Here is a 51,402-nt window from a genome sequence, read left to right on the forward strand (position 1 = left end):
TACGAAACGTAGGCTACAAAAGAGATGTAATGGTCTCTACTCATCTCATGCATAATGGTAACAAAGTAATCCTCTTCAATTTCGTGAACGGTTATTTCGTGCTCATCGTTCTCCGATTGGGGAAGCAGCGGCTCCAGTACCCTACCGCAACATGAAATGCTCGTTACCCCCGTACTGGTCATAACATTGCCACAGCTTTGACACGCGTAAAATTTCACGTTCTTCATATTTCCTCCGTCTTGCTCATTCGGATTTAGATCTCCGGATAGAATCTTCTCGATATTTACTCCTAATATGTTGGATAGCTCCCCAAGCAAGGACACGTCCGGGCACCCTAAACCGCGCTCCCATTTTGAAATCGTCTTATCACTAATATTCATAAGATGGGCTAATTCTTTTTGAGTCATTCCTTTCTCTTTACGAAGACTCTGAATCAGCCTTCCCACCTTGATGCAATCCATATTGTCCGCCTCCTGTAACCTCAGAATATCAAGTATATTTGCCCCTTTCAATCAACGCTCCGTAGAGTTGCTGATCTGCCTGATGGCTAACTATGTCGCAACATCAAAATCCGGCATCCGGTAGTAATCAGGAAAGAAGTTTCTTCTTGCAGTTTCAGACCCATTCCAATACAATAATTATAGAAACATTTGTTCTGTTATTGAGGTTCTACACATGGGACATAGAATAGAGGGAAATATACTTTTGTAATCGTCACCTATCATTCTGATTGAACATCGACAGCAGATCGTTTACCTTCCGAAGTTCTCCTTTGGAAGGTATTCTTGTTATTTGAAGAAACCGCATACAACAACAATCCATTTTATCGATTTCAAAAGTGAGGTTCCCCGCAATGGAGGGATCTCCTAATTTTTCTTAAAGTCATTAAGCCATCGAGTGGTATGGTATCATATCATAGAAATTAGATTTTAGTCGAAGAAAGGTGCAACTTATGAAGAACAGTTTAGAACTAGAGCGGGATCAGACTACTCATATATCCTTATTCGATTACGACCGAGCTACTTCCATCAGTGCCCCTGATGAGATGGTTAAAAAGAAATCGGGATCTTATTATACAAAGCCTGAGATTGTTTCTCTTATCTTTGATCTTGTGGGCTACACTGTAGATTATCCATTATATGAAAAGTCATTCCTTGAACCATCAACAGGGCAAGGAGCATTTCTGATTCCGGCAGTCGAACGTCTTTTGGACTCAGTAGTTAATCACCTTGGAAACCAGATCTTTGATGATGATGATACGTCCTATAACTTACTCCATAATGCGATCCGTTCGATTGAAGTGAATAAGGAGAAGCATGAGGACTTGATCAAATCTGTCACACTAGTACTCATGAAAAAAGGGGTATCTGCTCAATTAAGTCAACGCCTGCTCAACAGATGGCTGGTTCATACTGACTTTCTATTTTGGAACCAACCGGTCGAACAGCTTTTCGACTTTATTGTTGGTAACCCACCTTACATTCGTATCGAAAACATTGAAGTAAAAGTTGCTAAAAAATACAGATCAACATATAAGACATTGTTTGACCGAGCGGATATCTACGTTGCCTTCATTGAACACAGCCTTGAGATGTTAAAGAAGGATGGTCTCTTAAGTTTCATATGTACAGACCGATTCACAAAGAATCGTTACGGCAAGGAAATACGTCGACTAGTCAATGAGAAGTACCAAGTGCTGCACTTCCTTGATATCCATAACTCGCAGCCGTTTATAGATGAAGTTTCCGCATACCCTTGCATATTCACATTTCGTAATGCACCAAGAGGAGAGGCTCGAACTCTGAAAATGGATGAAGTATCCCCACAGAATCTTCAACTGGCAAGGAGCTATCTCATCGAGGGCCAGGATATCCCAAATAATCTTGTAGAAACGCACACGATTAAGGATTGGTTTCACGGGATTGATCCTTGGGTTCTTAACGGAAAACTGGCTCAAACACTACTTAAAAAGGTGGAGGCGAATCATCCGTTAATTTCAGAGTCACCGCATACAATCACAATTGGTATTGGTGTTGCTACTGGTGCTACTGCAGTTTATATAATTAAACCCGAAATTGTAGATATTGAGCCTGAAGTTCTTTTGCCGACCGTAACCAAGGATGATATCACTCAGGGGTATATTTCCTGGGGCGGGCATTATGTGATAAACCCCTATAATGATGATGGATCACTTGTTGACTTGGGAAATTTCCCGAAGTTAAAGTCATACTTGATGAATCATGAAGAGCTGCTTCGTTCTCGGAGTACGGCAAAAAATAACCCAAGCAAATGGTATAAAACAATTGACCGCATTTTCCCAGAGCGTCTTAAGGAACCCAAGTTGCTGATTCCAGACATAAAGCTTAAGAATCTTATTGTTTTTGATGAGGGCAACTACTACCCGGAGCACAGTTTGTATTATATTACTGCAGGAACATGGGATATCAAGGCATTACAGGCATTGCTGGTGAGCTCAATCATCAAATTCTTCATCTGGTCGTATGCTACAAAAATGCGCGGCGATTACCTGCGTTATCAAGCGCAATACTTGCGAAAAATTCGCCTTCCAGTAGGCGTTACAAAAAAGGATTGTGAAGAGTTAAAGCGAATGTATCAGTTGGAAGATTATGACGCAATTGATCAGATTGTGTCGCGTCTTTACAATTTGTCAGCTGACGAGCTTCGAACAATTCAAGAACTCGTCCAGTAATTGAAATGAGGCGGGCTTGTAATCATATGGATGCCAACAGACGATGAGATTAAAGCTATGACTAAAGTCGCCTTAGAAACTTTTTGGGGTCTGCGTCATCAAGGGGATAGTGCAGTAAGAGGCGGTAAAACAATGGACGGTTTTGCCGATATGATTAAAGATGTTTTAAATAGATGTGGTGTAGCAAACACAGAGATAATCATGGGTAGATCAGCAAAGCTTCCTAGCTTCTACAGGCTGTCGAAGGATTGGGACATGGTTGTTATTCAGAACAGACCTGACGGCTCACGACGATTACTTTGTGTCATGGAGTTTAAGTCCATGAAGGGATCTGTCGGAAAGAACCTCAATAATCGTGTCGAAGAAGCCATTGGCAGCAGTACTGATTTATGGAAGGCTTTTGAGAATGGCGCCTTTGGCGCGACTCGCCCATTCCTTGGGTATATTTATGTATTATCGGAAGACCTAGAACTGGTTGGCGGGATGGATCGGAATGGGGCGTTATTCCCTCCATTAGAAGCTTTCATTAGGTTCGAGCGTACGGGTCTACCTGCTAATTATGAAGAACGAGCCGAACTTTTCATGAAGCATATGGTTCAAGAGCAATTATACGATAAATGTGCTTTCTTAATTGCAGACCCTTTCAATATAGGGGACTATAGGCAACCCAATTTAGATTTGACTATTGAGCTACTGATAAAAGCAATGGTAGGTCATGTTCAGGCACATTTATAGATCAAACTTAAGTCAAGGACACCCTTACAGGTGTCCTTTTGTATACCTAAGTGATCTTCCGGCATCATTCACCGAAGTCAATGTAAACACGGCAACAAGCTTCAGCGTGATCCAGATTAACAACCACGTTGACAAGATAAGATTCTTCCACAGCTTTGATGGTGATGCCTAATGCCTTGGGACGTTCCACGATCTGCAGGAAGCTCTGTTGACAGATGTCCCATATGATATAATTAGGAGGTATAGTAACAAGGATAGGTTAGCCCTTCAATCAGGAAAAGTAATCATTGAGGGTCTAGTCGATACTTGGAAGGGAACCTTGGAGCAATCCTTGGGGATAAAGCCTGAAGAATCCAACGAGAGACAAACGAGTGGGGCATCTTTCGGAGCAGTAATCGGAGATGATCCGATAAAGCCAATCATAGAGCCTTACTTCAATGCAGAACTTACAAACGTGTTTACATGGATGTCAGTTCAAAGGTAAAGACAGTCGGAGGTAGGGGAAGGATTTACGTCTTAGATCGAGGCCCCTCTCTGTCCAAATGGTTAGAATAGGTGAAACACAGGCGGCCTTTTCGTTGGAAAAGTTGCCCAACCACCTTGAACGCTGAGGATATTTATTACAAGAAGGTTATTTTAATAAAATCCCGAGAATTATTTGAGTTTTGAACTAGAGAAGGACTAAACCTTTGGGTTTAGGCGTCCCCGAAAAATTAGTTGAATAACGTATAGACTCTGCCTATTCAACACATGTGGAGTGTTGCTCACTGTTGGTTAGGAAAGACTAATAGTTGAGGTGTATTGGCGTATATCTAATTCAGAAGGGTTACTTACCCCTCTTTTTTATTTATTTAAGGACCTAAACAATATAAGACCAATATTATGAAATAACTAATCTAAGAAACGGGTATCGGATTGTGATATCATATTGAAGTGAGTTATGAAAGTGATAAGGAGTACAATTATGAAAATGGAACAAATATCTAAAGAGAAAATGCCAACTGCTACGACAGCAAACCATTATCCAATTCATCGGTGGTATAATTTTGTGGCAGGATATTCACCGGAGTACGTTCATTTAAAGATTATGGATTATAAAGAAAGACAGGGACATTTCCCTATTAAGATTTATGACCCTTTCGCAGGATGTGCTACAACAAATGTTGTCGCCAATACTTTAAACATTCCTTCAATTGGAGTTGAAAGAAATCCGATTTTTTATAAGATTGGATTAGCTAAAACAAATGCGACAGATGTGCGTAGTTACATTAATGATATTTCAGCAGAATTTTTAGAATCGGCATCTAATACAGTTTCAAATGGAAATTTATCTAAATTACCTGCAGATGCTAAAATATTTTTATTGAAGTTGTTTCCAGAAGGTTCTTTAGAAAAACTTCTTGAGCTTAAGTCAGTTGTTTCAGGTTATCGGGATATAAAGAAAGTGGCAGGGTTTATTTTTTTGTCCAAGGTAATTGACATGGTAACTCATTCAAAGACCGATGGCATATACAAAGCTCCTACATCTAGGAAACAGTATAGAACTGTTGAAGATTCTATAGTATTAGCTGAGACAATTTTCAACGAAGACAGTCTTCTATTAAATAACCATGAAAGTCTGAGTGAGTATATCTTTGATTCATCAGTAGACTTTCAACCAGAGGAAAATTCAATCGACCTTGTTGTTTTTAGTCCACCCTATCTAAATAATTTTGACTTTGCTGAGATGACTCGGATGCATATGTACTTTTGGGGAGAAGCAGGTTCGTGGAGAGAAATCTCGGATAAGCATCGTAATCATATGCTTGTTAATACAACCACAGCCTTAAAACTCGTGAGAAGTTTAGAACAACAAGAACAGTATCGACAATCACTTCCAAATGAAGTGTTAGCCAAGGTTGAACCTATAGTTTCTGAGCTATTCCTCCTAAGGAAAGAAAAGCCCAGTAAGAAAGATTATAATTTAATAATTTACCCTTATTTGGCTCAGATGCAGGCCGTCCTAAAGAGATGTTTCACAGCATTAAGAACGGGAGGGGCTGTCCATATTGTAGTAAGTGATGCCGCATTTTACGGAATACACATTGACACACAAGAATATCTTGCAGATTTAATGAGAGATATGGGATATTCAAAAGTGTCTATTGAACAAATGCGTACAAGAGGGAAACGTTGGATTCTAGATAAAAGAGCTAGCAGTGGAAAGCAATTAGGTGAGTATGAAATATTCGGAACGAAGGAGTGAGGGAATGTGAAGACTTTATATGAATATGCAACAGAGGTAATGACAACTTCTATTGAGCACTATTTAAAAGTTGCAAATTTATCCTCAGGTTTTCAAGTTTTTAATTTAGACCTGTTACAAGATTTTGATACAAGGGAAATGGTACTAGCAGGAAAATCGCTAGATGTACAAGATTTTACTGCTGAGGATTGTCTAAAAGAGTTAGAGAGGGTTTCATCTATAAGTTTTGATGTAGAAAAAGGGGTTTCTTTTTATGTTTATAAACACACTCGAACGTATATTCAAACACTAATACAAACTGCTACTGAATTATCAAACAATTTTTCTTCAATTGAGCCAATAGTAATTAAGGAGCATTCATACCTTCTTCCTATTTGGCAAGCGGCGTTATCCATCGGTAGTAAAGCCAACTTAAAAACAATATTTGGCTCTGCATCCGACAGATTAATTAGTAAACCTTCAGCAGAAAAGATATCTGAGTATGCCAATAATTATTTTACGACCCATACGGTTTCTGCTGTTCAAGTAACTGAAAGAGTAGAGAGAACACTGGAAGGAATCATTCGTGATTTGGTGGGTAGACTTCTTCTAGAGTCTGTTGTAAAGAATGCACTTGATAAGGCAAATGTCCCTTATTTAACAGAAGCTGAATACTCAGGTATCGATGGAGTTGTCTATAAAATAAGAGCTGACTTTGTTATTCCAAATGCTGAAAATCCACTCGCATTTATTGAAGTTCGCAAATCAAGTAGTCGCCATGCATCTCTGTATGCTAAAGATAAAATGTTCAGTGCTATTAATTGGAAGGGTAAACATCCTGAGATGCTTGGAATAATTGTAACTGAAGGCGAATGGACGAATGAATCTTTAGTTACTATGGCTAAAGTATTTGATTACGTTGTGCCGTTAGCGAACTCAGAGATGCTTGCGAATAACATTAAGTTATACTTGGATGGGGATAAGAGTATCCTGAAATGGATAATTAACTTTTCTATTCAAAGAAATACCTTGCCAATCTCGTAAATACGCTTAATAGTAACGCCTTCTCATAATTTAGGGGTTTCTTGTAATCTGTTATTGTGTGAATATCAAAATTTCGGAAAATTTTTATGCGTGTATAACGACCATAAACTATCTTTAAAACTTCAAAAGTAGTTTACTAGGCACTGGGTACACAACACGAACAGGTAAAGCCTAACTTTGTATGTCCCTTTACTGGAAAACGCTTGGCTCAGTAAAAGCCATGATAAAGGCGGCTGTGTTGCACTTGGTACAATCGGAAAACAGGAGACTGGAAAATAGAAACAAGTAACTTATATCATACCACCTTGATATTGAAGCACTTTAGGTGAAAGTCCGTACTACTTCTTAGAAAGTTCTTTACCCCTACTTCAAGTATTACTTATTAGGGATGCCGCGAACCCTTGATACATAAGGGTTTTTGGCACTTTCTCACGGAATGATTTCTGCGATACTTCTTTAATTCGTGGATATTTTTCTGTTTGTCACAGAAAATATTCTGCTTCTGAACGTTACATAATCCTTCTATCGCGACCACCTAAACCGATGTGGACGGCATTATACATGATTCTTGACACAATAACCTTACCTAAGTTACTCTCCTGCTTTAAGATAGAATCGACAAGGTTACTTGTGTAGATAGTTGAACGTTGCTCCTCTTTACGTTTATCTATAACATCGTAGGTCACGAATCACATCCGTAATCCGCCCACTTCCGATGTTGTCTAATACGAGAAGTGGAACTTCCTTCATTTTGTCGATGTTGTTGTACATCTGCTCATATAAGGCAGAGTCTTGAACTTGGTGGACTTTGCGAATCTCGTTACTCCAATCCCCGAACTTTACATAAAGAGCAATATGAGATGTGCAGTTTATATTCGTGTTTCGACAGATAGAGAAGAGCAAAAAACGTCATTGGAGAATCAAAGAAGCCTAGTCTACGAATACCTAGAGAAACAAGGGTGGGATGTATTTGATTTCTATATTGACGTTGAGAGTGGAACGACTGGAAAAAGAGAAAACTTGCAACGTCTAATAAAGGATGCGAAAAAACGCAAGTTTGACGTTATTGCGGCAAAAGAACTTTCACGACTTGCACGGAATGGCGGTCTTTCCTATCAAATTAGGGATATAGCGATGGAGAACTGGATTCATATTGTCACTTTAGACAATGCAATCAACACTCTTGAGGGTAAGGGTGAAATGTTCGGGCTATATGCTTGGATGTATGAGCAAGAATCACAGCGAACGTCCACACAGTAAAGCAAAAAAGGGCTAGTTCAAAAGGGTTCGGTTCCGCCTTACGGCTACAGGTTGAATAGTGGAAAGCTTGTTCTTGCGGAGGATGAAACGACTGACAATGTAAAATGGATGTTCCGAATGTACCTAGAAGGTAAGGGATTTGATGCAATAGCACGTACTTTGACCCGTGAAGGATGCCCAACGCCTGCTCAAGTTATCGGAAAGAAAAATGCAGGGCTATACTGGCAAGGCACTTCCATTAAGAAAATCCTGACTAACCCTCATTACGTTGGTGAGTTGGTTCAAGGAAGGCAGACAACAGTTAGCGTTACGTCTAAGGTACGTGAAGAAATCCCAAGGGAAATGCAAATCATTACAGAAAACGCCCACCAAGCTTTAATATCAAGAGAAGACTTTGAAGCCGTCCAACAGTACATGAAGGGGCGAAAGCGACAACAAGCAAAGCCCAAGGCTAAGAAGCACCTGTTTACAAACTATCTCTTCTGTGCTGATTGTGGGAAGGGTTATGTTTGCGGCAACTATTATAAGCACGGAAAGCATGTTTGTAGTCAGCATAGCGTGAAGGAAAAGGAACTCATTGAGGTAATCCTTACCGACATTCGCAGTAGTGCTGAGATGCTTAATGAGAACGAGATTATGGGGCGGCTTGAGGTAAAGACCGTACAAGCAAGAAAGCAAGCAGAAAAGCAAATGCAATTACTACAAAGGCGCATAGAAAAAATGAAGGAACAAAAGACAGGTCTAATCAGGCTGTTGGCGAGCGGTACGATTACATAGACAGAGTATAAGGAAGCAACGGAAAGTGGTAATGCGGAACTGTATAGCCTACAAGAACAGCTAAACGGCTTCCAGTCTCTTCAAGGAGATAAAGTTTCGGAGGAAAGTATCGTTCGATTGAAAAAAGAGCTTAAGCAGTTTATGAAATTGGGTGAACTAACTCCCGAAATGGTATATCGGTTTATTGATAAAGTTGAAGTTAAAGCGGATGGCGCGGTAAACATTCATTACAAGTTTGCCGCCACCGCTCTTCTTACGGCTTAGTTTACAGTGACCGACACTCAAGTCATGTTGAGTGCGTAGTATTTCTCACTAGGGAGCAGCATATTTGAAAGGGGAAAAAAACATGAAAACTAGTCCAAATAGCCATATAAAGGAGTTATCTCTGGAACAACGCGAGGGGCTGCTTAAAACATTGAAAGCCCGTTTTGAGAAAAACATGACCCGTCATCAAGGTATTGAATGGGCTAACGTACAATCAAAGCTTGAAGCTCAAACAGAAAAACTATGGTCGCTTCATGAAATGGAAGGGACTGGCGGTGAACCGGATGTTGTTGGTCATGACAATAAGACGGACGAGTACATTTTTTTCGATTGCTCAGCGGAAAGTCCTAAAGGTCGCAGAAGTGTTTGTTACGACCGTGAAGCGCTGGAGTCACGAAAAGAACATAAGCCGCAAAATAATGCGATAGAAATGGCGGCGGCCATGGGCATTGAGCTTCTAACAGAAGAACAATACCGGGAGCTGCAGAAGCTTGGAAACTTCGATTTGAAAACTTCAAGCTGGGTGGAAACACCCGATAATATTAGAAAACTCGGCGGGGCCATCTTTTGCGATCGTCGCTATGACACCGTCTTCGTGTACCACAATGGTGCAGAATCCTATTATGGTGCCAGAGGGTTCCGTGGCTCCCTAAGGGTCTAGAATAAAGAGATCGTCCGTTGCCGGGCGTTCTTTTGTACATTCTGCTCGGGCGACTGTGTGGAATCCGTCGATCCAAACTACAATCGACCGTACCACTCGGCTAGCTCTGCCGAAGGCTGAATATTGAGTTCTTGCTTCAACAGCGCTTCATACTGCTTGTAATGCAGTTGAAGGGCCAGCCTGTCCGTCAAGGCAGCGAACCCGTGCATAAGCAGCATATTGTAACGTACAACATAAGCGGGTTAACGAATGGCACGACATATTATATCATCGTAAAAGCTGGTAATTCAGGAGGCTTGAGTGGGGCGTCAAATGAAGCCGCCGCCACGGCTGCTGCCGTTCCTGCTGCACATATAAATATCATAGCCGTTGCCGGTAATGGGCAGGCAACGATTTCCTTTACGCGCCAACCGATAACGGTGGTTATACCGTCACCAGGGGAAAAACGGTGCAAAGCTTGCACCACAAGACTTCGTGGTGAGAGCCGAGGCTCAACCATCATACATCGCCTGCTCCAGCTTTCTGATCTAATCTGATATTCCAAACTTGAGGTTATCCCGCATGTGCTTATCGGCGTGCAGGATAACCTTATTTCCTCATAAAGAGGGATACCGGCTGGTATTAGCAATTTCTAATCTTATCGAGAAATTGGATCAGTCGAAATTTCCTAGATTCGCATTCCTTCTCCCGTTATGTTCGGCAATGAACAGTTTTGTTGAAGCGCATGTATTTTCTCTTAGCATCTTTGCCAGCATTAACTGTCAAGAACCATGAATTATCGCCGCGTTTTGAATATTTTTCATTTAGTATCCGGCCCCGATGTTATATATTAATAATATCGGTATTTCCAAATATTAAGAAACTATACTGCGTTTATCAATTATTTAAAACTCAGGGCATTCGAAAAGGAGTGTTTCGTTTGGATTTGTCATTGACGCGTGTAATAAAAGAAGCAAGTTATTTGTCGACACAAAAAACATATCGATATCGTCCAATATTAAGATACATGTATGAGCAACATCGTATATTTAATAACGATGTTTTACCGATAGAAATTTTCACGCATCTTAAACAATTTCCGGAGTTTGAAGATTATACACTCGAAGAGCAAGATTCTGATTTATCTATTTTAGTTCAAAACAATAACTTGGTGTTGAATCAAGATAATACGGATGCTGTTACATTGGAAGAACTTATTAAGAATCGAAAAACGTATTCATTAACGGACTACACAATTGAATTTGAAAAAATGCTTATTTTTATGGAGAAAAAACTTCACCGTATACGTGGTGGCTCATTGGACAAAAAACTCACTGAGCGCTTATATGATGCGCTTGTTAAATTAAACGGATTCTCCGTGCAAATCGATTTGGATTCGACTTCGCTTGTTCAATTATATGAAGCGTGGGACGAGTTGTTCGAACGGTTTTCAAAGCTTGATAATGATGCTTCGGATTATTTGAATCATATCAGCGGTGATAAATTGGACAGCAAAATGGAAACCAACGCCTTCATCGTGTTTAAAAATCAGTTCCGTTCTTATTTAACGGATTTTATGGTTGAGCTTAACCGCAATTCACCTGTGATAATTGACATTATTACACGTATTTCGGAGAAGAAAATTCAGAAAATCATATTGCAACTCGTCCGTCATAAGAAAAATATTCCGACCACGACGGTTGTGTCGGACAAAGAGTATTTCGATACCTTTTTTGATGTATGGACAGGCATCCGCAATTGGTTTTTGGAAAGTGATACCAAACCGAGCAAAGCGTTTCATCTTGAAGTTCGTACTCGAGATGCCATCAGTAAAATGTCTAAGCTTGCACATTTTCATGCGGAGCGGCAATTTGTGAAAAAGAGCCGAGTAACAGAGTTTATACGACTTGCAGACATGGTGCATGAGTCCGGCAACTTGGAAGAGGCTCACAGAGTTTTTTCTTATTTATTCGGATTCGAAGACATCCAGCACTTCAAAGTCGCAAGGAAACCGTCGGAAAGGAATGATGGTACGGTATGGGATTTTGACCCTGATGAAATAGATGTGTCGTACCGTATTCGCCCGCCGTCCGACAAAACAACAAAACAGAATTTGAAGGTATCGAAAGTGAGCCAGGAGTCACTCGAACTGCAACGGTTGTTCGTGGAGCGGCTGGCATATGAGGAAAGTGTACTAAAGGCGCTCGTGGAGCAGCCTTGCTTGGTTCTAAAGGATTTGGACAGCGGAGTTGAACCGTTTGTTCGAAAAGCATTGTTGGATTGGATAAGTGCAGCGCTTTTGAATCCAGTTGGTTATGGCATCTATGAAGGCACTATAGAATTTGGAGTGAAATTTAAACTCTATAAGGTTAGTAACGATATCATCGAATTGCATTGTTCGGATGGAATCCTCTTCTTGCCGGATTTCGAAATGACATTCACAGAGGTGAAAACACATGAAAAAGCTGTCGCAGGAGTCTCTTGATTGCATTCATCAATTGCTTGATAATTTTTGGATTGTGCGTAAGGAAAATCCGGATCTCTTTTATGAAATCAAACAAAACGAAGGGTTTCTACGGGATTACTTTAAGGACTACTTCCGTTTTAAATTGGTGGTTGGGGCAAATTTTGCAAAAGTCGAGAAGTTTCAAGTAACGCCTCAACCGTCAGCAGGCATATCAGATTTCAAAGAAGTGAAAGATTACGTCATTTTTTACTGCGTACTTGCGTTTTTGGATGGAAAGGCATCAAAACAATTTGCGTTGTCGGACGTTTGCCAAGCAGTCGTTTCGTACTATCCGAGGAGTTCAAAGGGAATAGTCAGTGAACATACACCGGTATTAACATGGAAGGGTAACGAAGGGTATAAAAACCGACTATCTCTTGTCCGTGCATTGAAAGAAGCTGCTCGGCGGTGTTTGATAGAAGTAATGGATAAAAATATTGAAGACTTCCAAGACCGAGAAACAAATGATGCACTGCTGCGTTCAACCGGGCTTGTGAAATATTTTATGCGCAATATCAGTTTTAATATTGAAGAGAAATTGACGCTAAATGATATCGTGTCGCTTCAAGAAACGCAGGAACGGGAATTAGGTGTAGAAAGAAAGCATTTACTGTACCGGAAACTTTTTTTGGAGCCAGCCTTGTATCGGCATGAAGTATCGGCGGAAGATTTTGATTACTTAAGACAGTACGGTCGCTATCTAAATGAGCATGCCGAAAAATACTACGATATGAATGTAGACGTCTACGGGAGCAGTGCTTTTTTAGTAAAAGAGAATGTCGGCACTTTTCGGCGGTTTTTTCCAGCAAGCAATGCCGAATCAAACCTACTTGTTCAATTTGCAACGTTGTTACGGCTTAAAATCATCGACGATAATGACAGTCTCGTTGAACAAAAAGATGGAACGGTCATTTTAACGAATATTGATTTGGATATTATGTGTCGGCAGCTTATAGATGAACATAGTCATGGATGGACGACGGGCCTAAAAAGCATGAGTGTTGCTGAAGTTAAGAATGTAATTAAAAACATGCTATTTGAATGGAAGTTAGCGGAGACTACGCAAGAAGGCGATTTGAAACTATACGATGTAATAGGAAGATTTTTCGAAAAACCTAAAAAATAAAGGAGCATGATGATGACTAACAATGCACGGCGTTGGAAGCCTCACCGCGTCATCCTATTTAATTTTTGGTATTTTAATTATGAAGAATATTACTTCAAGAACGGAAGACTGCTATTGCGTGGTCATAATGGTGCCGGAAAGTCGATTGCTATGAACACGCTTTTTACATTCATGCTGGATGGAAACAAAGACCCTAAGCGGTTGGACCCATTTGAGTCAAGTGATCGCAAGTTTTATGACATCTTGCTTGGAGAAGAGTCGTTAAACAAGGATATCATCGAGCGCATTGGTTATGTTGTGATTGAATATAAGTTGACGAACACGAAGGAGTACATCACGACGGGATTTGGACTGCATTCCAAACGAAAAAACAGAAGGTTGGAAGATGCTTGGGGGTTTGTGATTCATGATCGTTCTCGACGTATTGGGCGTGGACCAAATCCGATCTCACTCTATAAGGTAGAAGTATTAGATGGTTCACCGGAGCAAATTCCTTTAGACAGAAAACAAATAACGTCAGCAATCGGTGAGAGTGGTACGGTCGTTGACAGTAAAGATTACGCGAAACTGATTAATAAGCAACTGTTCAAGTTTCCAGATGTAACAGGACTTAAGCTTTTTACCGATGTTCTCGTACGGCTTAAGAGCCCTAAGTTAACCAAAGGCGGGGGGCCTGACGATTTAAAGGAAACATTGAACGAATCATTGCCGCCATTATCCGACCATGAATTGTCCGCTTTAACTACTACCGTAGAAGCGCAAGACCAAACAAAGCGGGAAATCCTCAAAACACAAAGCGACCTTGATTTTGCAACGAAACTGGATAGAGGTTATGACGATTATGTTTCATACGTATTTGCGGAGAAGGCTAAGTACTATTTGGAAAGCAACAACACGTGGAATGCCATTACGTTGGAACATCAAACGGTACGAAGTGGTATTGAAACCAAGAGTTTTGACTACGATGAGACCGAACAAAAAATCCGAAACATTGAACGTGAAATTGAAGGGCTGAAGCAAGCAAGGCAGGAATTGGGACATGATAAAATAGTTGATTTGGATGATACTCTTAAATCTGCCAGACAAGAGCTAGCCCGAATATCGAATGAAAAATCATACCAAACAAAACGCTATGATTCCAAGAAACAAGCATTAACGGATGCTGATACCGAACGGCGTAATATTGAAAATGAATTGTGGGCAATGGAGAAAGAACTAAAAGCCGCGTTGGAAAGTTTGGAGGAGTTGGGGATGGATTCGGCATTTGAAGACATCTATCTCGCATTCTCTGACCATTTCGAGCGGTATGAAAAAACTGGCAATTATAATTTTTCAAATTGGGAATCTGAAATAAGAATAAGGCTGCAAAGACTTGGGGGGCTACTTAAACAAATTAAAGAACTGAACCAAAAGAAGCGCGATCTAGATGGTATGAGACAGCAAATCGAAGAGAAACAAGATGTTCTTGAACATGAAAGAGAAAAGCGTACGACCCTTGCTAACATCTATGATATGGAACGAAACAACGCTTATGTAGAGCTTGAAAACTGGATAAACGACTTAACAGCTCTTGTGCTTAGCGTTAATAGTAGCACGAGTGTGAAACGGATGATTAATGGATATCTAGAAGATGTGACTGAAGAACAGTTAATATCGCCAATCTCGGGTGCGCGCGAAGAACAAGTTTCCCAGTGCCTTAAGGAGCAAGCATCACTGGAAGCACAAATGCAATCAAAGGTTGAAGAAAGAGATATTATTAAAGAAGAAATCGTTGCTCTTGAGGGCACTGATGAAATTGAACCTGAACTTCCAGTAGCTAAGCAAAACCAGTTACGCGAGTTCAAAGAAAAAGGGATTCCATACATACCGTTTTACGCTGTGGTTGATTTCAAAGGGGACCTTACTGAGGAACAGAAGTCACGTTTGGAGTCGGTACTGACCGAAACTAGTGTACTAACATCGCTGGTTGTACCCGCTAACCGTTATAACGAAGCGTTGTCCGGAACGGTTCTTAGTACTCATCAGGCGCAGTCACCAAACAATCTAACAAAGTATCTAGATGTTTCGGTTCCAGCTGCTGGCGATGTGAGTCATGATGATGTGCTAGCAGTTCTGAAGGGGATTTCGGTTTCCGATGCGGACGCCCAATTTGTAACGGCTGAAGGGTCATTTAATGGTTCTTTTACAGCCGGAACGGCTTCGCAGTATGGTGTAGCCAAATATATTGGAAAGCATGCTCGGGAACAAGAGCGGCTCCGTAAAATCACAGCGTTAAAAGAAAAAGCAACTTCTCTTAATTTTGAAATTGAGGAGCTTGAAGTGCTTTCTAATGAAAGTAAAACGCGGCAAAAGAAGATTGAAGTTGAGTATCAATCGTTTCCGAAATTTCCGGATCTAAAGGATGCCAAGCAACAATTTGAAGTCGTTGCAAAACGCATCATAGAATTATTGGAACCTGAGCTCGCGTCGTTAAACGAAAAGTTCAAGGAACTAAAGACCTGCGTGGAGATGCAAATTAGGAACCTGAACTCAGAGTTTGAAGACATCGTAATTGAGAAAAATGAGCAGGTTGTATCTGAAGCGTGTGAGAGTTTGCACCATTTTGAGCGAGCGTTATCAAATCTAAAGAGTTCTTACCGTTCACGAGGGGACAAACAAAGTCTTCTAAAAAATCAAGATGACAAGATTGGTGCTATTCAAGATGGTGTGGATGACGCAAGGGCGGCCGTTCTGTCACTAGATGGGCAAATTAAGAACATAGGCGTTCGAATAGAAAACTATGAAAAGAAATTACAGGACATTGGCGCGGATAACATTCGTGAGTTTGCCAAAAGCATTAACGATAAACTGGAACAATTGCCAAAGGACCAAAGGGCACTGGACGGGCAACTTAATGATCTAAAAAACGATTTGAAAAATCTTCGAGGCCGCCTTCCGATTGGCGCTCAGAAAGAACAGTTTATGAAGGAGCTAGTTTCGGCTTGGGAAACTGCTTTTTTGCAGGATGTGAAAGAATTCAGTGAAAAGTTTGGGCTTGAAACCGAATCAGATACGAAATCGCTTGCCGAGAGTGTCATGTCGAAGTTTGGGCAACTCCTCACGAAGAAGGATAGAATGAAAAATAAAAGCGAGTTGGGTAACGTCTTCTCGGGGGCGGACAAGGGACTGCCGGAATACAACTTAATGATGGAGCCAGTGGAATTCGAGTTCGAGTTTTCTAATATGGCTATCGAAGATGAAAGTCGTGTGGAAATGCTTAAAATGATAGCTAGACGTGAAAAAATTACACTAGAGTATCAGTCGCGTCGTGTTTCGCCGTCATTTGCCAAAACCAAGCTGACCGAGCAAGACAAAACGCTTGCAGAGGTAATGGCTGAAAAGGACCGTGAAATTTACGAAGACATCCTGATTAACCATGTCGGAGAAACGATAAAAAACAAAATTCGAAATGCGAAAGAATGGGTAACACGTATCAATACAATAATGGAAAAGACGCAGAACTCCAGCGGACTAAAGTTTGATGTCGAGTGGTCCCCGAAAAAGACTGATAGTGAACAAGAACTCGATACGATAGAATTAGTTCGATTTTTGGAGAAAGATCCCATATGGCTTGCGGATCCGGATAGGAAAAGGATAGCCCAGCATTTTCGTTCCAAGGTGTATGAAGCGAAACGCAAATCTGAGTCGAGCGGTACACCAACCTTCATGGAAGATATTAAGTTGGTCTTGGATTATCGAGATTGGTACGAATTCATTATTTACTATGAAAAAACAGGAGAAAAGCGTAAAGAAATGAAGAAAAGCAATTACAACACCTTCTCCGGTGGTGAGCGAGCAATGGCGATGTATACGCCACTCCTAGCAGCGGTTGATGCACGTTTGCAAAATGCTCACTGTGAAGCACCTCGTATATTTGCATTAGACGAAGCGTTTGCTGGCGTAGATGATAACAATATCAAAGAAGCATTCAAAGTTATTGAGATGTACGACTTTGATTACACATTAAACTCACAATCCTTATGGGGGTGTTTCGACGTAGTGCCGGATCTGTCGATTTATGTTCTGAATCGAATGGGGAATTCAAACCTTGTTAATTCAACTTCATACTCATGGAATGGTATTAAGCGGACGCGTGTGGAAGAGCCGTATGAAACAAGTGAAGACGTTCAATCTTCTACATTATTTTGAGTTGTATGGCATACTACCTCATGCAATGTAGGCGAATGCAATACTCAGCTTCAATATGTTGACTAAAATCGTATAGGAAATATACCGGAGGAACTTGATAGATGGAAACATCACTACAGCAATTAGTTGAGATTTTCCGAAACATTGATGGTTTTAACAGAGTGTTCTTACTTTTTCGTCAAAAATACAGAAGTTACGGGAGAATTACCAAAAGTACCACAGTTATTCTTGACGATCCAACATCTGAAGAATTACGAGTATTAAATGGATTTTTTGGTTCGGCTTATGGAAGAGAGGAGACAATCCTAGTCGCTGCAGGCAAAATGGAGAGGGAAATCCGGAATAGTAAATATCGAGCATTATTCGATGGATATGATCTAAATGATTTTCTGAAAATGTACTATGGAGGGGAGCTAACTTCAAAAAGTGAAGACAAGCGTCGTTATGAAGCAGAACAGATGGGATTTTTTCAAGCACTTTTGAGTGAAGCCCAGATGGAAAGTTTATTTTACAAATTTATTTCGTTTATCAAAACTTACAAAAATGCACCATCGGTTCATCACGCCTACAAAAAAAGCCCGGAATCACTCAAGGGTTTATTAATTTTACTAAAGAATCTGTTTGAGCAGTTGCCATTAAACAAAGATATCTATCTGCCGATGCTTGCTTATAAGCTTGGAGAAGACTATCATGCGTTGTCTCCTAACTCGGATGCTGGGAAAATGATGATATTTGCTTTACAGGTATTAAATCACTTGGATAAAGATGCTGAAGTTCTTCCGAAACTCGAAGAAGAACAAATAGAGAAACTTTTGAAGGAGTATGGCATCTTGTTCTGTCCAGAATCTAATAAACTGGCACAGCGATTATGGATATCGGATGATAAGAATGGTCAGGAGACTAGAAGTTATCAGTTAATTCCCCTGAGGAAAATTGATCGGGGATCTTTTGCGCAGGTGTATAGGGTTTTTGACCCGATTGAAGGAAGAGAATGGGCTTGTAAAGTACTGTTTGAAAGGTCATATTTTTTACACTCATATGGTAAAGATGGGGAAGAGTATCTACGACGTTTTAAAAGGGAGATTAAATTGCTTCGAGATGATATCGACCATCCCAATATCATTGAGATTGATAAGATACAACTAGAACATGATCCTGTCCTATTCACAATGCCGTTGGCAACAACTTCTTTAGATAAATGGATATCTTCTATTCCCACTGCATCAGATGAGACGAAGTTAAGCATTTTCAAGAATATTCTAAGTGGCGTTGCTTATCTTCATCAGCATCCGATTAGTCATCGGGACTTGGCTCCTCAAAACATTTTGTTGTTTCAACAAGACGATGGAAAGGTAGTGGCAAAAGTAGCTGATTTGGGCTTGGCTAAAGATCATCGATCGTTCTCTTCCAGCACAAGATATTCGCAGGCTTCATATGGAAGAGAGGCGTTTACAGCCCCAGAGCAGAAGGAAAGTCTGAAAAATGCTGATGCTTTATCCGATATTTATTCACTTGGGGCGTTGCTTTATTATATATTTAGTGGAACATCACCTGAAAATAGATTCAAATCGTTTATTACTTATCAGCATATTGTTGGGAAAGCTATGGAAGATGATCGCTCTAAACGTTATCAAACGGTTCAAGAGTTGTGGAACGATATGATGAACAGTCCGCTGGCATCAGGTTATTACTCATTTGAAAGTCTGATAAATTATGAATTTAATGATTTTACCACAGATGTGAATCATGTATTAAGATGTCTGACAACAGTTGATATTGGGGAAGTGAATAAAGTTCTTTGGACATTTATTAAGCCGTTCATCTCTGTGCCGCTCAATGTACTGGCAGAATGTTCAAGACATTGGACTGTGATGGTTCCCTTCATGCATACAGTAAGGAATAACATAGATGGGATAAACTGTAAGGTCGAGGAATGGTATCATGTTTCATTACGCATAGCGGAAATCTATAAAGGAACGCAGCATAGTGAGCTACGATTAATGGCAGTACATCTTATTCTAGTCATTGCATTGAAGAAGGGAAATCAATTGACTCAGGATATACTGGTGGATATTCTCTCTACCTTGACGGGTCAAGGCGGACTTTCCCAACAAATTGCATATATCATTGAGAAGGAATTCTTAAGCTATCATGATGTATTAATTGGACTTTTGAAAAACACTAGCTACCCATCCAACATACGTTTTGCTCTAAACGACTTTTAATACAAAGGTGTTTAAACGATATGGCTATGCTTCGTGCCATTAGTGTAGTAATGGAAGGAATCCCTGAATGGTAAGAACAAAACGTATTAGCCTCGCATGGAAATCTGATCATGCTTCTACTTAAGCATTTTAATGACCGTACTGGGTTTAAGGGGGGCTGATGTATTTCATTTTTCCGTCTTAAAAGAGAAGTCTACCATTATTAAAAGTGGGTAGAGTCATCTACACTAGAGAGCAAGCACATTCACTCCAACACGTACATGTTTGTTGTCACTATATACTCTCACATGTGGAGTGCTGTGTGTTGTTGGTGAGGGAGTAGTGATTTGGAGCCACATTTACATATCGTAAAGTCAAAAGGTCTCGGGCAAAAGTAAGTAGCCTGAGATCTTTGTTATTGCCATTTATTTAAACACGCTCGAAATTTGTTTTAAGAAGTTTTAATGACATTTCGTTCCGTTTCATCAATCAAGCTATTGTGTGCTATTAAATTTCTACAGTCAGCCATTTCCTTGATTTTCGGTATGATGAAATCTTGACTGGGGAAGTAATCTTTGAAAATGTCCCAGTTATTATTAATTATTGTAGCAAGATCTTTGAAGTCTAGATAGAAGAGCTTTGAATCTCCCCGAACACTTAGCCACTTCTTAGAGTTTGCATCGGATATTCTTTGATCTAATTTCATAACTTGTATACTTTTCTATAAATATTGCGAATTTTTTCATTACTATGGAGGTGCGAACATATACTCGCTGACATGACATGTAGATGCCAAGCAAGCTGCATCGGTGTCGAGCTCCGTTTGACCTACACCTTTTACATTGTTAATTGGCCATTCCTGTCGACGTTGTTCTTGTTTGCTCATGGGACAACCTCCTGTAAATTGAAGTTGGCCTCATTTTCTCATGGATTCAGGTCCTATTGAAAGTGCACTGCGTTGACGCGTACTTATTTGAGATTTAGATATCGTTTATTTGCAGTCCGCGCCTCAGGCTGTCGAGGAAGGGATAGGAGAGGTTACGAAGTCGGTACGTACATCGGGAATTGATTGTTAACATGCTGATGCTCGTGGGGTCCCTGGAAATGGCGGGTTGGTGGTGAAAAACTTGGGGCTTGGACTTAACGAATCGCGGTTAGAAACAGCTTTAAAAGAGCCAGAGCATCCTTACGTTGCTTCTCTGTACACTGTTGCAAAGCTGCAATAATCAGTTCCGTTTCATTGTGAGGGCTGGGATGTCTTTTGTTTCCCAAGAGAAGCTCGTCAGGGGAAAGCTTGAGAAAGGAACAAATATTGAGCATCGTTTCAATGGACATGCCGGTTTGGCCTCGTTCAATATCGGCACAAAACTTGGGGACCCGGCCAATTCGCTCGGCGAATTCTTCCTGAGAAATATCCAATGCCTTGCGCCGCGCCCGAATGCGCTCTCCTACCTTCCTCTTGTCATAAGTGTACATGACGGACTCCTCTCCAAACAGATCTATAAGAGCTCTTAGTTCCTATTATGGAGAAGTTTAGAGTTGACTATAATGAGTTTTAAACGTAACATTTAAAGTAGTTTTAAGTGTAGTATATTCCGATTCCTCGCCCAGCAGTCCTTATTTACTGCGAAATTGGTTTATTTTATTTTAATTCGTTATTCGCATTAAAATGTAGCTATCCTCGCATACAATTTGGTTGAAAGGAGACAGCGGCCTAACCCATGAACGAACTGCTGCGCAAATATGAAGAAGAGAAGCAAAGGCTGAACGAACTGGGCCAGAAATCGCTTGAGAAGGGAATTCCTCTTGCTCAGAACGAGGCGGTTCAAGCTCAAAGCCGGAAGGTGGACGAATTGATTGTCCGATTCCATCGAGGAAGGGCCGGAAGAGGGCAAAGGCTGCGTTAGGGCTTGCTTGCGAGGAGGAGAGGTCATGGAATTTCCGTCATGGTTCCAGAGGGCGATTCAGCGGCGGTTGGAATACGTTACTGCTCGGATCGAGCAACAACCTGAACTGCGTAAATATCGCGCAGAGGAGGAGAAGGCTTTGAGGCGTTATTTTCCGGCATAGCTATAGAGCAATCGCCACAATTTATGGAATGGGAGGACAAGCATCATATCAAGCGAGCTCAGGAGAATGAACACTTGTATTTGCAAGGGATGAGGGATGGTGTGCGGCTTGTTGTTGCGCTATTGTCCGATCCCTTCGCTGCTTCCGATAAGGATGCATAATTAGCATCTGATATGAAACTGAAGAAGCCCCGATAAGGGGCTTGAAAGATTTTACAATGCGCCTGCATCCCTTGCCGTATAGAACGAAGGGAATATCGGACGATAGTTTAATTCGTTCCTTATGCAGGTTGTATCCACGATCATATCCCATGGATTGAACTCTTGCTGCAAGGACCCCGCGAATTCTTGGTCGGGATAACCATGGAGTCGAATCAGCTCTGACACTGTTATGGGGGAGTCATCGGCAACGTTATAGATGCGGCCATCTATGTCCGGCGTGGAGGCGGCAAGCAGCAGCGCTTGGCCTACATCTGCATGGTGCACCATATGGAGTCTTTTAGCAGGGTTCCATTTGCTCATGATCGGCAGAAATTCCGAGATATGGGGATCACGCTCCCCATAGACAAAAGCAAACCTTAAGATACGAAGCCCTAATCCCTGCTCACGATGCATACGAAGCAATTCTTGTTCAGCCGCAGCTTTAGTTAGTGGATAAGGGAATGCAGGTCGTAGTGTATCATCTTCACGGCTCGCTCTGCTATAAGGACTTGCACCATACACTAAATTCGTGCTTGCAAACACAAACCTTGGAACGTTCGCCTTTAGAGCAGCCTCTGCTAAAATAATGCTGGCATCGATGTTTGATATTCTCGCAGTTGCTTCATCCACTCCACGAAATTGTGCCGCCAGATGTACCACGGTATCAATGCCTTGCAATGCAGTTGCGAGATTTTCTATTTGCATAAGGTCACCTTCTATAACCTCGACCCCTTGCTGTTGAAAAGAATCCGCCTTCGAAACATCGCGAACCAGAATTTTAATATTATGACCGCGTTGCAGCAAACGTGGAACAAACCGACTTCCTATTTTCCCTGTTGCTCCAGTTACGAAAATATTCACTTCGATGCCCTCCTCATATTGTCGATGATATACTAGCAGTATTACAGACTGTGGAATCAACTGCCTTCCTGTGTTTATCGTACGGTTGGCAGTGTCAGGATAAAGGGGATTAAGCTATGAACAAGAGTTATACAAACGAATCGCTGGGTGAATTTTTGCGAGCACGTCGAGAGCGCCTTACTCCGGAAGAAGTAGGATTGCCGTCATATGGTCGACGCCGAACGCCTGGACTTCGACGTGAAGAGGTGGCCCAACTTGCCCATATGAGTACCTCGTGGTATACCTCTTTGGAACAGGGCAGAGTGGTTAATCCATCCGAGGAGATATTGGATAGTTTGTCTGAAGGGTTACGATTGTCCATGGATGAGCGACGTCATCTCCACATCCTGGCAAGCCAAACAGATTTGGAGAAAGATGAAGTGGATCAAGAGGTGAGTACCGGCTTGGAGCGAACACTGTTTGCTCTTGATCCTAACCCTGCTTTCATACTGGGGAGAAGTTGGGATTTGTTGATGTGGAACAAAGCAGCGGAGGTTGTGTTCAGACTGCCGGCATTCTCTAAGGAAATGCAGCAACGGCCCAATTGGTTAAGACGGTTTTTGACTGATCCATCACTTCGAATGAACAACTTGGATTGGGAAGAAAAAGCGCATGTCATGATTGCACGGTTTCGAGCAGATTACGCGTACTGTCAATATGACCCGAGGTTCAAGGAACTGATAGAGGAATTTATGCAGATAAGTGAACTGTTCCGTTCTTGTTGGCTGCGGCATGACGTTCAAGTCATCACCGATTGCCACAAGCGATGGAGTGACCCTATGTTCGGGGAGATGGAGTTCGAGCACGTGATTTTACAGCAACCAAACCTTCCAGCGCTAAAGATCATGATTTATACTGCATCAGCATCCACTGCGGAGCTTCTGAAGAGTTTGCTGAGATCATAAGAAAAGTTGTTCGGCAAACTTGTTTTATAAGTTTACCGCCGCCGCCTCCATGATTAAAGACTTTTTACATTGGCGGAATTATTACAAAGGGACTCTAAGCCCCCTTCTTATTGTAGCGTGCCCACAGAGATGAATCTTGCACAACCGCATATTTTACAATAGAGAGTGCTATAATGATAACAGCTAATTGAATATATTGAGTTTTAGGATACGTGGATCATTCTGGGAGGAATGTTGATGGAGCATAAATCATTAGTAGAACTCTTACAGGAAGAAATGAAGATGGGGCTTAAGGGAGGGCTGTACCATCAGACCCAAATTAAGCTTGCCTATAACTCCAACCGTATCGAAGGCAGCCGGTTATCTGAGGATCAGACACGATATATTTTTGAAACCAACACAATAAGCGTAGAGCCGGAAGAAACCGTAAGTGTAGACGATATTATAGAGACGGTTAACCACTTCGCCTGCTTTGACTATATGCTGACTCATGCGAAGGAAGACTTGTCCGAAGCAATGATCAAGGAATTCCATAGCATCTTAAAAAGAAATACTTCAGATGAAAGAAAAAACTGGTTCCGCGTGGGGGACTACAAAGCTAGGCCCAATGTGGTAGGAGATATGAAAACGACTGCTCCGGGAAAAGTGGCTAGCGAGATGGGGAAGCTGCTCAACGCGTATCACAAAAAGCCCAATATTTCGTTTGAGGACATCATAGACTTCCATTATGATTTCGAAAGCATTCATCCTTTTCAGGACGGAAACGGTCGTGTCGGCAGGATCATTCTGTTCAAGGAATGTTTGAACCATGGCTTACTCCCATTTATCATTGACCATGAATATAAGCTGTTTTATTATCGCGGCCTAAAGGAGTATTCTTCAGAAAAAGGATATTTGCTGGATACCTGCTTGTCGGCACAAGATAGATATGAGGCGGAGGTTGCTTATTTCTTTCCGGAATTGAGGACGCATGCACCATAGACTCATCCTGGTATGGACAAGTCTATGTAGAAATAATAGAACAGGGATCCGTGATTGCAGTATGATAAACGATATTGTTATCTATGAGAATTCAGGATTTCAAGAAGGACATAGTGATCGGGAGGGCTAATAGGGTTGTGTGAGTACCATTCGTCTTGCTTGTAACCTCGATGATCAGATCAAATAAGATTCGAATATTTTTATTCAAAGGAAATCTAGGGACAGTCGCTTATGCACTGTCTTTTTTGTTGTTGAACTTCATGTCTGGATCATTTTAAAATGTAATCAATTGATTACACTTTTACAATGCGAATAGTATAATTTATTCATAGGGGGTGAACCATATAGATGACGACGGCGGAATTTTTACGGTAAGCGAAAGCACTCATTTCCAGCGGACGCACTTATTTTTCCAAGCGAAACGATTATGATACTGTTCAGGCACTTTTTGATTTAGGTATTGAAGACAGAAAGGGAGCTTGGCGGGAGATCATGAAGTTGAAGCCTAGTGACCAATACAAGCCGCCTGAGTTGGATCGTAGAGGATCCGAACTCTACTTACATAAACTCTGAATAAAGTAGGAGGGATAGTAATGACAATAATAAACTATTGTGAATCTTGCCATACAGAGCATACTTATACGATAAAAAAAGAACTTCAGTTATTTAGATTTAGGGAGCAGGATATTGAGCTTGAACGAAGGATAGCTTTTTGTAACCATTGTGGTTCATTGATTGATGTGGAAGAGTTGGAATCCGAAACAATGGTTAATGTAGCGCGAATGTATACCGAAAAGTATGGGTTGACATCACTTGAGATCCAGAATGTGAGGCAGCAATATAAATTGGGGGTCAGGCCCTTTGCTAAGTTATTGAATATTGGTTCCGCGAGTGTAACCAGATATGAATCGGGGAGTTTACCGCAAGCGACCCATTTAGAGCTTTATAAGCGGCTGCAGCAGCATCCACATGTTATATTAGAATTTTTCAACAGAAATAAAGGTTCACTATCTAGTAGGGAATTAAAAATGGTGGAAGCATCACTGGATGCTTGGACAATGGCTGAACAATCATTTCAAACAGACGAACAAATTATTGAATCTATTTATAGATCTCATGAAGTAACGGATTTGGCTGGCTATAGTGATTTTTCCCTAGAAAAGTTCATTCATATGATTTTGTATTTTGCGACAAATGGTGTGTTGAAAACAAAGCTTATGAAATTGATGTGGTATAGTGATTTTTTGTATTTCAAACGACAAACGGTATCAATAACAGGTGCAACTTATGTTAAATATCCATATGGTCCGGTCCCCAAGGATCACGAGATCGCTTTAGCTCATTTGCAACATATGAATGTGATTGAAGTTGATGAACGCACGAATGATGAAGGCTGGACTATGATGATGATTCAATCTTCTGAGCCTTTTGATTCAACCATTTTCTCTGATGATGAATTAAAGACAATGCAGGAAATTGAAGCGCATTTTAGAGATTATGGTTCCCGGAAAATTAGTGAGTATGCACATAATGAAATAGGATGGTTAGAAACAGTAGACAAACAACCGATTAGTTATAGATATGCCGAAAAATTGCGAGAACTTCATTAACGCAAGAGGGGGAGGAATGGATATGACAGTGAAATCGGAAGGCAAGGAGTTAGTTATAACACGTGTACTCAATGCGCCGCGCGAGCTTGTATTCAAAGCATGGTCCGAGGTCGAGCATCTGAAGCGATGGTGGGACCCGCTTTCGAAAAGATTGTCTGGGTCAACAGCTTTTCAGATGAAGCGGGCAACATTGTTCGGGCCCCATTTAGCGATTTGATTCCGCTGGAAATACGTAATGTGGTAACCTTTAGTGAAAATAACGGTGTTACCACAATGACCTTGTGCAGCGGACCGATCAATGCAACTGAGGAAGAGAGAAGCTTTTTTGAGGGCATGTTAGAATCCATGCAGGAGGGCTTCGGAGGAACTTTCGATCAACTCGAAGAATATTTGGCAGACCATTGTTAATCAAAGTAAGGGCTATCCTTAAAGTCATTGATATAGACTTGGGATAGCCCATACTTATGCTAGCACGGAAGAGCCTGGTTACTGTTGATGCTTTAAGATATAGTCGATATATTCGGTTGCACTGTGATTGATTTCCTCATCGCTAGCTTGAAATGACACTCCGAAGACAGCAAAATAGGGCAATAACACTGCGCCTACATGTCCTAGACTGGCTTTGAAAGGCACGATTACTTCATCCACGGTGAACGTAATAGAGCCCTCGGGCAAATAGTTTTCTTTTTCATCGCCGATGGACATGGCCAGCCCAAACTTTTTCCCTTTGAGCTTGTCACCTTTCGATCCATAAGCCCATCCGTAGGCAAAAACATCGTCCAACCACTTTTTCAATAGAGGCGGACAACTGTACCAGTACAACGGGAATTGCAAGATTACATGGTCATAGGCTTCTAATAGACTTTGCTCTCGTGGAACATCAATGCTCCAGTTCGGATACTCTTTGTAAAGCTCATGAATTGTAATATCGTTCGGATATTGCAGCAGCTCTTCGTTCCATCGCTGGTTTACCCTTGAAACCTCAAGATTCGGATGTGCCAGAATGACTAGTATTTTCACTATGAATGTCCCCTTCGCAGGCCCTATGCAAGAATGTATCTTCAAAGCGCCTTGGCTCATTTTTTAGAATACCATTATTATCTTGAAGGTCTAGAAAAAAGAAAATACACAATAAAGTAAGGTCGTTACTTCAAAGTACGTACTGGACTCGGAATAAAAGTTTTGAAACAATGAATATTTAGACTGGCTATATAAGAACGGCATGAACGAGGTGTTATTCTGTGAAACAATATCATATGGGCATAGAGGCAACACTTGAAATCATCGGCGGAAAGTGGAAATCGCTGATCATTTGCTTTTTGATGTCCGGTACTCAGAGAACAAGTGAATTACAGCGCAATATTCAGGGTATCTCACAAAAGGTTCTCATCCAGCAGCTTCGCGAGCTTGAGAAGGATGGACTCGTAAGTAGATATGTTTACCAGCAGATGCCGCCAAAAGTTGAATATTCCCTCACGGAATATGGAGTTACAGCCAATAATATCGTTGAAGTGATGTGCTCCTGGGGGAAAGAAAATATTAAAATGAGACAGCAACAAGGTGAAAATATCGTCTTGCTGGGGGATAAGCCACAGGAGGAGAGTTCGGTTTGGAAAAAAACAAATTTCAGTTAAAAAGAGAAGCTACGTATCAGCAGATGCTAAATGCGGCCTTGTTGTGTTTCTCCGAAAAAGGATACACATCAACGACGTTAGGAGATATCGTTGCGCGCACTGGACATACGAAAGGCGCTTTCTACGGTCATTTTAAGAGCAAGGAAGAGCTGTTTTTCCACGTGCTGGATTACCAGAATCAACAGACGCAAGGGTGGACAGACGTACCTAAACACTACAGCCCGGAAGTTCTGACCGATAAACAACTTGATCATCAAGAACAGCACTGACACACCATATTTTCTGACCGAGGACTTCTCGAACGAAGACGATATCGTCGTATATGTCTGAACGCCATCAGTCATGGTATAATAATATGTATAAGGTTTACAAGGAAAGGCGGTCGATCATTTTGAGCGCGAACAAAGAAGAGATAAAAAAATTAATTGATACGATACCTGAACAGGATGCGGCTGAAGTGCTTGATTTTATAGGTTTTTTAAAGATGAAGCGGGAACGTGAATCCTTCCGTGATCTTGAAAAAGCAAGTGCTTCGAGCACCGAATTCTGGAACAACCCAATTGATGACGAGGTTTGGAATCATGTATAAGCAAGGCGATATTTTACTTATTCCTTTCCCGTTCAGCGATCTGTCATCCACTAAGCAACGCCCGGTACTTGTTTTATCCAATTCGCGTATAACGGGTCTCAACAGGATATCCTGGTAGCGGGCATTACTTCCAACTTATCGGATCGCACATATCTCATCCATTTAACCACCAACGATTTGGAACAAGGGCAACTGAAGGTTGATTCAGGTATTAGGGCAGATAAGATTTATACGTTGTCCAAGCAAATCGTGGTCAAAAAATTCGGCCGAGTCAATCAAACGATTGTAAGCTAGGTTAAGGAAAAGATAAATGAATTGCTAACTGATTAGTCGGATCAACGAGACTTCTGGAAAACATGCGGACCGTTCACTTGAGCGGTCTTTTTTCATGCCTTTTTTCAGAGAGCTTCGAGCTAGGCGAAAGGGGGTGTCCGGAAAGTTGTTGGATGATTTCAGAGTCCCCATATACAATGAAAAAGATGCTTCCTGTCCCACCTTTTAGTGGTTTGGAAGCATCTTTTCACATCATTTGGGACTGACTCACTGGATATTGGACTTTTCGGAAAGCCCCTTCGAGAAACTGACTACATCCGATTCAGCAGTTCGACAATCGTTTCTTTCGGGTAAAGGGATTGCATTCGGGCCATTTCAATGGTTCGATAAATATGGGAGGCAATCTCTTCGATTTTGTCTTTGTCGATATGAACTTGCTCCAGCTTGACCGGAGCGCCGATGCTGACAAACCAGTTCGTTAAAGCCTCGATGCCTTCTTCGGCTGTTTGCAATCCGAACGTATTGCGTGCGAATTGTTCATATCTAGTCGGATTCATGGGAAGATGCCAATTCATCCATGCTGGGTAAACGACAGCGAGACCAGCGCCATGAGGCACATCGTACAAGGCCGACAGGGAATGCTCAATTAAGTGGGTGTCATAGCGATTGCCCTCCACTCCGGCGAAGGTGGTCCGGTTCAGGGCTTGCGCCGCAGCCCAGGCAAATTCGCTTCTTGCTTCATAGTCCCCCGGATTCTTCAGCAGGACGTCTGTGGTTCGAATGACCGTTCTGATGATGTTCTCGATATGATTCGCTGTCATTTCCGGAATGTAGGAGGCGGTAAAATATAAATCCATGCAGTGGGACAAAATATCAACGCCGGAGTAAGCCAAATATACGTTGGTTACCGTTTCCTGGAGCTCCGGATTAATCACCGACACAGCCGGGAAAGCGGCGGGGCTGGAGAAGCCGAATTTCTCCGTCGTTTCTTCATTGGTAATGACCGCCGAAGCGTTCATTTCGCTGCCGGTTGCCGATAAGGTCAGAATATCGAAAATTTTCAACGCGGCATCCGGGTATTTCTTGTAGCTGCACAAATCCCATACGTCGCCATCGTATACCGCTCCAGCAGCAATCACCTTTGCCGTATCTAGTACAGAGCCTCCGCCTACGGCCAGAACGGCATCCACGCTGTTCTCCTTGGCGATACGTACGCCTTCCCTGGCTTTACTGATGACCGGATTGCTTTTGATCCCGCTCAGAGTGACAAATTCAATTCCGTTTTCCCCGAGCGATTTCGCAACTCTGTCGAACAGGCCGGATGCTTTAATTCGCTCCGATCCGTATACGAGCAGAGCTTTTTTCACGCCGTAAGGTGCCATGTAACTGCCGATCAAGTTCTCTTTATCTTTTCCGAATTCAACTTTCGTCGGGTTGTAGAATGTAAAATCCTTCATAATACAGCATTCTCCTTTTTCTGACCAAGTGGAGGTCTTATTTTTTGTGTTTCTATTCTGTACAATAAATGAAAAACCGATATGGTTACATATCCGGATTACAGAACATGTTGTCTGAATCACTGATCGGATCATATCCGTAATTGGCACAAGTTTATCGTGGATTTGACTATGTATGGGGCGTCAATTCGGGTGTATAATGGCATTTACTTTTGAATGACGATTTGGCAAAGCTCACTTCGAGCCTTGCTTGGAGGGAGTTTTGGCACATGATAACTATCGAATCGATCTCTGTGCTGCATGACATTCTGGGCTGCGCCAAACCGAGGCATCCATTGATCACCCTTATTGATTACAATACGATCAATCCTCGCGCTTCCGATTACAATGTCTCGTTCAAGCTGAATTTCTATATGATTTCCTTGAAACAGAATGCCGAATGTGAGCTTATTTATGGACGAGAATATTACGACTTCCACGAAGGCAGCCTGATGTTTGCTGCGCCCGGACAAGTCCTGGCAAAGGGGAACCGCAACAGCAATGAGAAATCGGACGGATGGATGCTATGCTTCCACCCCGATTTGATCAGAGGCAGTGCATTGTGGCATAAAATGCCGGAATACAGCTTTTTTGAATATGAGGCAAATGAAGCCTTGCATCTTTCTGACCAGGAAAAGGAAATTGTAGATCGTATCGTTAGCCATATTCAGGTTGAATACAGCGGAAACCTGGATACCTACAGCAACGACCTGCTCATATCGAATCTGGAAGTGCTGCTGAACTATGCGAAGCGTTTTTATGGGAGACAATTTATTACAAGGACGGCCGTTGTCAAAGACTCCGTTGCCAAATTTGAAAAGCTCCTGCAGCAGCGATGCTCTACAGAAGCTATTGAAGAGGAAGGGATGCCCAGCGTTAAAGGACTTGCGCAAGCGATGGGGTACTCCCCGAACTATCTATCGGATATGCTGAAGAAAGAAACGGGGAAAACGGCACAGGAATTTATTAAATTGCACATGCTGGAGATTGCCAAACGATTGCTTGCGACGACCAAAGACCCCATTTATCTGATAGCGGAGAGACTTGGATTTGAACAACCGTCAAGCTTTACCAAGTTTATAAAAATGCAATTAGGCCTAAGCCCCGCTGATTATAGAAGAATGAAAGCCGAGTGATCTAGACTAACACGCGATGGGAAAAGAAATCGCTTTGATTAAGGCTGCTTCGTCAACGTATCATCGGGGACTAATAGGGTTGTGAGGATCGGAAGAGCCCGGTTACTGTTGATGCTTAAAGATATAGTCGATATAGTCGGTTGCACTGTGATTGATTTTCTCATCGCTAGCTTGAAATGAAATTCCGAAGACAGCAAAATAGGGCAATAACACTGCGCCTACATGTCCTAGACTGGCTTTGAAAGGCACGATTACTTCATCCACGGTGAACGTAATAGAGCCCTCGGGCGAATAGTTTTCTTTTTTGTCGCCGATGGACATGGCCAGCCCGAACTTTTTCCCTTTGAGCTTGTCACCTTTCGATCCATAAGCCCATCCGTAGGCAAAAACATCGTCCAACCACTTTTTCAATAGAGGCGGACAACTGTACCAGTACAACGGGAATTGCAAGATTACATGGTCATAGGCTTCTAATAGACGCTGCTCGCGAGGAACATCAATGCTCCAGTTCGGATACTCTTTGTAAAGCTCATGAATTGTAATATCGTTCGGATGTTGCAGCAGCTGTTCTTTCCATCGCTGGTTTACCCTTGAAACCTCAAGGTTCGGGTGTGCCAAAATGACTAGTGTTTTCATTATGAATCTCCCCTTCGCCAGGCCCCTATGCAAGAATGTATCTTCAAAGCGCCTTGGCTCATTTTTTAGAATACGATCATTATCCTGCAGGTCTAGAAAAAAGAAAATACACACAATAAAGTAAGGTGGTTACTTCAAAGTGTGTACTGGACTCGGAATAAAAGTTATGAAACAATGAATATTTAGACCGGCTTTATAAGAACGGCATGAACGGGGTGTTATTCTGTGAAACAGTATCATATGGGCATAGAGGCAACACTCGAAATCATCGGCGGAAAGTGGAAATCGCTGATCATTTGCTTTTTGATGTCCGGTACAAAGAGAACAAGCGAATTACAGCGCAATATTAAGGGGATTTCACAAAAGGTTCTCATCCAACAGCTTCGCGAGCTTGAGAAGGATGGACTCGTAAGTAGATATGTTTACCAGCAGATGCCGCCAAAGGTTGAATATTCCCTCACGGAATATGGAGTTACAGCCAATAGTATCGTTGATGTTATGTGTTCTTGGGGGAAAGAAAATATTAAAATGAGACAGCAACAAGGTGAAAATATCGTCTTGCTGGAGGATAAGCCACAGGAGGAGAGCTCGGTTTGGAAAAGAACAAATTTCAGTTAAAAAGAGAAGCTACGTATCAGCAGCTGCTAAATGCGGCCTTGTTGTGTTTCTCCGAAAAAGGATACACATCAACGACGTTAGGAGATATCGTTGCGCGCACCGGACATACGAAAGGAGCCTTCTACGGTCATTTTAAGAGCAAGGAAGAGCTGTTTTTCCACGTGCTGGATTACCAGAATCAACAGACGCAAGGGTGGACAGACGTACCTAAACACTACAGCCCGGCGGATACGACATTGGAAGAGGTCATCAGGCTCACCGTGGTGAATCTTGCAGAGAAGCTGCAAGGGGTCGATAACTGGATTGTCGTACTGGTCGACTTCTATCTGCAGACGAAACATCATCCCGAGTATCATGAGAGGCTGAAGGCGAAATACGGATTATGGATATCCGAGATTTCTACTCTTGTGAGGGTATTGCAGGAGCAAGGCTGGGTCTCTCAAGATAAAGATATCCAGCTAACCGCGATGCAAGTGCTCGCTTTTAATGAAGGGTATACGATATTTTCCGTGCTGTTTGGGGGCGTGAACGATCAAGCATTGATCAAGGGCTTGGTCCGGTTGCTGTCGTAGTGGGATGGCTTCATTGACCATGGCAGCTCCCTGCTTTAATATATACCTACTGTATAGTATTTTATTATATGAGTAAGCCGTTCATCGAGTTGACGCATCCAGGAGGCTGTCCGAGGCGCGTCGATTGGCGATTTCTCTGAATCTATTAAGATTCCTTTAAGAGTTTACAGGGGGACTACTACGTATAATTTTCTGGTAGGGTAACAACACACTTACGAGTGTGGGTTAACGAAAACCATCTGTTGCTAAGTTCAGATGAGGAAATACATAATAACATGACGGAGGTAACCAGGCAATGAAACAAATAGGGAAACGATTGAGCAGTCTGCTGCTTTCAGTATGTATGGCGCTGCCGATGTTGGTCATATCGCCAACGATGGCGGTTGCTGCGAGCGAGGAGTTTTTTCTCCCGACAGGACAAACCTATTATTTTGACTTATCCAGCGAAGTGGACCATATCGGTACAATCAACTCTGCTGTGCCAGATGCAACCCTGCACTATGTGCCGTTCACTTATGTGGGAACAATCAACGCGTATAATCTCGACAGCTCAAGCAGCGGCTATTCAAGCGCTTCGGATAATGCCATTGCAAGCGATCGCAGTCTTTTTGTGGCGGATTATAACCTGAGCCACTCTGTCTCGTGGAATACGTTGAATGGGAATGGCCTCATCTACGGCAAAACCTATGACACCAACTACACATTGCGATCACTGAGTATGGGGAATGTCACGGAGGATGTTGGCTCACCAATAACCAATGAATGGGATCGAATTCTAGACAAAGATGATTCCTTGATCAAAAACTGGTCCATCCGCACTTGGGGACAGGACACGTATAAGAATAATTTGGGATCGCGCAGTGCGAGAGGAGGCTCGGGCGGCGTGCGCTATACGCTTAGCGCCCAGGTGAATTGGGCCAGTTCCGGATACGGCTTCCGACCCGCTCTTGAAGTGATGAATGCCGGTACGCTGGGACTTAATGGGTTAAAAGTCGTTACTGTTCATTTGAATGGCGGCAGTCTCGACAACAAAACAAGTATTCAAGTCGTCCGCGCTGGAGGATCGTTCACCGCGCCTAGCGGTACGGGCTTGACCCCGCTGGATAATATGATATTTGGCAAGTGGAACACGGAAGCAGATGGCAGCGGCACAAGCTACGGAGCAGGGGCAAGCGTTCCAGACACGGTTACAACGCTATATGCCCAGTGGGAACCGACGCTTGGAGACACCTTTTATTTCGACCTGTCAGGCGAAGCAGGCCATATCGGCACTGTGAACACGGCCGTGCCCGATCCTACTCTGCACTATGTACCGTTCACCTATACGGGAACAGTCAACGCATATAGTCTCGACAGTTCAAGCAGCTTTGACTCGAATGCGTCCGCGAATGCAACTGCAAGCAATCGTAGTCTTTTTGTAGCGGATTATGTCGTAAGCCATACGGTTTCATGGGATACGCTGAACGCGAACAACCTGATCTTTGGTAAAACCTTTGATACCAACTATACCTTGCGTTCTCTAAGCGGGGGGAGTAAGCCGAATGGTAGTTCTGGCGGGACACCAACGACCAATGAATGGGATCAAATTTTGAATAAGAATGGGTCCTGGATAAAAAACTGGCCGCTATTCTCATTGATGCAGGACACCGGTGAAGTAAATGGAGTGGTTCGTGCTTCGCGGGGATTTGCGAGTGTGCGTAACTGGGTTGGCGTCAGCAATGATAGCTCCAATAATAACTTTGGGTTCCGACCTGCTCTGGAAGTTCGGGATGCCGACACATGGGGTCCTAATGGATTAAAGGCCGTTCGCCTTGAACTTGGCGGCGGGAGTATGAATGGAGAAAACCGTATTCACATCATTAGCGGTGGAGATCAGTTCACTGCGCCAAGCGGCACAGGCTTGACTCCCCCGGAAGATATGACATTTGTTAATTGGCAAACAACGGGGGACCCAAGCACGACCTATGCCCCAGGGCAAACAGTCGCCTATACGAACGGTATGGGGCTGACTGCTGTATGGGAATATGTCACGGAACCGGAGACCACGCCGGTGATTGAAATCGACTATGATGGGGAACAGCTGACAGGTTTTATGGTAGGCGGCAGCTATACCATCGATGGTGCGCCGGCAGCTCCGGTTGGTGGTGTGCTGGATGTTGCGGGCTATATCGGAACGACGATTGCCATCGTGAAGAAGGGCAACGGTACGACGACGACGGATAGCTTGGCTCAAAACCTGATTATTTCGGCAAGACCAGCAACCCCGACGGCAACGGGTGTTGATCCGACGACCATTGGTGGCACAGGTAAAATTACCGGCGTGACCACGGTCATGGAGTACAAGTCTTCGACCGGCGCTTGGACGGATGCAACGGGTACTGAAATTGTGAATCTCGATGCAGGAATCTATCAGGTTCGCGTCAAAGCAACGACAACCAGCTTCAAGAGCGCGGAGCAGATCATTACGCTCACAGCACTGACACCGATGGACAGCACGATCAGCCCGACAACGGCAAGCTTCGATAAGAAGATCGCCGCGCAAGCGGATGTAACGACGAACTTGACACTGAACGGCAACACGCTCGTTAGCATCAGCAATGGAACATCGGCGCTTGTGTCCGGCACCGACTATACGGCAGCGGGGAATACGGTGTCGATTAAGAAAAGCTACATGGTCGCGCAGCCGGTAGGGACCACGAGCTTGACGTTTACGTTCAGCGGAGGAGCGGATCAGACGCTGGCGATCACGGTCAGCAACACGACGCTGCCAGGATACACTGTGACGTATAGCGGCAACGGCGCTACGTCCGGAAGCGCACCCACGGATGGCGGCTCTTATGCGGGAGGAGTTGCGGTAGCGGTGTACGGCAACTTGGGAAATCTGAGCAAAACGGGCTACACGTTTGCAGGCTGGAACACGCAAGCAGATGGAGACGGAGCGAACTACGCGGCGGGAGCGATCTTCACTATGGAAACCGCCAACGTTACACTGTATGCGAAGTGGAAAAGCAGCAACGCGGATTTAAGCGGTCTGACGCTGCCGGGCAGTACGCTGAGCCCGACATTTGCTGCAGCCACAACAAGCTATACGGTCAATGTGAGAAACAGTATGAGCAGCATTACGGTAACGGCGATGGTCCGCGATGCCGACAATGCCACGGTTGCGGCGGCGGTGTACAACAACGCGGGGACGATAACCAGCGGCCCAATCCCATTGACAAGCGGTGCTGTGTCCCCGTCGCTCCCGCTGAACGTGGGCATCAATTTGATTAACCTGGTCGTGACAGCGGAGGATGGTACAACGAAGACCTATGAAGTTACAGTGAACCGCGCATCCAATGATGGCAGCAGTGGCGGTTCAACTGCACCACCAACGGTGCCAAGTGAAGAGGAGGTATCAACAGAGGAGCCTTCAACAGAGCAGCCTCCGACAGATACGAACCCGACCATTGCATTTCGCGATATTGATGGACATTGGGCCGAGGCATACATCAAGCAAGCCGCTAGCATCGGTATCGTCGCGGGCTACCCGGATGGTACATTCAAGCCGAACCGTACGGTGACTCGCACTGAATTTACGGTGATGCTGATGAACACACTGAAGCTGCCAGGAGAAGGAACGGCACTAACGTTCACTGATACAGCGAAGATCGGCTCTTGGGCGCAGAAAGCGGTCGCGCAGGCTGTACAAGCAGGAATTATTAGTGGCTATGAGGATGGCAGTTTCCGCCCGGATGCAGAAATAACGCGTGCCGAGATGGCCATGATGCTTGCAAACGCATCGCGTTTGTCTCTCGAAGCGAACGCCGCAACCGGTTTTGCGGATGACAGGGATATTCCGGCGTGGGCGAGGGGCGCAGTGTCAGCTGTTAAGAAACGGGGCCTTATACAAGGTAAAGGTTCAAATGAATTCGACCCTGATGCCAGCACTACAAGGGCAGAGGCAGCTACCGTACTGATGAGGATGTTGGAGCCAAAGAGTTAACTTTCATGGCGAAGCGCGCAAACGTTACATTCTGGTGCTGGGTAAGCAGGAGTTGGTCGATTGTCTGGAGAAGTTTCAGATCAATTATGAAATTTCGTTTTTGTTATATATGGGGTGGAAGGGGACTAGTCATGAAGAGCTTGTTAAACCACAAGTGGTTGACTAAACTGCTGGTCGTGATCTTATTCACGACAGTGACGTTATCTTTTGGCGCGGAAAAGAAGGTGGTTGCTTCTGCATGCAGCGGCATAACGCCCGGAGCGACTTCCGCTTGTCCGATCATCATTACTGACGCCGACGGTCTGGATACGATGCGACAAAATCTGGGGGCTCATTATGCGCTTGGTGCGGACATCGACATGTCGGAATATTTGAGTCCGGGAGGCAACGGATACAATGGCGGAGACGGTTGGGAACCTGTTGGAGCTAGAGGAGGCGCTGCCTATGCGTTTACCGGCACATTCGACGGAAACGGCCATACAATCTCCAATCTGATAATAAACAGCAATGCCGGCTCAGTCGGATTATTTGGTGTTGCACAAGGGGCAACCATTAGAAATGTAGGCTTAATCAATGTTGATGTTGCGGGCAACGGAGGAAGCAGCGACGTCGGCGGTTTGGTTGGCGCCATAGAAGTTTCGATGATTGAAAACTCCTATGTTACCGGAGTTGTCAGCGGCGTTGATACTGTTGGCGGTTTGGTTGGATATGCCACCGGAACGGGGGTTAACCCCAGCCGAATTCATTATAGTTACGCTGCAGTTCAAGTAACCGGTCCCCCGACTGCCGATATCGGCGGTTTGGCCGGTTATATGCAGGGCAATGTGCATCAAACTTGGACATACTACGACATGAATTTAACGATGAACTCGTCTTTGGGGACTGGATTAACGACCAATGAGATGAAAAGCGCAGCCAGTTTCTATGAGTGGGACTTTTCTCCTTCAGGCCGTTGGGGCATTGTTGAGGGCGCGACGTACCCGATGCACCGCGCGACATTTGAACAAATTGTATTGGACGAGCTTACCGTCGACAATGGCGACATCGCGTTTACACCTTCGTTCGCCAGCGATGTATGGACATATTCCAGCCGGGTAACGGGCGAAGTGGGCAGCGTGACGGTGGCGGTCTATACAAACAATGCCAATTCAAGCGTATCCATCGAGGGAGTCGCCACCAATTCGAGGAGCGTCAGCCTGCTGCCGGGCAATAACGTCATCAACGTTACGGTGCTGACCAACGTATCGGTTCCCGGCGCAGCGACTGATCCGTATGAGACGAACTATACGTTGAACATTATTCGCGAGAACGGCACGGATTTTCCGCACCGTATTACAACCGCCTCCCAGCTGGCGGCAATCGGAGCTGGCGCATATGAACGGAGTGACAGCTATGAGCTGATGAACGATATCGAGTTGTCCGGTCTGGATTGGGAGCCGATCGGAGCCGGGGGCTCGCCGTTTACCGGCGTATTCGATGGCAATCGGCATGTTATCCGCAATTTGACCGTCACCGGCGCGGACGACGATGCCGGTCTGTTCGCGGCATCCTCGGGCACAATCCGAAATATTGGCCTTGAGGATGCTTCCGTATCGGGTGGCAGCCGAGTTGGCGGATTGGTCGGCAGCAACTCGGGAACGGTATCGAACGCTTATGTGAAGGGCAATGTTGCCGGAGACGAGCATGTCGGCGGACTAATCGGGCTAAACAGCGGCGCAGCAGCCGTGATGTACACCTATGCCGCAGGTCACGTAACCGGCACTGATCATATGGGAGGGCTGATCGGTGAAAACACCGGCGACGCTGCTGCCAATTCGTATTGGGATACCGAGATCGGCGGGCTCTTGATTTCCGGCGGCGGCGAAGGAAAAACAACGGAAGACATGCGGCTGGCAGCTACATATGTCGGCTGGGATTTCGCAGGAACTTGGGCCATTATGAACGGGTCAACGTATCCGATGTTCATCCGTCACTTCGACGCTGTGAAGCTGCAGGCTTTAAGCGCAGCATCAACGGACGGCGTCGTTAGCTGGACTCCTGCTGTTTTCGCATCGGCTCAAGGCGCATACGAGCTGCAAGCTGACCGCTACGTGGAAGCCGTCAATGTTGCCGCCATTCCCGCTGCTGCCGATACGGCGGTGACGATCGGCGCTGCAGCATCCGACTCGGCGCAAGTGGCTGTAACCGCTGGGAGCAATGTGATTATGATCAGAACCGACAATGTCAACGGCACGCCTCAAGGCGCGTACCGACTAACGATCAAGGTTCCCGCTCCGGAGATGACCGGACTCGACATTCCGGCCGCCCACTACTACATCGCGGGCGATACATTAACGTTTAGTGTGAGCTATGAAGGAAATATCGAAGTAACAGGCAATCCGACAATTCCTGTTGTAATCGGAGAAGGGGCAGACGCAACGACAGTGTACGCCACCTACTCCGGACATCCTCCAGGCCAGCAAAACAAGCTGATCTTTACGTATGTCGTGCAGGCAGGACTTGTGCATGCGAACGACCTTGAAATCGGAACGCACATCCAGTTGACGGATGGCGCCGAGATCTATGCCGCTGGGACAACTGTTCCTGTTTCGCTTGCTTTGCCTGCTATGGCGACTACCGGCATCATCATCGATTCCGTAAAACCGGACATCACGTTATCGCAGCAGCCAGCGAGCGCGGTAATGACTAACGATCCCGTGACAGTAACGGTGTCAGCCGACGGCACAGGAAGCGCTATTGCTGCAACCAAGTGGGCGGAAGGGCTGAGAGCTGCGGATTATTTTGCAGCAGAAGGCCATTCGCTTGCCAGTGGCAGCTTCGTGGCTGCCGCAAATGGAACGTACACTGTATATGCCGAAGACGAAGCCGGCAACAGTGGTGTCGCAACGATCGATATCGGCAATATTATTGACGAGCTGCCGCAAATCAGCCTGTCCCACAGCCCGACACAAACCAGCCCTTCGGTTTCCGTCACCGCCACAGCGGGTGTGCATGGCGCTGCAAACTCGGTAACGAGGATGAACTGGCTGCCGGGAAGCCATTCCGCAGCCGATTTTGCCGACGGGACAATCGGAACCGACATAGTAGCGGCCGGGCAATTTACAGTCACAGAGAATGGCACTTATACCGTCTATGCAAAAGATGCGGCGGGCAATGAAGCGGTGGCGGAAATTACGATTTCGAATATTGGGATGCCCCCAGACAATCAACCGACTGAACCCGCGCCTGTGTTTCCTATACCTTCAATCGGTCCTAAAATTATGGTCGATGCCAGCGGCGGTATCTCTATTCTGATCCATTCATCCTATCTCGTCAAAGAAACGCTCGAAGACGGTACAATCGTCGAACATGTCGTGCTAACCGATGGAATTATCGAGCAAGTGCTGAAATTGCTAGGAGAAGCACAAAGAAAGTTTGTAACCGTCGTAATCGATGACAGCGAGCAGGCCGTTCAGGTACAGTTTCCAGCGGCCTCCCTCCAGAAGGTGAAGGGCGCCTACCCGAATACCGTGTTCGAGGTCCAGTTGAACGGTTCCAGCTATCAGCTGCAAGTGAATGCGCCAGATCTGCAACAATTGTCCAAACAATTGGGCGCTGCGCTGCCAAGCATGCACGTAAATGTCCTCATCGCCAAGGTTGTCGGACAACAGAAGGAACAGCTGGAGCAATTCGCGAGCAAAGCCGGACTTAAGCTGCTCGGTCATGCGGTAGATTACAAAGTAATCGTGTCAGCTGGCGGACAATCAATGGAGGTTCGCGATTTTGGCGGAACGTATATCATTCGGGCGATTGCGCCAGGCGAGGATATGTCGGGCAAACGTATCACCGCTGTTTGGTACGATCCCGAAGCGCCAGCCCTGTCCTTCGTTCCGGCAGTGACGGCAGCGAGAAATGACGGCAGGCCGGAAGTAGCGATGAAAGTACCGCACAACAGCATCTATGCGATCATGGAATCGGCGCACAAATCATTTTCCGATCTGAACGGTCATTGGGCGAGAAGCAGCGTGGAGCTGCTTGCGTCAAAGCTAATTGTAAGCGGGGTATCCGACAGCCGCTTCGCGCCGAACGATTCCATCACAAGAGCGGAGTTCACTGCGTTGCTGGTTCGCGCCTTAGGAATTAGAACCGAACAAACCGTAGAGAGCGCCATTTTCGATGATGTTGCCAAGGAAGCTTGGTATGCGCCGGTCATTGAAGCAGGCGTTAAAGCCGGATTGGTAAGCGGTATATCAAAGGAAAGATTTGCGCCCGGCGTCACGATTACAAGAGAACAGATGGCTGTCATGTTCAATAATGCGTTCACGCTATTGCGTTATCCCGAATTTGCCGCCGATCATGTTCAAGGCATTCTTGGACAGTTTGATGATCACACCGCAATATCCCCATGGGCACAATCGGCGGTTGCGCAATCCGTAGCCTCAGGCATCATCCTGGGAGCAGATAACGCGATCATGCCTTCTGAGCCTGCGACCAGAGCGCAAGCTGTTGTTATGCTGAATCGGTTTCTGCAGCATGTCGCGTTCATTGACTAAAGCCCACAGAGTATAAAATTGAAAAGTGAGTCAGTCCCATAAAATGTGTAAAGACGCCTCCAAAGCCACTGTATTTGTGGAGATGGAAGCGTCTTTTTTTAACGAGGCAGCTTGATCCGAAACACCGTTTCCACGTTCGGCGTGCTGCTCATCTCCACATTGCCCTGATGGGCAAGAGCGATGTCCTTGACAATAGCGAGGCCAATCCCCAATCCTTCTCCCTTTCTTCCGTCATCCACCCGGTAAAAGCGTTCGAAAATAAACGCTTGATGCTCCGGAGGAACACCTCTTCCTTTATCCTTTACAATCATATTTACGGATTGATCATCCACTATCAGCTGGATGCCGAGGTACCGTCCATCCTTCCCGTACCGAATCGCATTATCGAGCAGATTGCGCAGTGCCCTTTCCATAAGAGGGGCATCGATAGAGATATGAATATCCTCATCCGGGGCATCGACATCGAGCAGAATCTGATCGCCGTCGAGTATCATGATATATTCGACCGCGATTTTGCGAACGATCTCGGATAGATTATGATCCGCCAAGTGAATGGTCAGATTATCCGCATCCTGGCGCGAGATGTCCAGCATTTGATCCAGCAATTTATCCATATATCTGCAGCGTTGAAGAATGATTTTGGCTCTGGTCTGGAGTTCAATTTGATCCTTATAATTGCCGGTGCGAATCATTTCGGCGCAGCCTAGCATCGTCGTCAGAGGCGTTCGCAGATCATGCGACAGATTGGATAGCAGAAGCTTGCGCTTGCTCTCGAACTGCTGAATTTCCGCGAATTGAGATCGAATCCGACGTGCCATGGAATTATAATGCTGGGTCAGCTGGCCAAGCTCGTCTTTGGATGTATCGGTCAGCTCTACAAGGGGAGAATCGCTCTGGATATTCAGTTCATTCAGGGCATGATTAAGTCTGCGAATTCTTTTATTCAAGGATGAGAACAACCATAAGGCCACTAGAGAAGGCAATGAGAACGACAGAAGAAGCGGAATAACCAAGGAGAGCAACGATTTCAACGTACGAATGAGAAAATAAACCTCGCCTTGTTTCATCGCGGAGGCGGGTATGCTGAGGAGCAGGAAATACGATTGTCCGCTCTTGGTCGAGGGCGTGAGGACATGAACCTCTTCTTCCGTTAAGTATTTCTCGGGCATATTCTGCATCAGCATCGCCAAGTCATGGAATGTAAATGTCGGATTAAGCCCCGCCGTATCATAGATGGATTGGCCTTGATCGTCCATCCACACCCATCGAATGGCAGGGTGTTCTGTGTGCGCGCGATCCAAGGTTTGTTTCAGTGCGTCTCTCCCGAATTCAGGCTGCTCCTCAATAGAATCGACAATGGATTGGGCGAGTGGATTTAACTCGAATAGCGCGTACCCTTTATTCGCCGCCTTCCCGATCCAGACAGTCGTAAAGCCGAACAGCACCATACTCAATGCAACGCTAAGCACAAGGGACAGCCACAGCTTGGTGCGCAATTTCATATTCCAGCCCCCGTTAACCGGTATCCAACGCCGCGTACCGTTTGAATTTCCCAAGAGGATTGAGCCTGTTCCAATTGTTTGCGCAGCCTGCTTATATATACGCTCAGGTTATTATCATCGTACCGTTCATGCTGCCAGACCTGTTGATAGATTTCGATCTTCGTCATGACGCGGTCGGGATTCTGCATGAAGAGCTGCATCAGTCCGCACTCTATCATCGTTAAGGAAATCTTCTCGTTATAGATGAGCAGCGTATAGTTATCAATATCCAGAATCATAGGGCTCAGACGAAGGACTAAAGAGGAATGGCTGGATTTAGGATACCGTCTGCGCAGAACAGCTTGAATGCGGGCCATTAGCTCCATTGGACTAAAGGGCTTCGTCATATAATCGTCTGCCCCGAGTCCAAGCGTGGTGATCTTATCTTGTTCCTGTCTTCTTGCGCTGACCACGATAGTCATGATGTCTAATCTGCGAGTATGCAAGTAGCGCAGCACCTCGAATCCGTCGCGATCATCCATCATGAGGTCAAGTATGATGATATCCACCTGCTCGGATTCCAACTGCTCAATCGCTTGTCGTCCGGACTCGGCTTCGAGCGCATGCATGCCGGATTGCTCGATATGAGTGCGAATCACTTCACGAATTTGCGGGTCATCGTCAACTACGAGTATTCGTTCCATATGATTGTTGTCACCGCCAAATAGTATAGATTAACTCGATCATAACATGTCTAGTCTGCAATTTGTCATTTGAACAACGCTATTATCGAATCCTTTAAGATTACATTAAGAGTCGGCAGAATGAACAGTTGGTATAATTCTCTTCACATGGAAGTGAACCCGAAACAGGCGTTAACAGCACTTCAGTTGGAAACATGGCATTCGTTTGTATCACTACACCAGAGATGGAAGGGAAAGAACAACAATGGAGTTCAATTTTCGTCGCAGGATGGCGCTATTGGTAGTTTGTATGCTCGTTTTCGGCCTATTATCAGAGATCGCGCCATATGGCAGCGAACGTGCGTATGCAGGGACCGGAGGGGAGATCTATACCGTGGCGGGAGGGGAATATGGCGATTCGGGCGATGGAGGAGCGGCCGTCGATGCTGAATTATCAGATGCATCGGCTGTGGCGGTAGACGGCAGCGGGAATCTGTATATTGCCGATACAGGCAACAACAAGGTAAGGAAAGTATTAACGAATGGGTCGATTACCACAGCGGCTGGGTCGGGAGGCTATGATTATTCAGGAGACGGAGATTTGGCTACTAGCGCTCAACTGCGCAGTCCGTCAGGAGTGGCCGTGGATGTTGATGGCAATTTGTATATCGCCGATAAATACAACAACAGAATACGGAAGGTAGACACGAGCGGCATTATTTCCACGATTGCGGGAACGGGAGGGAATGGCGATTCGGGCGATGGAGGTCCTGCCGTTGCGGCTCAACTAAGCAGTCCTGGCGGAGTAGCCGTAGACAGCGAAGGAAATCTGTATATCGCCGATACATCCAATCACAGAATTCGGAAGGTAGATGCTAATGGCATAATCACTACGGTAGCGGGATCTGATAATAGCGGTTATTCGGGAGACGGCGAGCCGGCAGTTACGGCAAGATTATATTACCCGGACGCAGTGGCGGTGGACAGTCACGGAAATCTATATATCGCCGATACATACAACAACAGGATAAGGAAAGTAGATACGAGCGGGATAATCAGCACAGTGGCTGGGTCGTCGGGAGTCGATGGTTATTCCGGCGATGGAGGTCCGGCCGTTAGCGCACAATTGAATGAGCCGGAAGGCGTAACGGTTGACGGCAGCGGGAATCTGTATATCGCCGATACGGACAACAACCGGATAAGGAAAGTGATCCCGAGTGGTATTATTACGACATTAGTAGGGACGGGTGCTGCTAATTATTCGGGAGACGGCGGGCCGGGTATGCTTGCAGAAATAGACTCTCCGAGCGGATTAGTGATAGATAGCAGCGGGAACCTGTACATCGCTGATAAATACAACTATGCGGTACGCAAACAATTGCCATATATTCCTTCGAGCGATGCTAGCTTAAGCAATATTACGCTGTCTAGCGGTACGCTAAGCCCGGTGTTTGCATCCGGCACGACCGACTATACAGCGAGTGTCGTTAATGGCGTGAGCAGTATTCGCGTGACGCCGACGACGGCGGATTCCTTCGTGACGGTGAAGGTGAACGGCGAGAGTGTCGCAAGCGGAGCCCAGTCAGGAGACATCAATTTGGATGTAGGGGATAATCCGATTACGTTGGTGGCCTTGGCTGAGGATGGTGTGACGGCGAAGACATACAGGATAACGATAGAGCGATTGCGGAGCAGCAATGCGAATTTGAGTCAGCTATCATTGTCGAGCGGCACGCTAAGCCCGGCGTTCGCTTCGAATACGACGAGCTACTCAGTGAACGCAAGTCAGAGTGCGATTACGGTAACTCCGACTATGGCTGATCCTATGGCTGCCGTGAAGGTGAACGGGACGACGGTGGCGAATGGTACGGCATCTCAATCGATTCCGCTAAATGTGGGCAGCAACGAGATTACGGTCGTTGTGACGGCGCAGGATGAAGCAACGACGAAGACATACACGATAAATGTAACGAGAACGATAAGCGCGAATGCGGACTTGAACGGGCTGACACTGTCTAGCGGTACGCTAAGTCCGTCGTTCGGATCGGGAACAACCAGTTATACGGCGAGCGTTGGAAATAACGTGAGCGGCATTGAGGTAACGCCGACGGTCGCGGACGGAAGCGCGGTAGTGACTGTGAATGGCGTACCGGTGGCAAGCGGCGCTGCCTCCGCAGCGCTGCCGCTCAACGTGGGGAGCAATACGATTGAGGTGCAGGTCACGGCAGAGAACGGGACGTTGAAGACGTACACCGTCATGGTAACACGAGCGGCGAGCAGCAATGCGGACTTGAGCGATTTGACGCTGTCGAGCGGCGTACTGGTTCCATCGTTCATACCGGGTACGTTCAAGACGAGCGTGGACCATCAGGTGAGCAGCGTCACGGTGACGCCGATGGTGTCGGATCCTGTTCATGCCACAGCCACGGTCAGTCTCTACAGTGGCAGCGGATCGTTAGTAAGCGGACCATTTACGGTAACGAGCGGGGCGGCATCTCCATCGCTGCCGCTCGGCGTGGGGAATAATACGATTACAATCGTGGTCACGGCAGAGGATGGAACGACCAAGACATATACGGTTGCTGTGACACGGGGAGCGAGCAGCAATGCGGATTTGAGCAATTTGATGCTGTCGAGCGGTACGCTGGTTCCGGCTTTTGCGGGCACATATACGGCGAACGTAGGACATAGTGTGAGCAGTGTCACGGTAACGACGTCATTGTCGGCTGCCGACAGCGCCTCCGCAACGGCAAGCGTATATGATGGCAGCGGAACGCGAGTGAGCGGCCCGCACGCATTGACGAGCGGTGCAGCGTCTCCATCGCTGCCGCTGAACGTGGGGAATAATGTGATTTCGATCCTCGTAGTGGCGCAGGACGGCTCGTCAAGGACGTACACAGTTACGGTAACGCGAGCGGTAAGCAGCAATGCGGACTTGAGCGGATTAACGCTGTCGGGCGGCACGCTGAGCCCGGCGTTTGAACCGGACGCAACCAGCTATACGGCAAATGTGGGCAACAGCGTCAATAGCGTCACGGTTACGATGGACATGTCTGATGCGGGCAGGGCTGCAACGACGGCGAGCGTCTACAATGGCGCTGGTACGCTCATCAACGGACCATTTGTAATGTCGAGCGGCACGGCAGCCTTTTCACTTCCGCTGAACGTGGGGGACAATGAGATTTCGATCCTCGTCAGAACACAAGACGGCACGGCGAAGACGTACACGGTAATGGTAACGCGAGCGGCAAGCAGCAACGCGAATTTGAACGGATTAATGCTGTCGCACGGTACGCTAAGTCCGTCGTTCGGATCGGGAACAGCGAGTTACACAGCGAACGTAGGAAATAGCGTAAGCGGCATTGCGGTAACGCCGACGGTCGCGGATGGCAACGCGGGAGTGACCGTGAATGGCGTGCCGGTGGCAAGCGGCGCTGCATCCGCATCGCAGCCGCTGAATGTGGGAAACAATGAGATTTCGATCCTTGTGATGGCACAGGATGGCTCGACTAGGACGTACAAGGTCGTCGTTACCCGGGAGGCGCCTGTTTCTGCGCCGCCCTATACTGGAGGCGGCGGCTCAGCGCCGATTGTGAACGAGCCTGTCACTAGCAAGCCTGTTATCGATTTGAACGGCCGGGAGCTGGACCCTTCCGGCATCGATACCGGGAAGCCATTTGTCACACTTGAAGCTGAAGCTGTGCCGACAGACGGTGTGGTTGTTGTTGGTATTCCGGCGGCTATTTTAACGGAATTTGCCGCAAAAAATGCCGGCTTTTACGTAGTAATCAAGACGCCATACGGCAGCTATCAAGTGCCAGCCAATCTGGCATTGCTTATTCCTGAGCTGCCGGATTTGCTTGTGAAGAACAAGCTTCAAGCCGTGGATATTAGCTTTAGAATTACGTTGGCCGATAAATCCGGCGACAAGAACGTGCAAGCTGGGATAGCAAACGCATTGCCGAACAGCCAAGTGCTGGGGCCGATTGTGGATTTTCGCATCGATATCGTTCATACGAAGACTGGCCTTGCGATTGGAACGGCGGACAAGTTCGAAAAGGCGCTGACGAGATGGATACCGCTTCCGAACAACACGGCCGGATTGCCAAAGCTATGGGGAGCGTTCCGCTATCATGAGGCGACGAAGAAGCTAGAGTTTGTCCCGGCGAAGAAGCTGAAGCAAGACGGCGTGTGGTATGCAGCCATCCATTCTTATACAAATAGTGTGTATGTTGCGGCGGCAAATGCGGTGAGCTTTGCCGATATGGAGAGGCATTGGAGCGAATCCACAGTAGAGCTTGCTGCAGCCAAAAGCTTGGTTGAAGGGATCGGAGGCGGACAGTTTGACCCCGATCGGGTGATAACGCGAGCAGAGTTTACAGCCATGCTCGTTCGGGCTTTGACGCGGGGCGCCGCCACCTACGACGGAAGTGGGTTTTATAACGATGTAGCTCCGGATGCATGGCATTTTGAGGCTGTGTCAGCCGCGAAGGAGCAAGGATTGTTAGGTTTCGCGAGTGGCAGCAGCTTCAAGCCCGATCAGCCGCTCACCCGCGAGGAAATGGCGAGTATGCTGGCTGCGGCGATTGCCATTCATGAGCTGCCGATTATCGAGGAATATGCGAGTCTGGACGGCTATAAGGATATCGGGAGCGTGAACGCGTCTTACCTGGAGGATGTTCGCTTGATGGTGAAGCTTCAGATCATGACAGGCATTGACGAGGATACATTTAGTCCCAAGGGTGCAACAACACGCGCGCAGGCGGCGGTCGTATTGATTCGTACGCTGCAACAGCTTGGAATGATCGATTGATCCAATCGTCATATGCGGTTCAATCCCGCCTGAGTGAGTAATTTCATTCAGGCGGGTTTTGGTATGTTCGGAGGTCGCGGGCAGGTGATTCAAGTAACTGGATGAAGAAAATGCTCATCGTCCAGCGGAGATTCCTTACGCGACTGTGAAACAAGCTACAATCGACCGTACCACTCGATCAGCTCTGCCGAAGGCTGAATATTGAGTTCTTGCTTCAACAGCGCTTCATACTGCTTGTAATGCAATTGAAGGGCCAGCCTGTCCTTCAAGGCAACAAACCCGTGCATAAGCAGCATGTTCGCTTCTTGAGCAAACCCGACTCCTGCGATACCACAGCATCTGACTGTGGATGGAGTGGACAGCCAAGTTAATTTAAACTGGGACACTGTGACCGGCGCAACCTATTACAGTGTGTACCTGTCAACTGCTCAAGGCATGTTTACCGAGCCAGCAGCCGCAACAGTAACGGATGCAACGTACAACATAAGCGGGCTAACGAATGGCACGACATATTATTTCATCGTAAAAGCCGGCAATTCAGGAGGCTTGAGTGCGGCGTCGAATGAAGCCGCCACCACGCCTGCTGCCGTTCCTGCTGTACCTACGAGTGTGAGAGCCATTGCCGGGAATGGGCAGGCAACGATTTCTTTCACGTCACCAACCGATAACGGTGGTTATGCCATCACCAGCTATGAAGTGACCGCTTCATCGGGAAGCATCGTGCGAAGCGGAGCCTCCAGCCCGATCACGGTCACCGGCCTGACCAATGGCGTAAGTTATACCTTCACTGTAAAAGCGATCAACCAAGTCGGGAGCAGCCGGTCTTCTTCTGCATCCAACGCAGTCACCCCAAGTTCCCCGTCCAACAGCGGTGGCAACGACAGCGGCAGCGATAATGACGATGACAGAGAGACGGCAGCTCCAATCGCGGATGTCCTTCTTAACGGTCAAGTGATCGAAGCGGGAGCGAAAACAACAATAGATCTCGGCAACAGGATGCTGACGATAGTTGTCGATGGGACCAAGCTTGAGAATCGACTTGCAGCAGAAGGGCAAGGTGCGATCATCACATATCGGGCGAACACAACCTTTGACAGGGTTGTGGCTGAAATGGACGGCCAATTGGTTAGAAGCATGATAAAAAAGCAAGCTGTCATCACTCTCAAAACGAATCAGGCCAAGTATGTATTGCCGGTGCAGCAAATCAACATCGAAGCTCTAGCTAGCCAGTTTGGTGAATCAGTCGCCTTGCAGGACATTAAACTACAACACCTTCTTTGAACATTGGATAGAGATGCCGGATAACGTTCATGGGTGCGCGGATGATTGTCATGGGTACGGGAGATAACTCGTATGAGCCGGATCGGGAGGTTACCCGCGCGGAGTTTGCAGCCATTCTCGTTCGGGGATTAGGACTTCCTTTCGAGTATGGGGCTGCTCCATTTTCTGATATTCCCTCGACGGCATGGTTCAACAATGTCGTGCATACAACGTATACCTATCGCTTGCTTACCGGCTTTGAAGACGGAACGTTTCATCCGGAAGATACAATCACCCGCGAGCAAGCGATGATCATGTTGTCCAGAGCAATGTCGCTCACGGGACTGAAAGCTAAGCTGCCCAGCCAAGCGGCAGACGAGGTGCTTCTTCCGTAAACTGATGCGGCTTCCGTCTCCGAGTGGGCGCTGGGCGAAATTGCAGTTAGTATCCAGGCAGGAGTCATACAGGGGAAAAACGGCGCAAAGCTTGCACCACAAGACTTCGTGACGAGAGCCGAGGCTGCAACCATCATACACCGCCTGCTCCAGCTTTCTGATCTAATCTGATATTCGCTAACTTCAAGGTTATCCCGCATGTGCTTACCGGCGTGCAGGATAACCTTATTTTTCATATAAGAGGGATACCGGCTGGTCATTAGCCGTTCCTAATCTGATCGAGAAATGTGGTGTGTGTTTTGGTGGATAGCAATTTAATTGCTTTCCCATGTTGCTTGAACAGCACAATCCAAAATGGAAAGAGTATTTTTACGTCAATATTAAGTACTCAATACATGTGGAGTAAGTAATAGGAATACAACGAGGCGATTCCTGCTATTCATCAAAGTATAAGGAAATGCTATAATAAAAGTAGTGATGGAATGGAGTGAGATGCTCATGTTGGAGTTGCTTGATCCGCGTGTCGATGTCATTTTTAAGCGTATTTTTGGCAGTGAGCATAACAAGGATGTACTGCTGGCGTTTTTAAACAGTACTTTTCGTGACGCAGGCGAGCCGCCCTTGACGGAGATTGTCTTGCTCAACCCATACACAGAGGCAGATAGTCCTGATGACAAGCAATCCATTATGGATATCAAGGCCAAGACCGCCAAGGGAGAGTTGCTGAATATCGAGATGCAGCTCTTTAACCCGTACCATATGGAAAAGCGAACGCTGTTTTACTGGTCTGAGATGTACTACCATCAGATTCCGAAGGGCAGCAATTACAATACATTAAAGAAGTGCGTGACCATCAATATCTTGAACTACTCCTGTCTGCCCAACAACCGCTACCACAGTGTTTTTCATTTGCGTGAGGATCACACCGGCATTCCGCTCTTGGACGATATTGAGA

General features: G+C 45.5%; 44 protein-coding genes and 1 pseudogene (1 of these 45 cut by a window edge). 34 read left to right on the forward strand and 11 right to left on the reverse strand.

Annotated elements, in window-relative coordinates; genetic code table 11:
- Positions 1–461: the 5' portion of a helix-turn-helix domain-containing protein gene (locus L6H65_RS17825; protein WP_236344011.1), read on the reverse strand. It extends 151 nt beyond the left edge of the window; the window shows 461 of its 612 coding nt (coding positions 1–461); it begins with the start codon at positions 459–461; its stop codon lies off the left edge, out of view.
- Between the two features lie 491 nt (positions 462–952).
- Here L6H65_RS17825 and L6H65_RS17830 point away from each other — a divergent pair, with 491 nt between their 5' ends.
- From L6H65_RS17830 to L6H65_RS17870, 9 genes are all read left to right on the forward strand, one after another.
- Positions 953–2,710 carry an Eco57I restriction-modification methylase domain-containing protein gene (locus tag L6H65_RS17830; protein WP_236344012.1) on the forward strand — a complete coding sequence of 586 codons (1,758 nt, stop codon included), beginning with the start codon at positions 953–955 and terminating at the stop codon, positions 2,708–2,710.
- A gap of 57 nt (positions 2,711–2,767) precedes the next feature.
- Positions 2,768–3,445 carry a PaeR7I family type II restriction endonuclease gene (locus tag L6H65_RS17835; RefSeq protein ID WP_236344013.1) on the forward strand — a complete coding sequence of 226 codons (678 nt, stop codon included), beginning with the start codon at positions 2,768–2,770 and terminating at the stop codon, positions 3,443–3,445.
- Between the two features lie 208 nt (positions 3,446–3,653).
- Positions 3,654–3,929, forward strand: coding sequence for a hypothetical protein (locus tag L6H65_RS17840; protein WP_236344014.1), 276 nt, complete (start codon positions 3,654–3,656; stop codon positions 3,927–3,929).
- Positions 3,930–4,409: 480 nt separating this feature from the next.
- Positions 4,410–5,690: a hypothetical protein gene (locus L6H65_RS17845; RefSeq protein ID WP_236344015.1), complete on the forward strand. Its 1,281-nt coding sequence runs from the start codon at positions 4,410–4,412 to the stop codon at positions 5,688–5,690.
- A 6-nt stretch (positions 5,691–5,696) separates the two neighbouring features.
- Positions 5,697–6,713 (forward strand): hypothetical protein, encoded by a 1,017-nt coding sequence (locus L6H65_RS17850; RefSeq protein ID WP_236344016.1) that lies wholly within the window; start codon positions 5,697–5,699, stop codon positions 6,711–6,713.
- Positions 6,714–7,514: 801 nt separating this feature from the next.
- Positions 7,515–7,973, forward strand: a complete 459-nt coding sequence (locus L6H65_RS17855) for a recombinase family protein (protein ID WP_236344052.1) — start codon at positions 7,515–7,517, stop codon at positions 7,971–7,973.
- A gap of 51 nt (positions 7,974–8,024) precedes the next feature.
- Positions 8,025–8,750 carry a recombinase family protein gene (locus L6H65_RS17860; RefSeq protein WP_290370450.1) on the forward strand — a complete coding sequence of 242 codons (726 nt, stop codon included), beginning with the start codon at positions 8,025–8,027 and terminating at the stop codon, positions 8,748–8,750.
- 117 nt (positions 8,751–8,867) lie between these two features.
- The gene (locus tag L6H65_RS17865) at positions 8,868–9,014 is read left to right on the forward strand and encodes a DUF4368 domain-containing protein (protein WP_236344018.1); all 147 of its coding nucleotides are present in this window, start codon (positions 8,868–8,870) and stop codon (positions 9,012–9,014) included.
- An 82-nt stretch (positions 9,015–9,096) separates the two neighbouring features.
- Complete coding sequence (locus tag L6H65_RS17870) at positions 9,097–9,675, forward strand: DUF4256 domain-containing protein (RefSeq protein ID WP_236344019.1); 579 nt, start codon at positions 9,097–9,099, stop codon at positions 9,673–9,675.
- Between the two features lie 77 nt (positions 9,676–9,752).
- Here the strand turns inward: L6H65_RS17870 and L6H65_RS17875 are convergent, their stop codons facing one another.
- The gene (locus L6H65_RS17875) at positions 9,753–9,893 is read right to left on the reverse strand and encodes a hypothetical protein (RefSeq protein ID WP_236344020.1); all 141 of its coding nucleotides are present in this window, start codon (positions 9,891–9,893) and stop codon (positions 9,753–9,755) included.
- 701 nt (positions 9,894–10,594) lie between these two features.
- Between L6H65_RS17875 and L6H65_RS17880 the strand changes: the two genes are divergently transcribed.
- From L6H65_RS17880 to L6H65_RS17895, 4 genes are all read left to right on the forward strand, one after another.
- On the forward strand, positions 10,595–12,139 hold the full coding sequence (locus L6H65_RS17880) for a TIGR02677 family protein (RefSeq protein ID WP_236344021.1): 1,545 nt from the start codon (positions 10,595–10,597) through the stop codon (positions 12,137–12,139).
- A complete protein-coding gene (locus L6H65_RS17885; protein WP_236344022.1) occupies positions 12,111–13,286 on the forward strand; it encodes a TIGR02678 family protein in 1,176 nt (391 codons plus the stop codon). The genes L6H65_RS17880 and L6H65_RS17885 overlap by 29 nt, the downstream gene beginning before the upstream one ends.
- A gap of 6 nt (positions 13,287–13,292) precedes the next feature.
- Positions 13,293–17,474 (forward strand): TIGR02680 family protein, encoded by a 4,182-nt coding sequence (locus L6H65_RS17890; RefSeq protein WP_236344023.1) that lies wholly within the window; start codon positions 13,293–13,295, stop codon positions 17,472–17,474.
- Positions 17,475–17,575: 101 nt separating this feature from the next.
- Positions 17,576–19,699: a protein kinase domain-containing protein gene (locus L6H65_RS17895; protein ID WP_236344024.1), complete on the forward strand. Its 2,124-nt coding sequence runs from the start codon at positions 17,576–17,578 to the stop codon at positions 19,697–19,699.
- A 727-nt stretch (positions 19,700–20,426) separates the two neighbouring features.
- Here L6H65_RS17895 and L6H65_RS17900 read toward each other — a convergent pair.
- Positions 20,427–20,564 (reverse strand): hypothetical protein, encoded by a 138-nt coding sequence (locus L6H65_RS17900; protein WP_236344025.1) that lies wholly within the window; start codon positions 20,562–20,564, stop codon positions 20,427–20,429.
- Between the two features lie 254 nt (positions 20,565–20,818).
- On the reverse strand, positions 20,819–21,154 hold the full coding sequence (locus L6H65_RS17905; RefSeq protein WP_236344026.1) for a helix-turn-helix domain-containing protein: 336 nt from the start codon (positions 21,152–21,154) through the stop codon (positions 20,819–20,821).
- 245 nt (positions 21,155–21,399) lie between these two features.
- On the opposite strand from L6H65_RS17905, the gene L6H65_RS17910 reads away from it, so the two are divergent.
- Positions 21,400–21,585 (forward strand): aspartyl-phosphate phosphatase Spo0E family protein, encoded by a 186-nt coding sequence (locus L6H65_RS17910; RefSeq protein WP_236344027.1) that lies wholly within the window; start codon positions 21,400–21,402, stop codon positions 21,583–21,585.
- A gap of 25 nt (positions 21,586–21,610) precedes the next feature.
- Positions 21,611–21,748: a hypothetical protein gene (locus L6H65_RS17915; RefSeq protein ID WP_236344028.1), complete on the forward strand. Its 138-nt coding sequence runs from the start codon at positions 21,611–21,613 to the stop codon at positions 21,746–21,748.
- A 212-nt stretch (positions 21,749–21,960) separates the two neighbouring features.
- Here the strand turns inward: L6H65_RS17915 and L6H65_RS17920 are convergent, their stop codons facing one another.
- Positions 21,961–22,809, reverse strand: coding sequence for an NAD-dependent epimerase/dehydratase family protein (locus L6H65_RS17920; protein WP_236344029.1), 849 nt, complete (start codon positions 22,807–22,809; stop codon positions 21,961–21,963).
- Positions 22,810–22,925: 116 nt separating this feature from the next.
- On the opposite strand from L6H65_RS17920, the gene L6H65_RS17925 reads away from it, so the two are divergent.
- From L6H65_RS17925 to L6H65_RS17940, 5 genes are all read left to right on the forward strand, one after another.
- On the forward strand, positions 22,926–23,753 hold the full coding sequence (locus L6H65_RS17925; protein ID WP_236344030.1) for a helix-turn-helix transcriptional regulator: 828 nt from the start codon (positions 22,926–22,928) through the stop codon (positions 23,751–23,753).
- A 237-nt stretch (positions 23,754–23,990) separates the two neighbouring features.
- A complete protein-coding gene (locus tag L6H65_RS17930; protein WP_236344031.1) occupies positions 23,991–24,734 on the forward strand; it encodes a Fic family protein in 744 nt (247 codons plus the stop codon).
- A 593-nt stretch (positions 24,735–25,327) separates the two neighbouring features.
- A complete protein-coding gene (locus L6H65_RS17935; protein WP_236344032.1) occupies positions 25,328–26,344 on the forward strand; it encodes a type II TA system antitoxin MqsA family protein in 1,017 nt (338 codons plus the stop codon).
- 22 nt (positions 26,345–26,366) lie between these two features.
- Positions 26,367–26,561: an SRPBCC domain-containing protein gene (locus L6H65_RS26520; RefSeq protein ID WP_253074661.1), complete on the forward strand. Its 195-nt coding sequence runs from the start codon at positions 26,367–26,369 to the stop codon at positions 26,559–26,561.
- On the forward strand, positions 26,471–26,752 hold the full coding sequence (locus L6H65_RS17940) for an SRPBCC family protein (RefSeq protein ID WP_253074662.1): 282 nt from the start codon (positions 26,471–26,473) through the stop codon (positions 26,750–26,752). The genes L6H65_RS26520 and L6H65_RS17940 overlap by 91 nt, the downstream gene beginning before the upstream one ends.
- Before the next feature lie 78 nt (positions 26,753–26,830).
- Here L6H65_RS17940 and L6H65_RS17945 read toward each other — a convergent pair whose 3' ends face one another.
- On the reverse strand, positions 26,831–27,364 hold the full coding sequence (locus tag L6H65_RS17945; protein ID WP_236344033.1) for an NAD(P)H-dependent oxidoreductase: 534 nt from the start codon (positions 27,362–27,364) through the stop codon (positions 26,831–26,833).
- Between the two features lie 221 nt (positions 27,365–27,585).
- Here L6H65_RS17945 and L6H65_RS17950 point away from each other — a divergent pair, with 221 nt between their 5' ends.
- The 4 genes from L6H65_RS17950 to L6H65_RS26805 all read left to right on the forward strand — a co-directional run bounded on the left by L6H65_RS17950 (position 27,586) and on the right by L6H65_RS26805 (position 28,861).
- A complete protein-coding gene (locus L6H65_RS17950) occupies positions 27,586–27,978 on the forward strand; it encodes a winged helix-turn-helix transcriptional regulator (protein WP_236344034.1) in 393 nt (130 codons plus the stop codon).
- Positions 27,954–28,247 carry a TetR/AcrR family transcriptional regulator gene (locus L6H65_RS17955; RefSeq protein WP_236344035.1) on the forward strand — a complete coding sequence of 98 codons (294 nt, stop codon included), beginning with the start codon at positions 27,954–27,956 and terminating at the stop codon, positions 28,245–28,247. The genes L6H65_RS17950 and L6H65_RS17955 overlap by 25 nt, the downstream gene beginning before the upstream one ends.
- 122 nt (positions 28,248–28,369) lie before the next feature.
- Positions 28,370–28,567 carry a DUF2281 domain-containing protein gene (locus L6H65_RS17960; protein ID WP_236344036.1) on the forward strand — a complete coding sequence of 66 codons (198 nt, stop codon included), beginning with the start codon at positions 28,370–28,372 and terminating at the stop codon, positions 28,565–28,567.
- Positions 28,568–28,690: 123 nt separating this feature from the next.
- Entirely contained in the window at positions 28,691–28,861 is a 171-nt protein-coding gene (locus tag L6H65_RS26805; protein ID WP_371877716.1) for a hypothetical protein, read from the forward strand.
- Positions 28,862–29,151: 290 nt separating this feature from the next.
- Here the strand turns inward: L6H65_RS26805 and L6H65_RS17965 are convergent, their stop codons facing one another.
- Positions 29,152–30,297: an iron-containing alcohol dehydrogenase gene (locus L6H65_RS17965; RefSeq protein WP_236344037.1), complete on the reverse strand. Its 1,146-nt coding sequence runs from the start codon at positions 30,295–30,297 to the stop codon at positions 29,152–29,154.
- Between the two features lie 269 nt (positions 30,298–30,566).
- Between L6H65_RS17965 and L6H65_RS17970 the strand changes: the two genes are divergently transcribed.
- Complete coding sequence (locus L6H65_RS17970) at positions 30,567–31,472, forward strand: AraC family transcriptional regulator (RefSeq protein ID WP_236344038.1); 906 nt, start codon at positions 30,567–30,569, stop codon at positions 31,470–31,472.
- Positions 31,473–31,574: 102 nt separating this feature from the next.
- Here L6H65_RS17970 and L6H65_RS17975 read toward each other — a convergent pair whose 3' ends face one another.
- Positions 31,575–32,108, reverse strand: coding sequence for an NAD(P)H-dependent oxidoreductase (locus L6H65_RS17975; RefSeq protein ID WP_236344039.1), 534 nt, complete (start codon positions 32,106–32,108; stop codon positions 31,575–31,577).
- Positions 32,109–32,333: 225 nt separating this feature from the next.
- Here L6H65_RS17975 and L6H65_RS17980 point away from each other — a divergent pair, with 225 nt between their 5' ends.
- From L6H65_RS17980 to L6H65_RS17995, 4 genes are all read left to right on the forward strand, one after another.
- A complete protein-coding gene (locus L6H65_RS17980) occupies positions 32,334–32,726 on the forward strand; it encodes a winged helix-turn-helix transcriptional regulator (RefSeq protein ID WP_236344040.1) in 393 nt (130 codons plus the stop codon).
- Entirely contained in the window at positions 32,702–33,298 is a 597-nt protein-coding gene (locus L6H65_RS17985) for a TetR/AcrR family transcriptional regulator (protein WP_236344041.1), read from the forward strand. The genes L6H65_RS17980 and L6H65_RS17985 overlap by 25 nt, the downstream gene beginning before the upstream one ends.
- Before the next feature lie 295 nt (positions 33,299–33,593).
- Positions 33,594–37,283, forward strand: coding sequence for an S-layer homology domain-containing protein (locus tag L6H65_RS17990; RefSeq protein ID WP_236344042.1), 3,690 nt, complete (start codon positions 33,594–33,596; stop codon positions 37,281–37,283).
- 131 nt (positions 37,284–37,414) lie between these two features.
- Positions 37,415–41,815, forward strand: a complete 4,401-nt coding sequence (locus tag L6H65_RS17995; protein WP_236344043.1) for an S-layer homology domain-containing protein — start codon at positions 37,415–37,417, stop codon at positions 41,813–41,815.
- A gap of 98 nt (positions 41,816–41,913) precedes the next feature.
- Here the strand turns inward: L6H65_RS17995 and L6H65_RS18000 are convergent, their stop codons facing one another.
- Positions 41,914–43,317, reverse strand: coding sequence for a sensor histidine kinase (locus L6H65_RS18000; RefSeq protein WP_236344044.1), 1,404 nt, complete (start codon positions 43,315–43,317; stop codon positions 41,914–41,916).
- On the reverse strand, positions 43,314–44,000 hold the full coding sequence (locus L6H65_RS18005) for a response regulator transcription factor (RefSeq protein WP_236344045.1): 687 nt from the start codon (positions 43,998–44,000) through the stop codon (positions 43,314–43,316). The genes L6H65_RS18000 and L6H65_RS18005 overlap by 4 nt, the downstream gene beginning before the upstream one ends.
- 244 nt (positions 44,001–44,244) lie before the next feature.
- On the opposite strand from L6H65_RS18005, the gene L6H65_RS18010 reads away from it, so the two are divergent.
- The gene (locus L6H65_RS18010; RefSeq protein ID WP_236344046.1) at positions 44,245–48,792 is read left to right on the forward strand and encodes a cadherin-like beta sandwich domain-containing protein; all 4,548 of its coding nucleotides are present in this window, start codon (positions 44,245–44,247) and stop codon (positions 48,790–48,792) included.
- A gap of 155 nt (positions 48,793–48,947) precedes the next feature.
- Here L6H65_RS18010 and L6H65_RS18015 read toward each other — a convergent pair whose 3' ends face one another.
- A complete protein-coding gene (locus tag L6H65_RS18015) occupies positions 48,948–49,088 on the reverse strand; it encodes a hypothetical protein (protein WP_236344047.1) in 141 nt (46 codons plus the stop codon).
- A gap of 43 nt (positions 49,089–49,131) precedes the next feature.
- On the opposite strand from L6H65_RS18015, the gene L6H65_RS18020 reads away from it, so the two are divergent.
- The 4 genes and pseudogenes from L6H65_RS18020 to L6H65_RS18030 form a co-directional block, all read left to right on the forward strand.
- Positions 49,132–50,073 carry a fibronectin type III domain-containing protein gene (locus L6H65_RS18020; protein WP_371877717.1) on the forward strand — a complete coding sequence of 314 codons (942 nt, stop codon included), beginning with the start codon at positions 49,132–49,134 and terminating at the stop codon, positions 50,071–50,073.
- Positions 50,074–50,102: 29 nt separating this feature from the next.
- The gene (locus L6H65_RS18025) at positions 50,103–50,447 is read left to right on the forward strand and encodes an S-layer homology domain-containing protein (RefSeq protein ID WP_236344049.1); all 345 of its coding nucleotides are present in this window, start codon (positions 50,103–50,105) and stop codon (positions 50,445–50,447) included.
- A 12-nt stretch (positions 50,448–50,459) separates the two neighbouring features.
- A pseudogene (locus tag L6H65_RS26810) lies at positions 50,460–50,618 on the forward strand (S-layer homology domain-containing protein); the annotation flags it as partial.
- Positions 50,619–50,945: 327 nt separating this feature from the next.
- Positions 50,946–51,402 (forward strand): Rpn family recombination-promoting nuclease/putative transposase (locus tag L6H65_RS18030; protein ID WP_236344050.1); only part of this gene is annotated, 457 nt, incomplete at its 3' end.

Source organism: Paenibacillus plantiphilus, assembly GCF_927798095.1.
GTDB classification, from domain to species: Bacteria; Bacillota; Bacilli; order Paenibacillales; family Paenibacillaceae; genus Paenibacillus_Z; species Paenibacillus_Z plantiphilus.

Coding starts and splice junctions, on each gene's coding strand:
- L6H65_RS17830 (WP_236344012.1), top strand. CDS start 953: ATGAAGAACAGTTTAGAACTAGAGCGGGATCAGACTACTCATATATCC.
- L6H65_RS17835 (WP_236344013.1), top strand. CDS start 2,768: ATGACTAAAGTCGCCTTAGAAACTTTTTGGGGTCTGCGTCATCAAGGG.
- L6H65_RS17845 (WP_236344015.1), top strand. CDS start 4,410: ATGAAAATGGAACAAATATCTAAAGAGAAAATGCCAACTGCTACGACA.
- L6H65_RS17870 (WP_236344019.1), top strand. CDS start 9,097: ATGAAAACTAGTCCAAATAGCCATATAAAGGAGTTATCTCTGGAACAA.
- L6H65_RS17875 (WP_236344020.1), bottom strand. CDS start 9,893: ATGCTGCTTATGCACGGGTTCGCTGCCTTGACGGACAGGCTGGCCCTT.
- L6H65_RS17885 (WP_236344022.1), top strand. CDS start 12,111: ATGAAAAAGCTGTCGCAGGAGTCTCTTGATTGCATTCATCAATTGCTT.
- L6H65_RS17890 (WP_236344023.1), top strand. CDS start 13,293: ATGATGATGACTAACAATGCACGGCGTTGGAAGCCTCACCGCGTCATC.
- L6H65_RS17895 (WP_236344024.1), top strand. CDS start 17,576: ATGGAAACATCACTACAGCAATTAGTTGAGATTTTCCGAAACATTGAT.
- L6H65_RS17900 (WP_236344025.1), bottom strand. CDS start 20,564: ATGAGCAAACAAGAACAACGTCGACAGGAATGGCCAATTAACAATGTA.
- L6H65_RS17905 (WP_236344026.1), bottom strand. CDS start 21,154: ATGTACACTTATGACAAGAGGAAGGTAGGAGAGCGCATTCGGGCGCGG.
- L6H65_RS17910 (WP_236344027.1), top strand. CDS start 21,400: ATGAACGAACTGCTGCGCAAATATGAAGAAGAGAAGCAAAGGCTGAAC.
- L6H65_RS17915 (WP_236344028.1), top strand. CDS start 21,611: ATGGAATTTCCGTCATGGTTCCAGAGGGCGATTCAGCGGCGGTTGGAA.
- L6H65_RS17925 (WP_236344030.1), top strand. CDS start 22,926: ATGAACAAGAGTTATACAAACGAATCGCTGGGTGAATTTTTGCGAGCA.
- L6H65_RS17930 (WP_236344031.1), top strand. CDS start 23,991: ATGGAGCATAAATCATTAGTAGAACTCTTACAGGAAGAAATGAAGATG.
- L6H65_RS17935 (WP_236344032.1), top strand. CDS start 25,328: ATGACAATAATAAACTATTGTGAATCTTGCCATACAGAGCATACTTAT.
- L6H65_RS26520 (WP_253074661.1), top strand. CDS start 26,367: ATGACAGTGAAATCGGAAGGCAAGGAGTTAGTTATAACACGTGTACTC.
- L6H65_RS17940 (WP_253074662.1), top strand. CDS start 26,471: ATGGTGGGACCCGCTTTCGAAAAGATTGTCTGGGTCAACAGCTTTTCA.
- L6H65_RS17965 (WP_236344037.1), bottom strand. CDS start 30,297: ATGAAGGATTTTACATTCTACAACCCGACGAAAGTTGAATTCGGAAAA.
- L6H65_RS17970 (WP_236344038.1), top strand. CDS start 30,567: ATGATAACTATCGAATCGATCTCTGTGCTGCATGACATTCTGGGCTGC.
- L6H65_RS17975 (WP_236344039.1), bottom strand. CDS start 32,108: ATGAAAACACTAGTCATTTTGGCACACCCGAACCTTGAGGTTTCAAGG.
- L6H65_RS17990 (WP_236344042.1), top strand. CDS start 33,594: ATGAAACAAATAGGGAAACGATTGAGCAGTCTGCTGCTTTCAGTATGT.
- L6H65_RS17995 (WP_236344043.1), top strand. CDS start 37,415: ATGAAGAGCTTGTTAAACCACAAGTGGTTGACTAAACTGCTGGTCGTG.
- L6H65_RS18000 (WP_236344044.1), bottom strand. CDS start 43,317: ATGAAATTGCGCACCAAGCTGTGGCTGTCCCTTGTGCTTAGCGTTGCA.
- L6H65_RS18005 (WP_236344045.1), bottom strand. CDS start 44,000: ATGGAACGAATACTCGTAGTTGACGATGACCCGCAAATTCGTGAAGTG.
- L6H65_RS18010 (WP_236344046.1), top strand. CDS start 44,245: ATGGAGTTCAATTTTCGTCGCAGGATGGCGCTATTGGTAGTTTGTATG.
- L6H65_RS18015 (WP_236344047.1), bottom strand. CDS start 49,088: ATGCTGCTTATGCACGGGTTTGTTGCCTTGAAGGACAGGCTGGCCCTT.
- L6H65_RS18025 (WP_236344049.1), top strand. CDS start 50,103: ATGGGTGCGCGGATGATTGTCATGGGTACGGGAGATAACTCGTATGAG.